We start from the raw sequence: 55,543 nt of genomic DNA, 5'->3' as shown, positions 1-55,543 counted from the left end.
TGGGGCCGCTACGCAGCCCAGCGGGAGCAAGCTCCCTCGCCACAGGAATGAGGAGAGTCAGTTCACCCTGTGGTAGTGAGTCTGCTCGCGATGACGGCAGTACAGACAACAAACCAGCCCCTGCCGCCACACGAACCCCCGTGGCGAGGGAGTTCACTCCCGCTGGACTGCGCAGCAGTCCCATGACCAGCCAACCGGGTTTGCCTGACACACTCATTACATAGGTTTTTTGGGGCCGCTACGCAGCCCAGCGGGAGCAAGCTCCCTCGCCACAGGAATGAGGAGAGTCAGTTCACCCTGTGGTAGTGAGTCTGCTCGCGATGACGGCAGTACAGACAACAAACCAGCCCCTGCCGCACGCGAACCCCTGTGGCGAGGGAGTTCACTCCCGCTGGACTGCGCAGCAGTCCCATGACCAGCTAACCGGGTTTGCCTGACACTCTCCCTGCACAGTTTTTGGGGCCGCTACGCAGCCCAGCGGGAGCAAGCTCCCTCGCCACAGGAATGAGGAAAGTCAGTTCACCCTGTGGGAGTGAGTCTGCTCGCGATGACGGCAGTACAGACAACAAACCAGCCCCTGCCGCCACACGAACCCCCGTGGCGAGGGAGTTCACTCCCGCTGGACTGCGCAGCAGTCCCATGACCAGCTAACCGGGTTTGCCTGACACTCTCCCTGCACAGTTTTTGGGGCCGCTACGCAGCCCAGCGGGAGCAAGCTCCCTCGCCACAGGGATCAGGAAAGTCAGTTCACCCCGTGGGAGTGAGCCTGCTCGCGATGACGGCAGTACAGACAACAAACCTGCCCCTGCCGCCACGCGAACCCCGTGGCGAGGGAGTTTACTCCCGCTGGACTGCGCAGCAGTCCCACTAACAGCCAACCGGGTTTGTCTGATACACCCGGAACACGGTTTTTGGGGCCGCTTCGCAGCCAAGCGGGAGCAAGCTCCCTCGCCACAGGAATGAGGAGAGTCAGACATAGTTGTAGGAGAAAATATCGATGATGTCAGACGGAGTTGTAGGACCAGGATTGAAACTACATCGTCTTGCGTCACTGCCTACAACTACGCCAGAATCCGCCGGCTTGTGCGCCTTGGCCTGGGTCTCTATCGTCCCCGCATCGCTGAAAACTCAGCGATCGGGTTTAGCGACCCGAGTTCAGGACAACAGCACGAAAGCCTTTTTCGCCGTGATATGTATCGGCGATTTAGCGTTATGGCGGCTGTATGTGGGAGACCTTCGGGTCTACCGGGTTCCTGTACCGGTTCGCTAACCTGCATACAGTTGCCACCTTTACCTGTTTAGCGACTGGTCTCGGTGGTTCCAACCCAGACAGGAGCTTCACCATGGTCAAACCAACCCCCAATCCCCCCGAATCAAACCCCGAAAACCCCACCGCCAACCCCGACTCCAGCCTCCACCTCAAAGCCGAAGTCCTGAAAAAAACCACCCCCCACAACCCGGGCAAGATGTACGCAATCGTCGCGGACATGGACACCGAAAGCCTGCTGGCAAACGCCTGCGAGTCATTGGCGTCGGCAAGCATCATGGCCAGCGATTTCGCCACCTTCCTGGAAGGTCCACAGCGCAGCATGTTGCTGGGCATCCAGCAGATCATCATGCTGGCCGACCTGGCCGTTAACCAGGCACTGGACAACCTCGACCCCATAGCCTGAAGGCTCACCCTCCTGGGGGGAGCGAGCTTGCTAGCGATGACGGCAGGACAGTTAACAAGCCTGCCCTGCCGCCACGCGACCGCCTGTGGCGAGGGAGTTCACTCCCGCTGGACTGCGCAGCAGTCCCAAAACCTGCCAGCAGTGTTTGCCTGACACACACACTGGGCATAGGTTTTGAGCCCGCTACGCAGCCCAGCGGGACGGTGCGACGAGCTCCCTCGCCACAGGTATCTCACCTGCAGCGAACAATCCCCGGGCTATCACTTCCAGAAGGGTCGCCACTCCAGCAAACCTAACAGTTCTGATAGTTCCCACCCGTTGCGACCCAGCAGATACTCAAACGCCCTGACCTTGAAAGCTCGGAGCGTCCAATGTCTGTTCAACAAGCCGCGTTGCTTTGCCAGTACCGCTACGATCCGCTGGATCGCCTGATCAACCAAACTCAAACACATGCACCCACGCATCAGCGTTTTTACTGCAAAAGCCGACTGGCCACCGAGATTCAGGGGAGCATGGGGCGGTCCATCGTCCAGCACGGTGGCCAGCTGCTGGCAGAGCAACAGCGAGAGGGCGATGTCATCGATACCACGCTGCTGGCAACTGACCTGCAACGCTCTGTGCTGCATACCCTCGATAAAAGTCCATCGAAGGAATCTTTTACATACATGCCTTACGGCCACCTTCCAAAGGAAAGCGGCTTAACCATCCTGTTGGGTTTTGCCGGCGAACGACATGACACGGTCACAGGTCATTATTTATTGGGCAATGGTTATCGAGCATTTAATCCGGTGTTGATGCGATTCAATAGTCCGGACAGTTGGAGTCCATTTGGGAAGGGTGGATTAAATGCATATGGCTACTGCCTGGGAGACCCGGTAAGTTTTACAGATCCGACAGGTCATATGGTTCCTGTTCTGAATTTGATTACGAAGATGTCGGATATAACCTTGTTAGAAAATATCACCAGTCTCAGTGCGCTTGAGAGTGTTCATTTTGATATCTTTAATAATATTGCAAAATACCTTGATCGGACTGACATGGATAAACTTTCTAGGATTTCCAAGCCTTTGGCTGATCTATCGGAGAAATCCTCGCTCAGCAATCTAAAAACTTACCTGGTGGCTCAACGTAAACTCGGTCGCCCACTCCGCCTTGATTTGAGTTCCACAACTCCATTAGTTGATGATTCTCTATTTGATGCAGGCCTTCGCAGCGTTGATGAGTATCCGATTTTGAGAGGTGTGACTAGCGTTGCGTTGACGAAAATTGATCCGGCTGTTAAGGGGCCGAAAACCCTGGTGGAATATAGTCGCAGTGTCCGAGACGGCGTGAGTAAAGAAATAGGATCTGGTTCTTATTCAAACTATGGCGATTGGGAACAGGCAGTGAATGCTCGTCATGTCGATCACCTTCTTCGATCAATCGAAAATTGATCAGTATTGCACAGTGTCGGTCGATGATTCGCTGATTAGGGCGAAGCCATTTAGTGAGGCATGCTAATAGGTTCTCTTATTGAGCATAAATGATCACAGGTTCGAAAGTTGCGAAGTGGCTACCACCCGGAAAACCTAACAGTTCTGATAGTTCTCGTCTGTGGCTTTCAAGCAGATACTCAAACGCCCTGACCTTGAAAGCCCGGAGCGTCCAGTGTCTGTTCAACAAGCCGCGTTGCTCTGCCAGTACCGCTACGATCCGCTGGATCGCCTGATCAACCAAACTCAAACACATGCACCCACGCATCAGCGGTTTTACTGCAAAACCCGATTGGCCACCGAGATTCATGGCGCTATGGGGCATTCCATCGTGCAGCACGGTGGTCTGCTGCTGGCACAGCAACAGCGAGAGGGTGATGTATTCGATACCACGCTGTTGGCAACTGACCTGCAACGTTCTGTGCTGCAGACGCTCGATAGAAGTCCATCAAAGCAATCCATCGCTTACACGCCCTATGGACACCCTCTTGCTGAAAGCGGGTTAACCAGCCTGTTGGGATTTGCCGGCGAACGACCTGACCCGGTGACAGGGCATTATTTACTGGGTCATGGTCACCGGGCGTTTAATCCTGTGTTGATGCGATTTAACAGTCCCGACAGTTTGAGTTCGTTTGGCAGGGGAGGAATAAATACTTATGCATACTGTTTGGGAGATCCGATTAATCGATATGATCCGACTGGAAATGTTTCTGGCGCTATCAAATCGATGCTTTTGAATTGGCGCAATCGATCATACGCAAACGGACTAAGTAGGCAGAAAGCAGTGCAGTCTTTAGTGGTCACCGGAAGGATGGAGTCGGATGGGAAGGTGTTTAAATTGAAACCGGATATACGGCCTTTGGCAGGCGCAAAAGCGATGGAGCGTTTTGAACTATTAAATAGGGATGAAACCAAGCGGGCGCAATTGGGTTCCAAGTTTTCTGGCGATCTGTTGAAGTTAAGTAGAGAAAGCGAACGGTTAGGAGGACTGTCTGCGCTGTCTACCAGTAGCGCTGAACGGCTTAAATTACTTAACTATATAAAGCGTCGGTCGGGCGAGCAAATCAAGGGGCCTTTTTCTACGCGCAGATTGAATAAGACTCTTGATAATCAATTCGATCCGGCGATTCCGTCGAGTGAGTATCCTGGTTTCAATGCAGCAAATAAATATTACGACGAATTGTTTGATGTTAAAGTGGTGTTAGATAGGGCTGCCTTAAAAATTAGAAATGATCACTTTGAATTAAAAGGGTCTTATGCTCCACAGCTTGCTGGATTGCTTGGGTTATCAAATTAAAGAACAAGGTTTTCGGCGTTATCTAAATAATAAAAAAACCGCGACCCCAAGGCCGCGGTTTTTTTTCGCCTACCCAATCACTGCTGCAAAACAGTCGCCGAGTTAGCCGCCCCAAACTGCTGCACCGTCGCCATCTGGTTCACGCCACTCTGATCCACATTGGCAGTGTTCGCCGTCCCGCCTTGAGTCACGTACGCGACGTTCATGCTGTCGGCCTGTTTAACCGTGATCTGGTTATCGCTGCCATACATCTGATTGGTAAACGCCTGGTTACCGGTGCCCGACTGATCGAACTCGCTGCTGTTACCCGTGCCGTGGGAAGAGCCCTGGACCAGGTTGGTGGTGCCGCGCTGGTCGGCGATGAGGATGTTGTCGCTGCCGTTCTGGTCGAAGTACAGCTCGTTGTAGGAGTCGGCCTGGCTGACCGTGGTTTTGTTGCCGGAACCGGACTGGAGGGTGGTCATGATTTGGCCGACGCCGTCCTGGGTGAAGTTGGCTACGTTGCCATTGCCGGCCTGGGTGACGGTCGCGCGTTGGTTGGTGCCGAACTGGCCACCGGTTTGTGGGCCTTTCCAGTTGCTGGCGTAGACCTTGTTGTCGCTGCCCACCGAGGTGGCATTGAGCACGTGGCTGTCGCCGCTCTGGTAAGTGAAGTGCACGTTGCTGGTGCCTTGCTGGTACAGCGCCAGGGTCGAGCCGATTGATTCGAACTGGTCAGCGTAGATGGCGTTGAGGTCGCCGACTTGCAGGACCTGGGCAACGTTGTTCGAGCCGAAGCTCTGGTCGACGATGGCTTCGTTGGCTCCGCCATATTGATTGACGAGGACCTGGCTGGCGGCCTGGCCGAACTGCCAGACTTCGCTGCCGTTCATGTCGCCAAACTGGTTGATGGTCACGGTGCCACCGACGCCGCTGCGCTGATCGCCATAGGCATAGTTGTTGGTGCCGCTCTGGTTGATCGCGATCTGGCCTCCCGAATGACCTACCTGTTCGGCGGTGCCGTAGTTGGCGGTGCCGTATTGAGTGACGGTAGCGGTGTTGGCGTCCCCCAGTTCCATTTGTTCGATGTTGGCTTCGTTGCTGTCACCGAACTGGAAGGTGAACCCTGACGAGCCTTGCTGGCTGTCTTGGTACAGGAACGAGAAGTTGCCGCTGCCTTGCTGTTGTTGCACGGCCTGGTTGCCGGTCAGACCGATGGACTGGCTGGCATGGGTGGTGTTGAGCGCACCGACTTGCTGCTGAACGATGGTGCTGCCGTCTTCGAACAGCTGCTCGGCGTAGCCGGCGTTGTAGTCGCCGGTCTGGTTCTGGTCGATGCTGCTGGTCGCGGTGTCTTGCACGGCGGCGGCGTCATTGCCTTGACCGAATTGCTGCTGGGTGGCGGTGGCGAAGGGCGCCACGCTTTGTTTGACATTGGCGATGTTGGCATCACCGAATTGTCTCTGGGTCGAGACACTGTCGTCAGCCATGGCCTGGGCACTGACAATGACCAGGATGGCGGCGGTGAGGGGCGTCAGTTTGAACATGATGAAACCTCCAGGTAGTGCAGTGCTTTAGCGATATTGTTTGACCGAAACGCTCATGCCATTGCCGGACTGGGAAACGGCGCTGGAAAGCCCCGTGCCGGCCTGGTCGATGGAGGCGTCGTTGTTTTTGCCGTTTTGGGATATCTGCGCGCGGTTGTGGCTGCCGGTCTGGGTGATCTCGGCGTTGTTGCCCGAACCTTGCTGGTTGATCATTGCCATCAGGTCGTTGCCTTGCTGGAGGATGAAAGCCTCCTGATTACTGCCGGACTGGACGATGTTGCCGAGCAGCGACTGGCCGTTCTGGTTGACCAGTGCCACGTTGGCCTGTCCGTTCTGGTTGATCAGCGCTTGCTGCCCGATGGGCGGCGGCAACTCGCCGAGGTCGGCACCGGGTGCCAGGTCGTCGTTTTCCATCAAATCGTCGGCGCGCACACCCGCACTGCTGCAAAGCAGGAGCAGGCAGAGCAGGGCGGCGGTCGAAGTCTTCATGGCGTTGTCCTGTTGGAAGAGACCCGCCCCATCCACCCGAAGGTCGATGGGGCGAAGGCTCAGTTCGCCGTTACCGACACCGTACGCACGGTGCCTTGGGACGAGGTGATGGTGGCGGTCGGGTTCGCCGACGGAATCACCGTGGTGCTGTTGCTCACCGTCAGCCTCCAGCGACCGGTCACCGGCACCGTGGTGGTGCCCAGGGTGACCGGGCCCGTCGGGGTGCTGACCTGCACGGTGATGGTGTTGCCGGTGGTCACCGATGACGTCCCGGTGAAGTCCCAGGTGAAGCGGTTGTTGGAGCGTGCCGACACCGTGGCCGCAGTCACTGCGAAATTCTCCGCAGCAGGCCGTGGCGAGACTTGTACGGTGACCGTCGCCGGGGCTGTCGACAGGGCGCCGAAGCTGTCCCGGGCGATGTAGGTGAAGGTCGTGGTGAAAGCCGTCGTCACAGTGGCCGGCGGGGTGTAGGTGAGCACCGTACCGTTACTGCTGACGGTGCCGCGACCTGCCGCCGGTTGAGTGAAACTGTTCACCGCTAACGGCACGTTGCCTTCCGGATCGGTATCGTTGGCCAGCACGCTGATCGGTACCGCCACGCCCAGGGTTGCAATGGCATCGTTGACGGCCACCGGTGCCTGGTTAGGCGCCACGGTGATGGTCACGGTCGCCGCAGCGGTCGAGGCCAGGCCTTTGATGTCTTGCGCCTTGTAGGTGAACGTGGTGGTCAGCGGGGCGTTGACCACTGCAGGCGGGGTGTAGATCACTGCAGCCGCGCCGCTCAATGCCACAGTGCCCTGGCCCGCAGCCGGTTGGGTCAGCGCCGTGATGCTCAGCGGCGTGTTGCCGTCGGGATCACTGTCGTTGGTCAGCAGGTTGAGGGTGATGGGCACGCCGAAGCTGGTGCTGCCGGTATCGGCGACGGCCAGCGGCGGCTGGTTTTCTCCGACGTTGGGGGCGCTGCCGACGACCACGACCGGCTCGGTGTCACTGCCGCCCGCAGCGGATTTCACCGTCACGGTAGCGGGTGGCTGAGACAGGTCGGCAATGGTGATTTTTTGCAGAGTGCCGGACTTCGACAGGCGTCCGTAGCCCTGGGCGACCATGTCTGGCACCGCCACTTCGTCAGACGAGGTCGCTTCGATCAGCAGGCTGTGATTACTCCAGCTGTAGCGAGCGGTCTGGATTTTCACGAGGTCCGTGAGCTTGCTCGATACTGCCGTTGGGCGCGTGGTGCCGCTCGGGTTGGTGGCGGTGACCACCACGACCGGAGGCACGGGGCCGTTGGCCAGGCGCTGACCGAAGAACAGCCCGGTGTTGTCGCCCAGCAGCGTGGTCTGGCAGGGGGTCAACGGTGGTCCGGGAACCAGTGCGATGGACTCACGGAAGCACAGGGTCGAGCTGTTGTCTGCCTTGGCGAATACCTCGACCTGGACGTTGCTGTTGCCGCCCGACGTGGTACGCCGGTAAGTCGCGCGATCCAGCTCGACGTGGGTCTGGGCGCGGTTGTCCAGCTTCTTGCCCGAGAGGGTAAAGAGGTTGGTCTGGATGGTGCCTGCTGGACCTGTGATGCGCAAAAAGTTGGTGTCGAAAGGGCTTCCGGTGACCTGCTCGGTGAGGTTCGGGTCGCCGACGAAAGTTTCCACCGAGCCGGTGTCCGGGTTCACCTCGGTGTAGGGACCGTTGACGCTTTGCAGGAAGGGCCCGATGGCACCACCCACGGCGCCGGTGAAGTTGCCGGGAGCACCGATACCGACGTCGCGGGTGATGTTGATTGCCCGGCGTCCAGGTGCGGTGACGTTGACCGTTTCCACGCCATACGGGTGGGTAATGGTGTAGGTACCGGCGGTGGGCACGTTCACCCGGATACGAATCCGCGCGAAGCTTTGCTGATCGCCATCGACAGGATTTTCCGACGCGAATGCCGCTTCAATCCCGGCGACGTAGGCGTCCACGCCATAGCCTGCACCGTTGTCGGCAATAGCGGTCTCGGCGAGGAACCAGAACGCCTCCGGTGGCCAGTTATCCGGGAATATCATCGGCTGGGTGTCGTCGTAGATGCCCGGTTCCGGCAGCAGGGTGCACATGTAGGCCGGTGGTACGGTGGCCGGCACCCGCGAGCTCGCGGCCCGGGACTGGCACAGTTCCATCGACAGCAGATTGTTGTCCTGGTACCACATGGGGAATTTCCCCGTGGCAAAGGTGTAGGGGCCAGGGTCGACGGTCGCGAGTTGCGCGAAGGCGCTGCCGGACAGCGATAGAGTCAGTCCCAGGGCATTGAGCGCCAGGCGTGGCCAATTGTTCATGATGCCTCCTGATGAGGATCTGGGCATGTGGGCGTTCATTGCACGATGACCACTTCTTCGGTGTCGCTGCCGCCATTGGATGACGTCACGCGAACCTTGGCCGGCGGGATTGGCGAGATGCCGGTGGCCAGGCTTTTCACCGAGCCATCGCCACTCAGTGCACCGATCGCTGCGCCGGTGCTGGACGTTGCCGTGAGCACCGGCGGCGATGTTTCATCGCTGGTCGAGGCCTCAAGGGTGAGTTGCCCGGAACTCAGGCTGTACTCGGCACGCTGGATCACCACCAGGTCGGTCAGCGCCATGGGCAGCGTGGTCGGCGTGCTGCTGGCGATGGCGAGGTGGTTGTCGGCGGTCACTTGCAAGGTGGTTGGCAGCGTCGGGTTGACCGAGGACTGCGCGTACCAGTTGCCGGTGGTGTCGGCTTCGCTCAGGTTCAGGACCGGCGTGCTGCTGGTGAGGGCAACGGTGGCCGGTGGCGGTGGCGCCATCACGAAAACGTCTTGTTGGGCGACCGGTGCGCTGTCACCAGCCTTGCGCGAGTAAGTGCTGCGCTGGGTGATCATCGGTGTCGGGCGCACCACGGTCGATAATTTGCCCGAGATGGCAAACACCGTGGTGCGCAGGTCCAGGCCATTGGGCCCTTCGATGCGGATGTAGTTGGTGTTGAACGGGCTGCCGGTGACCGCCTCATTGAGGTTGGGGTCGCCGACGAATTGTTCTGCGCTGCCGGTTACCGGGTTGGTCTCGGTGTAGGGACCGTTGACGCTGCGCAGGAACGGGCCGACGTCACCCTTGAGCGCGCCGTCGTAGGTTTTTGGCGAACCGATACCGATGTCCCGGGTCATGTTGATCGCCCGCCGCCCGGGGGTGTCGATGTTGAACACATCGACGCCGTAGGGGTGGGTGATCACGTAGGTGCCGGCGGTGGGCACGTCGACACGAATCCGGACGCGGGCGAAGCTGACCTGATCACCTTCCACCGGTTCTTCGGCGGCGAAGGCCGCTTCGATGGCTGAGCCATAGGCCAGATCGATGCCCCTGGCCGCATCGACGATTGCACCGTCAGCGGTGAACCAGAAGGCTTCATCGGGGAAGTTGGTGGGGAAGACCACCGGTTGCGCATCGTCGAAAACCCCCGGCGTCGGCAACAGGTTGCACATGTAGCTCGGGGCGCCCGGTGCACCGGGTACGCGAGAGCTCACGGCCTTGGACAGGCACAGGTCGAGAGTTCGACCATGCGTGTCCTGGTACCAGGCGGCGAAGCCACCGTTGTCGGGCAAGTAGGGTCCGGGATCGACCGCAAACAGCGCCGCCTGAGCGACACCTTGAGCTAGAGCACTGACGACCAGGACGGCCGCCGTTTTGGACAGTAAAGGGTGCATGAGTATTCCCTCTATCGGAGACCTGTCCCTGGGGGATGGGCCAGTTAAGAGGGGTTTTGGCAACTTCCATACCAACACACAAAAATCGCCCGCACAGCCCCGGCGTACAGGCTTGCGCTGGTACACGGAAGGCTTTCTGCGGAAAAACCCGACGGGCCTCTGTCCCCACAGTTGGGGGTAGATGGGGGCGGGGGGGATTGGGGGGGCGGCAATCCCCGGAATCGGGCAAACATCAGCGAGTGGGCTATAACCCTATAGGGGAATCCACCAGGAATGTCGTCGATGAATTTGCCAACTCAAACGCTCCAGGCCGAGCAGGGCGATGCCCGTGTGAGCACGCGAAAGCAGCCGTTCAATCTGCTGCGCTGGTTTTCGCTGATCAGCCTGGCGGTGATCGGCACGGTGGCAGTGGCGCTGGGGGCGGTGTCGACGCGGTTTGTTATTACCGAGAGCGTGCAGCGTGATGCGTTGCTGACCTCGCAGTTCATACAGGCGATCGCGTCGGCCGAAGTACGTCATGTCTCGATCCCTCACGTGCGAACCATGGGCGAGTTGCTCGATCCGCGCCAGGACAGGAATTTTCCCGACGTCGATCCGCTGGCACGCGCGGCGGCTCGCGGTGAGTTTCTGGACCACATCGAGCATTTGCCGGACGTGATCCTGGCCAACATCTATGCGCCTGACCGCACCGTGATCTGGTCGACCAACCCGGCCTTGATGGGCACCGCGATCCACTCCGATGAAGACCTGGAAGAAGCGTTCAAGTCCAGGATTCCGGTATCTGCCAGTTACCATGACGTCGACAAAACGCGCATGGAGCAGAAGTTCGTCACGCCACCGGAATACATCTTTATTGAAAACTACATTCCGCTGTTCGATGCCGACGGTGACAAGGTCACGGCGATGGTGGAGATCTACAAGGAACCCAAGGACCTGATCGATCGCATGGAGCGCGGACTGCTGTTGATCTGGCTGGCCACCGCGTTGGGTGGTGGCCTGATTTACCTGGGGCTGTACTGGATCGTGCGGCGCGCGGCGATTTTGCTGGCGGCGCAGCAGAAGCAATTGATCACCAACGAAACCTTTGTCGCCCTGGGTGAAATGTCTTCGGCGGTGGCCCACAGTTTGCGCAATCCGTTGGCAACCATCCGCTCCAGTGCCGAGCTGGCCCTGGAGTTCGACGCGGGCGCGGCGCGCAAGAACATCAATGACATCATCGGTCAGGTGGACCGGATGTCGAAATGGGTGAGGGAGCTGCTGCAATCCTTGCGTCCGCTCAATGATGAAGCGGAGTCGGTGAACCTGGTTGCGGCGTTGCACGACAGCCTGATGGCGTTCGAGCAGCAGATCGCCAAGGCCTCGATCCAGGTTGAGTTCGCGCCCGCGACGACCCCCATGGTGCTCAGCCAGCAGGTGCAGTTGTCCCAGATCCTCAACAGTGTGCTGTCCAACGCACTGGAAGCCATGGACAAGGGCGGCACGCTGAGCATCCGGCTGGAGTCGACCGACGATCAAACGGTGAGCGTGGTGGTGAGCGACAACGGCAAGGGCATGACGGCGGAGCAACGCAAGATGGCGTTCCGTCCATTCTTCACCACCAAGCAAGGCGGGCTGGGCGTTGGCCTGGTATTGGTCAAGCGGATCATGGAGCGGTTCGGTGGCTCGGTAACCCTGGAAAGCCGTGAGGGCGAGGGCACCTGTGTCCGTCTGACGTTCAAACTTACCCCCTGAAAACGGGTGCGAACTTTCCCCGGTAGCGGGTGTCATTCCCCAGTCGTTTTTTCAGTCGTGGCACATTGATGTTGTTAAGCCATTGTTTTGTTGAGTATTAATACTTTTGTATAAACTTGTTACAAATATGGCGAGCTCCTTGCAAAAACACCAGCACCCCCTTCATGACTTCGAGGCGGCTGGTGATGGACATAAAAGCGCGGCACCCCTTCAAATGGTTCGGTCTGATGGCGCCTCTGAGCGTCGTGCTCACTGTCACCCTGGGCTCGGCGACGTTGCGCGCCAGCCCTATCGATGATGAACGACAGCCCGAAACCACGGACCCCTCGGCTTACTACGATGAGCCCGAGGACAAGCCGGGCGCCTTGAACGCCATCCTGACCATGCCCGAGGCCAACGAAGATTCTTTCGACCTGCCCGATGGCGTCAAAGGCAGCCGAGCCACCACGCGCCAGGAAAACATCCTGCCGCCGACGGTGCAGACCAGTTTCAATTACCCCACCAACGGCAAGCCAAGCCCGTTGTTTGGCGCGCAGCCGTTCACGCAACAGTTGGTACTGTTCGAAGAGTTCGGCCCGGAAAAACTCGACCCCACCACGCCAGCAGCGCCGTTGCCATTTCCGCCGGCGGCCATCGGCCCGGCGCCACAGCAAGATCCCACCAATGCGGCGCGCAGTGCGCCACCGAGTGCGGCACTCGATGCCTTCTTGCGCCAACCGGGGCTGACACCTTTCCCGAGCCAGTTCTCCAACGTGGTCGACCGCAACCCGTGGCAGGCGCAGATCGAATATTTCCTCAACCGGCACATCGGCTCGTCTGCCGAAGGCCGCCCGCCAGGAAAGGGTTGGTCCCATCAACGCTGGAACGAGTTCTACCCGCAATTGGCCTACAAGACCGTACAGACCGGCGCGCGAGTCAATAGCGGCTTGCGTGACAGTCGTCAGATGCACGGTTATGCGGTGGGCGAGTTCGGTCCCGGTGGCCTTTATCACAATGTCGCTGGCGTACCGGCAACCGATGGCACTGCCAAGGGCGTCGACGCGCGTTTCCATCCAAGCATGCCGATACAGAATCACAACTCGGTGTGGACCTTCGACGGCACCCTGCCACCCAAGTTGTTGATGGTCCGTTACGGACAGCCCGTGCTGATGCGCCACTACAACGGCTTGCCGATCGACCCGGCAGCGAACATGGGCTTTGGCCTGCACACCATCAGTACCCACGAACACAACGGTCACGCACCGGCGGAAAGCGACGGTTATGCCAACGCGTTTTTCTTCCCCGGCCAGTACTACGACTATCGCTGGCCGATCCAGTTGGCCGGTTATGACAGCATCAATACCGACGCCCATGATCCGCGTGCGGCGTTCCCTTGCGCACCGGGGGAAACCCTGTGGACCAACGACCTCAGCCCCAGCCGCAAGACCTGCGAGAACGGCACGATCAAGATTCGTGGCGACTGGCGCGAAACCATGAGCACCCACTGGTTCCACGACCACATGCTCGATTTCACCGCGCAGAACGTCTACAAGGGCAACGCGGCGATGATGAATTACTACAGCGCCCTGGATCGCGGCAACGAGTCGGTCAACGACGGCGTCAACCTGCGCTTCCCCAGCGGCAGTGCCTTGCCGTGGGGCAACCGCGACTATGACGTCAATCTGGTGTTCGCCGACAAGGCGTGGGATCAGAGCGGTCAACTGTGGTTCAACCCCTTCAACACCGACGGCTTCCTCGGTGACCAGGTGCTGGTCAACTGGCAGTGGAAACCGGCCCTGGATGTGCGTGCTCGCAGCTACCGGTTCCGTATCCTCAATGGCTCGGTGTCGCGCTATTTCAAGTTCGCCATCGTGCGCGAGATCAAGGGCACCAGTGGCGAGTTCCAGGGGCCGAAGAACTCCGGGGTTTCCTACGCTCGCGTGCCGTTCCACATGATCGCCAACGACGGCAACATCATGGAGCACAGCGTGCCGTTTGACGGCACCATGGACCTGGACGCGGATGGCAATAAAAAGAATCACTTCGCGATTCTGCCGACCCAAGGCATCGCTGAACGCTTCGACATCATCGTCAACTTTGCGAAAAACGGCATCAAGGCCGGCGACAAGATATTCGTGGTCAACCTGATGGCCCACGACGACGGCAAGGGACCCAAAGAACCCATCGAGCTGGCGGATGTGCTCTCGGAAAAATACCTCGCGGTGATCAAGCAAAGCAGCAAAGGACCGCAGTGGGACAAGGGTGATCCCGGCGTGGGCAAAATGCTGCAGCTCAACGTCAAGGCCTACACCGGTCAGGACCTGGCGATGGACCCGGCGGCCTATGAACCGGCCAAACCGGGCAAGGCTGAAGGCATGGTGATGATCCCGCTGAAAATCCACCGCGACAACGCAGCCGACAAGGTATTGCTGGCCCAGGCCCGTCACCGCACCTTCACCTTCGGCCGTTCCGACGGCACCGATGAAGCACCGTGGACGGTCAAGACTGACGGCGGTTTTGGTTTCCACATGGACCCTCGGCGTTTGAACACCGCCACCCAGTTGAAAACCGGTCCGACCGACGCGGGCGTCAGTGGCTTCGGTACCCTGGAGGTGTGGAACATCAAGGCTGGCGGCAAAGGCTGGAGCCATCCGGTGCATGTGCACTTCGAGGAGGGGATCATCCTCAGTCGCGGCGGCAAGACACCACCGGAATGGGAAAAATGGGCGCGTAAGGACGTGTATCGGATCGGCTCGGAAAACGATGGCCTGGACAGCGTCGAGATGGCGATCAACTTCCGCGAATTCGCCGGGACGTACATGGAGCACTGTCACAACACCCAGCATGAAGACAACTCCATGCTGCTGCGCTGGGACATTGAGAAGCCAGGGCAATTCCAGTTGATGCCAACGCCTCTGCCCAGCTGGGACGGTGTTCGTTACGTCAACTCGGCCGCGCTGCCAACCTTCCGCAATGGCGACGGCTTTGGCCCGCAAGTGACGGTGACAAAATGAATCGCACGGGAGCCGACACAACACCACACACGCCGCGCTCCCGCGCCCTGGGCATGCACCTCGTGCTGCTGCTGGTGACCTGTCTGCTGGGCAGTCAGGTGCTGGTGGCTCACGAGGTTGCAGCGCCGCCGACCCCGTCGGCGACACCCTGGGGCGGCGACTATTTCCCCAACACCCTGCTGACCGACCAGAACGGTCGGCAGGTGCATTTTTTCGATGACCTGATCAAGGGCAAGGTGGTGGTGATCAATTTCATCTTCACCTCGTGCAGCGATTCCTGCCCCCTGGAAACCGCGCGACTGCGCCAGGTGCAAACGCTGCTGGGTGACCGGGTCGGCAAGGACATCTTTTTCTACTCCATCAGCATTGATCCCTTGAGCGATACGCCCGAAGTGCTCAAGGCCTATGCACAACGGTTCAAGGTCGGACCGGGCTGGCAATTTCTCACCGGGGAATTCGCCGATGTCACCGAGTTGCGGCACAAGCTCGGTCTGTTCATCGAAGGCGTCGACAATGGCCGCAGCAAGGACCACAACCTGAGCCTGATCGTGGGCAACCAGGAAACCGGTCGCTGGATGAAAGCCTCGCCCTTTGAGAATCCGTGGATTCTGGCGGACCAACTGGCCAACACCTTGCAGAACTGGAAGCAACCCAGTATCGAAGAAAGCTACGCCGATGCGCCCGAGATCCGCCCGCCGAGTAACGGTGAAGAGCTGTTCCGCACCCGCTGCGCCTCGTGTCATAGCCTCGGCCCGCAAGACGGGCAGGGCATCGGCATGCGCAGCATCGGGCCGGACCTGATTGGTGTGACCCGTCAGCGCGATCCGGCCTGGCTGAACCGCTGGATTCGCGAGCCGGACCGCATGCTGGCGGAAAAGGACCCGATTGCCGTGGAGCTGTTCGAACGCTTCGAAAAGATCCCGATGCCCAACCTGCGAATGGATGAACAATCGGCGCAGTCCATCATCGATTTCTTGCAGGAAGAGACGCAGCGCCAGCAAACACTGGCCGCTCAAACACAATAGCGGCGAAATACTATCATTGGACCGTCGGTGGCGATTAATGCCACCTACACTGACTTGAAATACCGCTGTAGAAGCAAAGCGGAATACGCCCATGCCGAGATCAGAACAACAACTACCTGCGCCGGTACCGGCCGCAGAGCGTAAGGGCTGGCCCATCCAGTTCAATCTGCTGCGCTGGTTTTCCGTCGGCAGTTTTTTGATCATCACGGTCGTGGCGTTGGGATTGGGTTTCATTTCCACGCGGTTTGTGGTCCAGGAGAGTATCGAGCGCGACTCCATGCTGACCGCGCAATTCATCCAGGCCATCGGTGCGGCGGAAATCCGTCACGCGTCGATCAACCCCAACCGGACCATGGGCGAAATGCTCGACCCGCGCGATGACAATGCTTATCCCGACGTCGACCCCGGGACCCGAGCGAATGCGCGCATCGAGTTTCTCGACCACGTGGAGCATCTGCCGGACATTCTGTTGGCGACCGTGTACGCCCTCGATCGCACGGTGGTGTGGTCGACCAACCCTGAGCTGATCGGTGTGCGCATTGAAGACGACGATGAGCTCGACAAATCCTTTGAAATGAAGGAAGCGGTGTCCACCAGCTACCACGAGATTGATGACGAGCGTCCTGAACAGCGACTGTTGCGCGAGCCCGAATATCTGTTCATCGAAAACTACATCCCGATGTTCAATGCCGACAAAAGCAAAGTCATCGCCATGGTGGAAATCTACAAGGAACCGGTGGACCTGGTGGCCCGTATCCAGCGCGGCTTCAAGGCGATCTGGCTGGCGACCGCACTGGGCGGCGCAGTGATTTATCTGGGGTTGTTCTGGATCGTGCGGCGGGCGGCCACATTGCTGCAGAGCCAGCAAACCCAATTGATCGCCAATGAAACCTTCGTCGCCTTGGGCGAGATGTCCTCGGCGGTGGCTCACAGTTTGCGCAACCCGTTGGCGAACATCCGCTCCAGTGCCGAACTGGCCCAGGAAATTGCCAGCCAGAGTGCACAAAAGAACATTGGCGACATCATCAGTCAGGTCGATCGCATGTCCCGCTGGGTGCGTGAGTTGCTGGTGTCCCTGCGACCGGCCAATGACGACTCCGAAGCGGTGGACTTGATGCTCGCCGTCGACGATACGCTCAGCGCCTTTGATGCGCTGATCAAGCGTTCTAACGTCGAAGTGCGCTTCACGCCGCTGGCGGTCGAACCGATCGTCAGCCAGCGCGTGCTGCTCACGCAAATTCTCAATAGCCTGTTTGCCAATGCCCTGGAAGCCATGCCCAAGGGGGGCGTGTTGACCATCGAATTCGATGCAGCCCAGGCCGGGTACCTGAGCATGACATTGAGCGATACCGGCAAGGGCATGACTGCGCAACAGCAACAAATGGTCTTCAAGCCGTTCTTCACCACCAAACAAGGTGGGTTGGGGGTGGGCCTGGCGTTGGTCAAAAGAATAATGGAGCGTTTCGATGGCTCGGTCGAACTGACCAGCCGAGAGCAGGAGGGAACTCGCGTCTGTCTCAACTTTAAAGTAGCAACGGGAGGGGAATATGGAACACAGCATACTGCTGGTCGAGGATGACGAACTTCTCGCCGAGAATATTCAGACCTACCTGGAGCGCAAGGACTTCGAGGTGACGGTCTGCCACTCGGCCGAAGATGCACTGGAGCAATTGCGCACGTTCGCGCCGGACGTGGTGCTGACCGACAACTCCTTGCCGGGCATGAGCGGTCACGATCTGATCCAGAAGCTGCGCGTCAGCGCGCCGGACCTGAAAGTGATCATGATGACCGGCTACGGCAACGTCGAAGACGCCGTGGTGGCGATGAAAGAAGGGGCGTTCCATTACGTCACCAAACCGGTGGCCTTGCCGGAGCTTAAGTTGCTGTTGGACAAGGCCCTGGCGACTGACCGCATGGAACGCACACTGTCGTTCTATCAAGAGCGCGAAGCGCAGAAGTCTGGCGTGCAGGCCTTGATCGGCGAATCGGCACCCATGCAATACCTCAAAGGCACTATCGCGCAATTGCTCGACGCCGAGCGGCGCATGGCCAATACCGACCTGCCGCCCGTGTTGGTGGAAGGCGAGACGGGTACCGGTAAAGAACTGGTGGCGCGGGCGCTGCATTTCGACGGGCCGCGCAGCAAAGGGCCGTTCATTGAGTTCAACTGCGCGTCGATTCCGTCCAACCTCGTGGAATCCGAACTGTTCGGCCATGAGAAGGGCGCGTTCACCGACGCCAAGGACCGTCGCGTCGGGCTGGTGGAAGCCGCCGATGGCGGGACCTTGTTTCTCGATGAAGTGGGCGAGATGGACCTGCTGCTGCAGGCCAAGCTGCTCAAGCTGCTGGAAGACCGGACCATCCGCCGGGTCGGTTCGGTCAAGGAGCGCAAGGTCGACTTGCGGGTGATCAGCGCCACCAATTGCAACCTTGAACAGATGGTCCAGCAGGGCAAGTTTCGTCGCGACCTTTTTTTTCGGCTGCGGATCATCTCGATCAAGGTGCCGCGTCTGTATGCCCGTGGCGAAGACATCCTGTTGCTGGCCCGGCACTTCCTGGGCGCCCACGGTAAACGCTATGGCAAGCCGAACCTGCATTTCAGCGACCAGGCCGAAGAGCTGCTGCTGAGCTACAGCTGGCCGGGCAACGTGCGCGAGTTGCGCAACATGCTCGAGCAGACCGTGCTGCTGGCCCAGAGCGACACCATTGCTTCGCATCAACTGAACGTGTGCCTGAGCCTGGTGGACGACCCGCCCGTGTTGCAGGAGCCACAGCACTTCGAGCCACGCCCGACCTACAACGGCACCGAGTCGATGAACCTGCCGGAAGTGGAGCGCGACATGGTGCGCAAGATGCTCGACAAAACCGACTGGAACGTGACCAAGTCCGCACGATTGCTGGGCCTGAGCCGTGACATGCTGCGCTACCGGATCGAAAAACTCGGCCTCTCGCGCCCGGACAAACGGCAATGGTAGTCAGGTCATAACGACGGTCCCCGGCTGCGGCAGGCGAGCAAGCATGTGGGGTCCTGGACTTCTTCGTTCACGTAGACACCGCGTTCCGGGTCGTAGGAGCGGATGAACACGCGAACGGTGGCGTCGGCGATCGTCGGCAGGCGCGAGTCGGAGAACGTGTGCTGGCTGGAAATCGGGATGAAGGTTTGCGGTGACGCCGGGATGTAGGCCCCCGGCGGTATCGTGCTCAGGGACGGCGGGGAGGGGTGAGCGAAAGGCTGGTCCGCGCCGTAGTACTGGAGCTCACTGTTGGAGGTGTCGGTTTGCATCAGACTGTCATCGGCCTGAACGCCCTGGGCGGTGATGAGGCAGAACGCTAACGTAAACGTCAGTTTGCTTGTTTTCATGGCTGCACCTGCGTAACCGGTTTTGCTGCGTTTCCCCAAGGTCATTAACTATAGCTGGTAGGCAGCGACTCCGAGCTTCAGCGCACGCGATCCCCTGTAGGAGCTGCCTCGTTTCACTCGACAGCTCCTACCAGCTCCTACACAGCACGCGTTCTTCCCGGCAGCAGTGATGTGCAGCCCACCCTTTACAACATTCCAACAAACCCAAAATGGGTATTTCCAGAACGCTCACCTACACTCGTGGCCTTCAATCGAGACCCGAGTTCTGGAGCCTGCAATGGAAATGCTGACCAACGAAACAGCCATCGCCAGCAACCGCGATGCGTGGAACGACTCTGCCCGTCATCACAAGGATTCCCCTGAATGGCCGGCATTGCTCGAGGCTGTCACGCACAGCGATTTCAGCTGCATCGACGACACCTTGCGCGGGGTGTTGGAACACGTCGGCGTGGCCGGCAAAGACGCCGTGCAAGTGGGCTGCAACAATGGCCGGGAAAGCCTCTCACTCTTCGCATTGGGTGCCCGCAGCGTTGTCGGTATCGATCAGTCGCAAGCCTTTCTCGATCAGGCGCGGGAACTCGCCGCCCGTTCGCCCCATTGCGCGACGTTCATCGAAGCCGACATCCATCACCTGCCCACCGAACTTCACGAACAATTCGACTTGGCGCTGATCACGATCGGGGTTTTGAACTGGATGCCGGACATCGCTGAATTCTTCCGCCATGTCGCGCAGATCCTCAAACCCGGTGGCGCGTTGGTGATCTACGAAACCCACCCGTTCCTGGAAATGTTCGACCCCGAAGCAAATGATCCGTACCGCCCGGACAGTTCGTACTTTCGCAGCGAACCCTTCGTGCAAACCCAGCCCATCGTCTACGAAGGCAAGGTCGAACAGCAGGCACCTGCTTCGTACTGGTTCGTGCACACACTGGGCGCCATGTTCAGCGGCGCCCTTGATGCCGGGTTGCGCATCAGTCACTTCAAGGAATACCCGCACTCCAACCGCGAAGAGCTGTATGACCGGTATCAGCAGCAAAAGGCGCAGTTGCCGTTGTGCTTCACCTGGGTGGGCATAAAAGGTTGATCGAGTGACACCTTCGCGAGCGAGTCAGTTAGCAGAAACGGCGAGCGATGAGTAACCTGTGGCGAGGCGCGCGTCTGCTCGCCACAGGTTCAGTGTCATGTTTGGCTGATTTGGAGTGAAAATGAAGAACACCGCTGTACTCGCCTTGATGCTCGGCGCAGGACTGATCACCGTGCAGGCACAGGCGGCCGGCGATGCTGAGGCAGGGCAAAAGCTCTTTAACCGGATATGCGGCGGCTGCCATCAGGTCGGCGAGTCCGCGCGAGCGTCCTTTGGTCCGCAGCTCAACAACATCTTCGGACGCCAGTCCGGCAGTACAACGGACTATCAGTACTCGGACGCGATGAAATCAGCCGGCATCGTCTGGACCCCCGAAACACTCGCCGCCTACCTCGAAGCCCCCAAGAAAGTAGTCCCGGGGACCCGGATGATTTTCTGGGGGCTCAGCGATCCGCAAAAGGTCGAGGATGTGCTGGCGTACCTGCAGACGTTTCAGGGGAAGTGATTTGACGAGCGAAGAGCAAACCCACTTCATGGAGCAGCTGACGAACCCTCTGTGGCGAGGGAGTTTACTCCCGCTGGGTCGCGAAGCGGCCCCACTCTTTAACCGATAAAGCAGGGGGCTGCTGCGCAGCCCAGCGGGAGTAAACTCCCTCGCCACGGGACTTCGCAAACTTCAGGGAAGTGGTTAAACGGTCGATATTTGCCCAACGATGGAAGCAAAAGTCATCACTGATCCGTAATACACAAATCCCCCGTCGCGCGAATGAGCGCCTGACCGTGCAACGTATCCTTGATCAGCCCCGACCGTGCTGTCGCCAGCCAACCTGCGCAGTTCGGGTCTTTGCGATAAGGCGCGAAGGCCGCGTAGTGCTGCAATAGTCTATTTTGCAACTCATCCAGTTGGGGCCTGATCTGTTTGGCAAGGTCGGGCCTTGGCGTATCAGGCGCTTTGCCGGCTGCTTGCCAGTGGGCGAGCAACCCGTACTGAACCAGCTTGCTGGCTTCAATCTGCGCGGCAATCAATTCCGCGACTTCATCCGGGTCCAGCTTGCGGTCAGTCGCCTGCTTTTTGGCGTTGGCAATGACCTGCGCCTCCCGCGCACTGTCCTGAGTCGGCTGGTGAGTGTCCCATTTGCTCAGCGCGACGAGGTCAGCGAGGTTCAGCCGCTCGTTCATCGTCACCAGCAGCGGTTGCAAACTGGCAGGTGCTGGAGGGAGCGTATTCGCGTGGGCAGCACACACACAAAAAACGGCAACGACACCGGTTAAAAGCGTTGAAAAGGAAGGGCAGAGGAGCATTTGGCAAAAACCTCTCAAACGCGGAATTTACGACTTAACAGTTATGTATCACAGGTGCGGCCGCGGCATTAAGTGGCGATTGAATGTTTCACCCACAAAAAAGCCCGGCTGATAAGGCCGGGCTTCTCGTTGAGTGCTGACGTAGAGCGGTACATCATACGGCGCGGCTTTCGATCAGACGATCCGAACCACCTTCAGCCACGCGGCGTTCGATCAAACGATCGGAGCCACCTTCAGCTACGCGGCGCTCGATCAGACGATCCGAACCACCTTCGGCTACACGGCGTTCGATCAAACGATCGGAGCCACCTTCAGCTACGCGGCGCTCGATCAGACGATCCGAACCACCTTCAGCCACGCGGCGTTCGATCAAACGATCGGAGCCACCTTCAGCTACGCGGCGCTCGATCAGACGATCCGAACCACCTTCAGCCACACGACTTTCAATCAGGCGATCCGAACCACCTTCAGCGACAACCGGCTGAGTTGAAGTGGCGGCAAAAGCGTTAACTGCGAAAACCGAAAAAGCGATGCTGAGAAGGGTCTGGCGTTTCATGATGGTGTGCTCCGGGGTGTTATTGGTTGGTATGGATGCGATGTTACGCCCCGGAATTTTTATGAGAACTTCATTGGAATGATGGTGACTATCGATGCCAGCAATGGTCATCCGAACTGCTCACACCCCTGTAGGAGCTGTCGAGTGGAACGAGGCTGCGATCTTTTGATCTGTTACAGCTACCACCCAGCTTTCCGTTGATATCATCCACCCCCTGACAACCCGAGATGGATTTCATGCATTTACACGTCATACGCCACGGAGAAACCCTGGCCAACATCGAGAAGCGCTACCTTGGCACGCTCGATGCGCCACTCACCGAACGGGGCCGGCAACAAGCCCAGGCACTCACGACTCAATTGCCCGAAACCATCGATGCCATCGTCGTGTCCCCCCGTCTCAGGGCCCAACAAACAGCCGAGATCCTGAGCGCAGGCCTGAACATCCCGCTGCAGACCCTGGACTGCTTCGCGGAACGCAACGTTGGGATTTTCGAAGGACTGACCCAGACCGAAGCCCGAGACCAGTACCCGCAACTGTGGTCGCAGAACATCACCCGTCAGTGGGATGCCGCACCGACGGGGGGAGAGTCGATTGCCGAAGTCGTGAGTCGCGTCAGAGACGGCCTCATTGAACTGGCCGCCAGGCATTCCACAGAAACCGTCGTGCTGGTCGCCCATGGCTTCGTGGCGAAGGTCATTCGCGCATTGGAGAAAGAGGATTTTTCGGATTTCTTCGAGTGGCAGCTGTCGAACGGGAGCGTGCTGGTGCTGGAAAACTTTCGAACCCCGTCGGCTACCGTTGAACGCCTGAAAAGCTCGATGCCTGTGTAAATATCCGATCAGAAACGGGCGCCTTTACAGTGCCCATTTCTATTAAAACCATCAAATCACATCTATGGGCCCAGAAAAGCATGGCTTAGCTTTCACTGTCACAAAGACGAGCCAATGTCGATTTTTTTGTTTTTGTGCTCATTCAGTTTCAGTGCTAATTCAGGGTCGTTTACCTCAATTGTCAATCTCTTGGCGAAAAGGTCTCCCTGGTTGTTTTCGATCAAGTCATTCAGCGCGTCTCTGTCCAACCCACCCATATGATCATCTAAAAATATTTGAGTTTCAGCTGAGAAATCGTCGTGGTCGACCGCGTTAATACTTTCTAGGTGATAGATGGCGAGAGCCGGCAATAGCGATGTCTCAACATAGTTGGGTTCGATGAAGTCATTTATGTGGTTTTCTTCCTTTGGGGTCAAAGGAGCGCCTTGTCCGCGCCGCTCCTGTAAAAAATTATTAAGGTCTGAGCTTAGGCGTAAAACCTGAAGTAACGTAATCTGCTCCTGTAAGATGCTTTCGAACTCAACATTACTCTCTATTTTTCTTTGAGGTATTTCAATTATTTCATCATTTTTTTCGAAAGCATAAGACGTATTGGTTAAAGATTTTGCAGTGTGAGCGAGGGTCAAGGTAGTGCCCATAACTGCGGCATGCGTTTCGACACTATGAGCGAGTTCAACTGGAAAGTGGTGGGTGGCACCTTCAACGTACAGCTCCTTGTTGGTAGGCGTCATAGTGGATTTTGATACAAAATTGGTGGTGCGTGAGTCTTTGGAACTTTGGTTTTTTGAGGCGCTCAATTCGTACTTTGAATATTCATTCTTCGCCTCATGAGGCTGATCGATACTGCCCTCTTCATAATTTACGTTTACATAGCCCCCCGTCAGTATTTGGGATGCCAACGTCCATCGGTGATAATGAGGGCTATCTTCTCCGCCCAAACCACTGCCTTTTACGCTGAAAGTATGTAGGCGCAAGTTCCAGCCTTGATCATCGTTTGACATCAAGTAAAGTTTCGTGAATAAAGCGGATTTGGCGGAGCTGTTGCGGCATTGATCTAGCAAAAAGGGAGTCGATTTAATATGTTTTAGTACTGAAATCAAATCTGCCTTTGTTATGCCGTCGATGTCGCCGGTAACGCCTTTTTTGTTTCCATAACCCATTTCTTGTTGTTGATTGAATGCGGAATATTTTTCGCTAATGTCCTTGTAAATTAGATGGTATGTTTGTTCGTCACTTCGATGCTCGAGGGGGGGTTCGCGATATGGGGTAGTTGTAACTGCTGCAGACTGACTGAGGGGGGTTGTTGAAGAACTTGGATGAATGTGCATGTTGTTACCTAGCGTTGTTCTTGGCGTTATTTAATAGGTGTTCGCCCGCTGAAGCTTGTTGAAATCGCTCATTCGGATCGCGTATTTTTATGAATGGATGTTATCGATCTAGCAAGACGGGCCGGAGTCGAGCGTGCTACCCGATCCGGTAGACGCGATAAAGCGAGAGTTGATACCTAAAATTGTGCCGCGACGGCTCTGGCGAAAATGCTCGTATCAGCGCCACTCTATTCATTCAATGCGTATCTTGTTTCTGAAACTTTACTTTAGAATCTCCTCCCGTAGTCGGACCGGACTTCCATTCAATGCAAACTCCCGCCCAGCCCATCCCCCTCTGGAAAACCTACCTCCTTTTCCTCGCCCCCATGGTGCTCTCCAATTTCCTGCAATCCATGTCGGGCACGATCAACAGTATCTACATCGGCCAAATGCTCGGTACCCAGGCGCTCGCCGCGGTGTCGGGCATGTTTCCCATCGTCTTCTTCTTCATCGCCCTGGTCATCGGCCTTGGCGCCGGCGCGAGCGTGCTGATCGGCCAGGCCTGGGGGGCGCGGGAGCTGCACATGGTCAAAGCCATCGCCGGCACCACGCTGTTGCTGGGTGCCATGATCGGCCTGACCGCTGCGGTGCTTGGCAGTGTGTTTGCGCGACCGGCCTTGCAGGGTTTGGGCACGCCGGTGGACGTGCTGGACGATGCCGTGGCCTACGCTCACGTGATGATGTGGATCATGCCGTCGCTGTTGGTCTACGTGCTGTTCACCCAGTTGCTGCGTGGGGTGAGCGATACGTTGTCGCCGTTGGTGGCCTTGCTGGTATCGACCTGTATCGGGTTGGCGCTGACGCCGGCGCTGATTCGCGGGTGGTTGGGGTTGCCTCCGATGGGGATTCAGAGCGCGGCCTATGCCGGGTTGGCGGGTAACCTGGCGGCGATGGGCTGGTTGGCGTGGCGGTTGGTTTCCAGGGGGCATCCATTGGCCCCGGACCGGGAGATGTTTGCCGCGATGCGCCTGGACCGGGTGATTCTCGGCAAGGTGCTGCGCATCGGCCTGCCAACGGGATTGCAGATGGTGGTGTTGTCCCTGTCGGAACTGGTGATTCTGGCATTGGTGAATCAGCACGGTTCCCAGGCGACGGCGGCGTATGGGGCGGTGACGCAGATCGTCAATTACGTGCAGTTTCCAGCCTTGTCGATTGCGATCACCGCATCGATCCTCGGCGCTCAGGCCATTGGGGCAGGGCGCGTTGAACGCCTGGGGCCGATCCTGCGCACCGGGCTTTGGATCAACGTGTGCCTGACCGGTGGTTTGGTGCTGCTGGGTTATCTGTTATCGCACTGGTTGCTGGGCCTGTTCCTCACCGAAGATGCGACCCAGGTAACGGCCGAGCACTTGCTGCACATCATGCTCTGGAGCCTGCTGGTATTCGGCTTCCAGGCGATCATCGGCGGCATCATGCGCGCCAGCGGCACGGTGCTGGTGCCGATGGCGATTTCGATTGTGTGCGTGCTGCTGGTGCAGTTGCCGGTGGCGTATCTGCTCGATGCGCAGTTCGGTTTGCAAGGGGTGTGGATGGCGTTTCCAGTGGCGTATCTGGGGATGCTGGCGTTGCAGACGACCTACTACACCTTCGTCTGGAAGCATCGCAAGATCGAGCGGTTGGTGTAGCGCTGAGGTTGATGCCGACTCCTTTCGGATCGACAATCCAGCGTGACCCCATGAGGTGAACCGACAGGCGTGATCGCCTGGGGAGGTGTTCAAGTGAGTCCCTCATCGCCACTCATTTTGCAGGACCGGGCAGCGGCCGGCAGACGCCTGACAGAACCGCTGCGCCATTACGCGGACAGGCCCGATGTCATCGTCCTCGCCTTACCCCGAGGCGGTGTTCCGGTTGCGTACGAGGTGGCCACGGCTCTCAACCTTCGCCTCGACCTGATGCTGGTGCGCAAGCTCGGGGTGCCGTCCCAACCAGAGCTCGCCATGGGGGCCATTGCCAGCGGCGGTATTCAGATTCTCAACGATCATGCCTTGCAGTTTCACCCGATTGACCGGGCGGCGTTCCAGGCCGTGGTCGCTCGGGAAACCCGGGAGCTGCTGCGTCGTGAGCAGGCTTACCGGGGAACGCGCGCACCCGTACAACTCAAGGATCAAGCCGTGATCCTGATCGACGATGGCCTGGCCACAGGTGCCTCGATGAGGGCGGCGATCCACGCGGTACGGACGCAGTCGCCGTCGCGCATTGTCGTCGCTGTGCCCGTGGCGCCGGTGGAGACCGCCGAAGCGCTGCGCCGCGAAGTAGACGAACTGATTTGCCCGATCACCCCCGAGTGGTTCACGTCGATCGGCCATTGGTACATGGATTTTTCCCAGACACCGGATGCCGAGGTGATCAGGCTGCTGCAACGCGCCTGGCAGCCGCGTGCGTAGTTCGGGCCTCCCACCAACCCTGTGACGAGCGAGCTTGCCCGCGCCGGCGGCCGCATGCGTAAGTCCGGTCTGTCGATAAACCTGTGGCGAGCGAGCTTGCTCGCGCCGGCGGCCGCACGCGTAAGTCCGGTTTGTCGATAAATCTGTGGCGAGCGAGCTTGCTCGCGCTGGGCAGCGAAGCGGCCCCCAAAACGCCCCCCGACAGGTGGTCGGAAGTCTGCGCTTCGAGTGGAATAACCCGCCGTTCTTTGCTTTAGTCCACCTGTTGCCGTGCTGATCTGCACGGCCTTGAATCGGTCAGCAGAGCCCCGGCCGGAGAATCACATGATCTCTCGCTTCCCGCGTTCCGCCGCCTGGGCAATGGCTCTGATGCTGGGCATTACGCCGCTCGCCGGCGCCACCGAATACACCCGCGTAAACCCCACCGCGAGCCAGATCAGTTTCACGTTCAACCAGATGGGCTCCGAGGTGTACGGCACGTTTGGCAAATTCGAAGCCACCCTGGATTTCGACACCGCCAACCTGGCCGCAGCGCACACCAAACTGGTCATCGACATGGCCAGCATTGACGCGGGCAGTGAAGACGCCAATACCGAATTGCAGAAGCCTGCCTGGTTCAACACCGCTGACTTTCCCCAAGGCATTTTCGAGTCGACCCAGGTGACTGACCTGGGCGATAACCGCTATGCCGTCAAAGGCAATCTGACGTTGAGGGGCATGACCCGTGAAGTGCAGGTGTTGGTTGAGCTGAAGCCCGAGAGTGGCATCGGGCTGTTCAACGGTGAGTTTGTGCTCAAGCGCGACCACTTCAGGATCGGCGAAGGGGAGTGGGCGGACACCGTGGTGTCCAAGGACATCGATATCAAGTTTCGGGTCGTGGCGCCGGAGCATTGATCACAGGCTTTTTGCCGCTTGCTCTGCTGCAGAGCTCAATCTGGATGGACTGTTCCGTAATCCGGGCAGTTTCCGTCTCGCCAACCTCGTCATATCAATGGCGCACTGGTAGCGATGGCGGCCTGACAGTCGACTAATCTCCTGCTGATGTACCCCGATCAACTGGGGGGCTGATGGCGGCAAAACACTCGCTGACCCACCACCCACGCCCAGCGCGTTATGATAGGCACCCCCAGCGAACACGCCCGCCCCAGAGTCAAACACCACAATGCCCCAGATCACCCATTTCAAAACCCCGTGCCCCGAGCACTTCAACAGCCAGATCCTGCAGATGGTCGTCGACAACCTGACCGACATCAGCATGATCGCCATCCCCCCGAGCAACCTGCTGTACAACGTCTACCAGTACGCGATCGGCTTTGAGGTTCATCTGTACCTGGAGGCGTTGAACGGGGCGAAGGGGATTGCGGTGGAGTTACTCGTTGCCACCGACGAGGACGATCCGGAACAGGTCATTGGTTTCCTGTTGTACCTGCCGATTCAGGACGATCCCGAGGCGTGCGGCGTGGCTTACATGGCGGTTCACGCTAACCATCGACGCCAGGGTGTGGCCCGGCGGATGCTGCGCGAAATGGTCGGCCGTTACCCGCACGCCGAGCTGACGTGCGCCGTGGCGAAAGTGCCGTGGTTCGAGTCCATGGGCTTTCAGGTGGTGGGTGTGCGCGGCACCCAGGTGCTGATGAACACCCGTGACCATAGCAGTGACGGGTTGATGGGGTTGCTGGATGTGGGACCGATCTACAGTTCGCTGGAGGTGCGGCAGATCCACACCTACCTGCTGCAACTGCATGGCAAGCGGGCGATGGTTGACGCGGAGAAACAGCGTGATCGACATCTGGATCAGCTGACGTACAAGGCCAACGAGTTTGTGCGCGGGCGTAACGCGAAACCCCAGGGCTGATACCTGCCTTCACCGCGACTCACAATCCCGAACCTGACACCTACCTTCTCCGCGACACATAACCCCTGTAGCAGCTGGCGAAGCCTGCGTTCGGCTGCGCAGCAGTCGTCGAATTGCGTGTTAGGTATATCTGGAGCACCGCGACTACAGGATTTACGACTGCTGCGCAGCCGAACGCAGGCTTCGCCAGCTGCTACAGGGGGTGTGAGGTTCACTGACCCGTCGGGAGCCGAAGCTCCGCACACAATCCACCCCCTTCACGATTACTCAAGGTCAGCGACCCACCCAATGCCAGCGCCAGTTGCTGGGCAATCGCCAGGCCCAGGCCCGTGCCACCGGTGCTGCGATTGCGCGAGTTTTCCACGCGGTAGAACGGTTCCAGCACGTGGGCGAGTTCTGCCTCGGCGATGCCCGGCCCCCGGTCCATGACTTTCACCGACAGGCTGCCATCCACTTGCGCTTGCACCTCCAGCTGCGCCGCACCGGCAAACTTCAGGGCGTTGTCCGTCAGGTTGACCAGCACCCGCCGCAGCGCGTGGGGCCGGGTGTTGATCACTGCAGCGCTTTTGCCGTCCAGTGACACGTCCTTGCCCATGTCCTGATAGTCGAACACCAGGCTGTCGAGGAACGAATCCAGATTGGTCCGGCAGATTTCTTCGGTAGCGCCATGCACGCTGCGCGCATAGGCGACGCCTTCGCGCACCAGGTGCTCGATCTCGCCGAGGTCGTTCCAGAGCTTGTCCTTCTCGCTGGAATCGTCCATGAATTCGGCACGCAATTTCATCCGCGTGATCGGGGTTTGCAGGTCGTGGGAAATGGCCGCCAGCAGCTGCATGCGTTCTTTCAGATAGGCCGCGATGCGCGCCTGCATGGCGTTGAACGCCTTGGCTGCATGGGCGACTTCGGTCGGGCCTTTTTCGTCCAGATGGACCGGGCGAGCGTTGGGGTCGAGGGTTTCCACTGCTTCCGAGAGGCGGGTGAGGGGACGAATGGCGATCCTCACGGCCAGCCACGTGCACAAAATCAGCAACGCCAGCTGGCCTGTCAGCACCATCGGCAGCCACGGCGACAACGGCACCATCGCCGGTCGCACGTCAATGGTCACCGGGTTGCCATCCGCCAGCTTCAGGTGCACCTGGAAGTGTTTTTGCGGGCCGGGAATATCGCTGTAAGTCATCGGATAATCCTTGCCGATGGCTTCCTTGATCGAGGTCATGGCCATCGGCGAGTCGTGCATCGGTTCGCCCGTCGAGCCTTCGTTAAGCAGGTACTGGTAGTTGCGCCGATTCAGTTGTTGCAACCAGCCGGCACGCTCGTCGGCGGGCAGGCGGTCGAGAATCGCGATGGAGGTCGACACGTCGGTTTCCAGGTTGCCGAGCATGGTGGTTTTCGCGGTCTGATAACGCTCGTAGTACTGCACACCAAAAGACAGCCCCTGCGCCAGGATCAACCCGATCAGAAAGATCAGCGAGAGTCGCGAGGCGAGGGTGCGGGGCCAACGCATCGACAGGCTCATGCGGGCGCCCCGATGATTTCGACCGGCAGGGAAAACACATAGCCTTCACTGCGCACGGTCTTGATGTAGGCCGGTTCGCGGGCATCGTCCAGCAGGCGCTGACGCAAGCGGCTGACCAGCAAGTCGATGGAACGGTCGAACAGGTCGGCGTCGCGGCCCTGGGTCAGGTTCAGCAATTGATCCCGGTTGAGCACGCGCTGGGGATGATCGAGGAACACCCGAAGCAAGCGGTACTCCGCGCCACTGAGCGCGACCATGGTGCCGTCCTCATCCAGCAGATGCCGGGCCGAGGTGTCCAGGCGCCAGCGTCCGAAGGCCAGCAGGCGACCACTTTCAGTCACCACCAGGTTCGGCGGCAGCATTCGCGTGCGGCGCAGCACGGCGCTGATTCGCGCGAGCAACTCACGGGCGGCGAACGGTTTGACCAGGTAATCGTCGGCGCCCATTTCCAGACCAATGATGCGGTCGGTTTCATCGTTGCGGGCGGTGAGCATCAGCACCGGAGTGGCCTTGTGTTTACCGGCGCGCAATTCGCGGCACAGCGTCAGGCCGTCGTCGCCCGGCATCATGATGTCGAGCACGATCAGGTCCACCGGCGTGGACTCGAGGAACGAGCGCATCTGCCGGCCATCGGCGACGACGGTGGTGCGCAGGCCGTTCTTCTTCAGGTAGTTGCCAACCAGCTCGCGAATCTCGCGGTCGTCGTCGACGATCAGAATGTGATCAACGTGTTCCATGGGGCCAGGCCTCTGTGAATAGGGAATGTCGCGCAGTCTATCGAGCCTTCGCCCGCGCGACTTCTGCCCTTTGTATTGCAGTGTATCCGGCCTGTGGACGGATACACGCGGACGTAAAAATCCCGATTTTCAGGGGGTTTGTATCGCTGTGTATCAAGAGGCGGTTCAGATACGTAGGGATTAATCCACGCCGGTTTTCGACACAGAGGGGATACCTCACGGGCTTTTAATGGGTTCCATCGAGGCAAACCAAACCGCCTCGGCTCAATAGAACGATTGACCCATTGAAGCCTTGAGGAAACCGCCATGAACACCAAAGCCATCTACGCCGCTTGCCTGTTTGCCGCCCTGAACATCTGCACCCTGTCGGCCCGTGCCGAAGCCGATGTCACCCCTGAAACTTACACCTACGGCACCCACCTGGACATCAAGAAAGTGATCTCGATGAAGCAGGACGCCACGCCTTCCTGCGGGATCGTCAACGCCCAACTGACCTACCTGGATTCCCAAGGCAAAACCAAGGTCCTGGACTACCGCAAATTTGCTGACGGCTGCCAGGAAGACAACTGAGTCTCGCGATCACCCATTACCCTTTTTCAACAGGAAGAACGCCATGAACAACATCACCCGCTATTTGACCGCAATTGCCTTTTCCGTCGCCGGCGCGGCCGCTCACGCCAACGCGTCGGTTGAACAAAACACCTGTGGCAGTGCCACCTGCTTTCAACTGACGCCAGTGGCCGAGAAGGGCGGTAGCGCCTTGCTGGCCGCAGACGGTTCGAGCCGTACGCCGCAAGGGCAGATGGTCGCCGCAGACGGTTCGAGCCGTACGCCGCAAGGGCAAATGGTTGCCGCAGACGGTTCGAGCCGTACGCCGCAAGGGCAAATGGTTGCCGCAGACGGTTCGAGCCGTACGCCGCAAGGCCAGATGGTGGCGGAGAACGGCGGGAGCCGGACACCTCAGGGGCAATTGCTGGACAGCCAGATGGCTTAGGCCCGACTCATTTATGCAGCCCACACCGACCACTGTGGGAGCGAGCTTGCTCGCGATGGCGGCTTATCAGCCAACGTTGATGTCGACTGACACGGCGCAATCGCGAGCAGGCTCACTCCCACAGGGGAATGTGTTAACCCGACTCGCTCAGTTCCAAGGTGACTCCCATGTTCCTCATCGCTTTCCTGGGCGGCATTCTGACCGTCCTCAGCCCCTGCATCCTCCCGGTCGTGCCGTTCCTGTTTGCCGGTGTCGAACGCACACGCTCCTCGATCCTGCTGACCCTCGGCGGCATGGTCCTGACCTTCGCCCTGATCTCCAGCCTGGCGGTGGTCAGCAGCGAGTGGGTAATCCAGGCCAACAACACCGGTCGCCACGTGGCACTCGTGGTGATGGCGCTGTTCGCCCTGTCGCTGATTTCCGCCCGCGTCGGCGGATGGCTGGCACGGCCATTTGTGCTGCTGGGTAACCGCCTCGACCCCAACACCCGAAAAATGTCCGGACCGCTGGGCTCGATCATGATCGGCGTCGCGACGGGCCTGCTGTGGGCACCCTGCGCCGGCCCGATCCTCGGCGTGATTCTCACCGGCGCCATGCTGCAAGGCGCCAACGCCGGCACCAGTCTGTTGCTGGTGGCCTACGGCTTGGGCAGCGCCTTGTCGCTGGGAACATTGATCTTCGCCGGTCGCGGCCTGGTTAACCGCCTCAAAGCGTCGATTCCAGTCACCGGCTGGCTACGCCGAGGTGCCGGTGTGGCCGTGCTGGCCGCTGCCGCGGTGATCTCCACCGGCGCGGACAAAACACTGCTGGCGGGCACCTCGTCCGAAGGCGTCAGCAGCGTCGAGAAAAGCGTGATGGAAACCGTGCCAAAGGTTGTCGATTACTTCGTCAGCAAGGTCAAGGCCGACACGACCATGGACAACGCCAAAGGCGCCATGCCATCGCTGTCCGGCGCGGTGGAATGGCTCAACTCGCCTGCACTGACCACCGACTCCTTGAAAGGCAAAGTGGTGCTGGTGGATTTCTGGACCTACGACTGCATCAACTGCCAGCACACCTTGCCGTACGTGAAGGACTGGGCGAAGAAATACGAGAAGGAGGGGCTGGTGGTGATCGGCGTGCACACCCCTGAATACGGCTTCGAACGCATCATCGACAATGTCAGGGATCAGGTAAAAAAACTCGGCATCACCTACCCGGTAGCGATCGACAACAACTACGCCATCTGGCGCAACTTCGACAACCAGTACTGGCCGGCGCACTACCTGATCGACGCCAAGGGTCAGGTGCGTTACACCCACTTTGGTGAAGGTCGCTACGAGACGCAGGAACAGATGATTCAACAGTTGCTGCAAGAGGCAAAAGCACCCGCCCAGTAACCCTGCATACGCAACCCTGTAGGAGCTGCCGAGTGAAACGAGGCTGCGATCTTTTGATCTTTGGTAAAGGTTAAAAAGATCAAAAGATCGTCCGAACGCGGCCCGAGCCTTCGGCAGCTCCTACAGGGTTCGGTGTTTACAGCTCCCGCGCCATAAGCCATTGTTGTTTTTCCCATGCCTCAAAGCTTTCCAGCACCGTCCACCCGCGTTTGGCGTAGTAGTCGCGCTTGTCCTGGGTGTGCAGATAAATCCTCGTCACGCCATTCGCCTTTGCCTGCGCACAAATGCCCTCGATCAAACCTTCCGCCAATCCCTGGCCGCGCGCTTCAGGCGTAACGAAAACGCAGGCGAGCCATGGCCCGAGCTCCGGCCGGTGCACCAGATCCGCCTTAGCTAGCGCCGCGCCGCCCAGCAGCTGATCGTTGTCCAGTGCGATCAGGCAGTTCCAGTCACCGTTTGTTTGGCCATCGCCAAACTCCCGTTGCCAGTCGGGCAGAGGCTGCTCGGCGTATTCATAGTGGAACTGCTGGTGGATCCAGGCGGCGTAGGTGTCGCTGTGGTGCGGGTGGTGGATGAGCCAGTCGAGGGTTGGTTGCATGGGGTGAGTCCTTTCCAGAGTCGTGGGCCCATCACAGCGCATTAGTCCACTGGCGGCAATCCCCGGGAGATCGTTGATAGCGACTCTCGGCACGAATGCTGGCGAAATTCTCGTTACTCAATGCCGTTGCTGCAACGCGGCAGCCTGGCACCGGCGCCACGCCGCTGGCGGCGATCCGAACTCACGCCTGAAGGCGCGACTGAAGGCGGTGTCCGTCTGATAACCCACCTCTTCGGCGATACGGGCCAGCGAGGTATTGCTGCGGCTCAACAGATTGGCCGCCAACAACATCCGCCATTGCGTCAGGTACTGCATCGGCGAGCTGCCCACCAGTAGCTGAAAACGTTCGGCCAGTACCGACCTTGAGGTGCCGGCCGTGCGCGCCAGCTCTTCCAGGGTCCAGGCGTCTGCGGGGCGTTTGTGCAAGGCATTCAGGGCTGCGCCGACGATGCGGTCACTGACCCCCGCCAGCCATCCGGTGCGGCCTTCGCCATGTTCGTTCATGTACAGGCGCAGCACTTCGATGAACAACACTTCGGCCAGTTTCGCCAGCACACCTTCGCCGCCGGGCCTGGGCGACCGGGCTTCCGCTAGCGCGTAGCGAACCGAGGATTCGAGCCAGATGCCGGCGTTCGAGCCGCGCACATTGACCCTGACCACTGCCGGCAACCCGGTCAGCAGCATGCCCGCCAGTCGCGTATCGCACGCCAGGTACCCACATACCAGACGCGTGACGGCGCCGCCTCCGCCATAACTCAATTGCCGCGGACGGCGCGCCAGGACCGCATCCAGCCGCGCACCACTTGCGGGTGGAAGGCCTGGTCGGGAGCTCATGCGATGGGCATCGCCCTGGGGGAAAACCACCACGTCGCCTGCGGTCAGCAGCAGCGGTGGGTCATCACCGAGCTCGACGTAACACTCGCCTTCGGTGATCAGGTGGAAGATCACCACCCGCTCGGCACTGGGTTCAAGAAAGGGCGCAGCGGTATCGGCGCTCGGCGACTGATAGCACCAAGGCGCGGTGAACCTGGCGTTGATGAAAATCGCGCCGACCAGGCGGACGACGCGCAGGGTCTGGGACAGGGCGTCCATGGTGAGTTTCTCGTTAAAGCGCCCATGCACGAAGGGTGGTTTAAGTGTGGCCCCCTCACCGCGCAATGCGAATTCTCCGGACGATCGGACAAGGCTGGCCGACGATCGGGCAGGACGGCGCCGTCCGTCAGCGCGATAGTTTGCACACAGGGCGTCAGACCCTGTCCCAAAACAAGAATGAGAGGTTGTCATGCCAAAATTCGTTATTGAACGGGAGATTGCAGGCGCAGGAGCACTGTCGGAACGGGATTTGAAAGCCGCTGCGCAAAAGTCCTGCAGGACCCTGCGTGACTTGCCGCAGGTGCAGTGGCAGCAGAGTTATGTCACTGGTGACAAGCTCTATTGCGTGTACATCGCGCCGGATGAAGAGCAGATCAGGGAACACGCCAGGCTGAGCGGCTTTCCGGCCAATCGCATTTCCCAGGTGATGAACATCATCGATCCCACCACGGCTGAGTAAGCCGCTGCGTTTCAACCCGTATCGGAGCGCAATTCATGAGTACACCCATTGATCTGACTGCCTTGAAAAACCGTCAAATGGCCTCGTGGGCCAGTGGCGACTACGCCGTGATCGGCACCACCTTGCAGATCGTCGGCGAGCAACTGGCGGAAGCCTGCGATTTGCTGTGCGATGAGCGGGTGCTGGATGTCGCGGCGGGCAACGGTAACGCGACACTGGCCGCCGCGCGTCGGGGCTGCAATGTCACCTCCACCGATTACGTGGCCGCGTTGTTGGAGCGCGGCGAAGACCGGGCCAGGGCGGAGCGGCTGGACGTGACGTTCCAGGTCGCCGACGCCGAAGCGTTGCCCTTTGAAGACGAGAGCTTCGACGCCGTGCTGTCGACCTTCGGGGTGATGTTCACCCCGGACCAGGCCAAAGCAGCCTCGGAGCTGGCGCGCGTCTGTCGCCCCGGAGGACGGATAGGCCTGGCCAACTGGACGCCCGAAGGCTTCGTCGGCCAGGTGTTCAAGACGCTGGGCCGGCACATGCCACCGCCTGCGGGCGCGCAACCGCCTTCGCTGTGGGGAACCGAGGCGTGGCTGCATTCGCACTTCGACGAACGCGACTTTCTGGTCCAGGTCACGCGCCGCACGTTCAACTTCCGCTACCGGTCGGCCGCGCATTTCATCGACACCTTCCGCACCTGGTACGGCCCGGTGCACAAGGCCTTCGCCGCATTGCCGCCGGAGGGTGCCAAGGCGCTGGAAAGTGACCTGACCGAGTTGTTGAACCAACTGAATCGGGCGGGGGAGAAGTCGTTGGTGGTGCCGAGTGAATACCTCGAGGTGGTGATCACGAGGCGCTAAGGCAAACGCGGTTCCCCCCTGTAGGAGCTGCCGCGGGCTGCGATCTTTTGATCTTCAAGCTTTAAGATCAAAAGATCGTCCGATCGCGGCCCGAACCTGCGGCAGCTCCTACGGGGGGACCGTATTCAAGATACCGGTGTGATCACTTGTGACGCGCCCCGTCAAACCACTCCAGCGCCGTACGCCAGATGCAGATGCCCAGGAAGTACGCCGACATCAGCAGCCAGAGCCCCATCACCAAAGGGTTGATGACCGGGTGATTGATGACCAGCGACAAGCTGCACAGCAACCAGATGGCGGTGACGGCGATGTTGATCGGCATGAATTTGCGCACGCGGAACGGGTGCAGGAATTTCATCCGGGTGACCGTCAGCAGGGCCAGGCCAATCACCGCGAGCAAGGTGATCCACGGCGACGGCGCAATGATGTACAGGCACAGCGCAACGACGTTCCAGGCGGCGGGGAAGCCCTGGAAGTAGTTGTCCTTGCTCTTCATGTTGACGTTGCAGAAGCAGAACAGCGACGAGACCAGAATCAATGAGACCGTCAGCAGCAGCGTGTACTCCGGCAGCGGGATGTAACGGTAGATAAACAGTGCGGGGATAAACACGTACGTCAAGTAATCGATCACAAGGTCGAGGATCGAGCCGTCGAAGCTCGGCAGCACCGATTGCACGTTGACCTTGCGCGCCAATGCGCCATCCAGACCATCGACGATCAGGGCGACGCCCAGCCACAGCAGGCAACTGGTCGGCTGGTTTTCCAGCAGGGCGAGGGTCGCGAGGAAGGCGGTGACCACGCCAGTGGCGGTAAAACCATGGGCGCCCCATGCTTTGAGCCTGGCGATGTGTAGGGTCGATATCACGGGGGCGTTCTCCAAAAAGTGAAGCAAGCCAGGCATCACCCTCAAGCGTGAGGGCGGCGGCAAACCGGTTCGGGTTGCAGGTATCGACCGGAAATCCGGGAATAAGGTTCACCCACTGTAAATCTTAGCTGCGCCGCCAAAACATACGCGGGATAAATCCACGTGTTTTCTTCCCTCTCAGCACACACAGATTCTCTGTGGCGAGGGAGTTTATCGAATCGTCGCACCGTCCCGCTGGGTTGCGAAGCAGCCCCAGAGAAAGAACTGCTGCGCAGCCCAGCGGGACGGTGCGACGATTCGACGAGCTCCCTCGCCACAGGAACCTCTGCCATGGATTCCTTGTTTGCACCAGACAGCCAGACGGTGGTGGCGAATTGGCCGGTGAGTACTATCTTTTCTTCACCGAATTACTCCCTTTATATAGGACGACGTCATGAACACCAGCGATCTGCTCGAACAACTGTTGCGGGCCGGTCAAGGCTCGGCGCAGCAACGTGGTGCCGCTCCGTCACAAGGCGGGATCGACGGCGGTCTGGGTGGATTGCTCGGTGGCCTGCTGGGCGGCGGTGCCGGTTCCAGCATGGGCGGCGGTGGCTTGGGCGGTTTGCTCGGTGGATTGCTGGGCGGTGGATCACCTGCGTCCACATCACCCCGGAATCGGTCGAGCAGTGGCGGCATGAATTATGCTGCGCTGGCGTCATTGGGCATGATGGCATTCCAGGCGTATCAGGCCTGGCAGCGTAACCAGGCGTCGGCACCACAAGAGGCGCCACGCACCGTGGATTTATTGTCCGGCCCGGAAGTTGAAGACCACAGCCACGCAATCCTGCGCGCATTGATCGCAGCGGCAAAGGCCGATGGCCGGATCGACGACAGCGAGAAACAGTTGATCAGCAATGAACTCGCCCGCCACACCGACGATCCGCAATTGCAGCAATGGCTGGACGACGAAGTCGCGCGCCCACTGGACGCCACCGATGTTGCGCAATCGGCGACGGACACTGGCATGGCCGCGGAAATGTACTTGGCCAGCGTCATGCTGGTGGATGACCAACAGGACGCCGAGCGCGCCTATCTGGATGAACTGGCCGCGGCGCTGAAAATAGAGCCCGAACTGCAAGTGCACCTGGAGCAGCAGGCCAAGGGTGGCGTGGCGTAACCGTCAATTACAGGGTTGCGCAAGTACGGCTAGCGAGTTTCCCCTGACTCGCCGCAACCGCAAATTCTACTCAATAACCCTGTAGCAGCTGGCGAAGCCTGCGTCCGGCTGCGAAGCAGTCGTAAAACCAGCGCATGCGGTGGGTCAGGGAAAATGCGTTAGCCGGGTTTACGACTGCTGCGCAGCCGGACGCAGGCTTCGCCAGCTGCTACAGGGTTTGGGGATCTCACTGGAGGATCGGTATTAGCCGGGGCCTCGGCAAAAAGCGTTAAACACCTCCTGTTCACCTCCGTAAGCCCGTTTGTCCGGGCAATTTCAACTCCGATTGAATTTTTTTCCTGGCGCATCGCTCTGCTGAAGTAGAGACGTGTTGATTCAGCGTCCTGCCACTGGCCATAGACCGAGAGATGCGCCCATGACTGCCCTGACAAGACTTGAATCGCAACCCGCCCGCGAACACCTGATTCCGACAGCCGGTTGCATCAAAAACACCTACGAACAGCTGCTGCTGAGCACCGACGAAACGCAGCGTCGCGCGCTGGCTGAGACTTTCCTGACCGAGCAACTCGAAATCGCCGCTGGCCTGCCCGAAGAGATGCCTCAGGACCTGTCCGCCCTGCAGGAATTCGTCGAACATCACTGCGTCGAAGTCGCTCATCAATACGCCGACTATCTGCAACAACGCAAAGCCGGCGGGCCGCGTAAGTTTTTCAGCAACAAAGCCCATGCGTTGTTTTTCCTGCAGGCGGTGGGCCCCACGAAACTGGTGGACGGTGCTTGGCTATACGGCCTGCTGCCACACTGGCGCGATCCGCGATTTGACGGACTGATCTGCACCTATCTCGAAGAATTGGGCGACGGTAATCCCGCGCAGAATCATGTGGTGATCTACCGAAAACTGCTCGCAGAACACGGCCTGCAGGACACCAGCGCGTTACCTGACGAACGTTACCTGCAAGGCGCGATTCAACTGGCGCTGGGCGAACGCGCCGACAGCTTTCTGCCGGAAGTGATTGGCTACAACCTCGGCTACGAGCAGTTGCCGCTGCATCTGTTGATCAGCGCCTATGAGCTCAGCGAGCTGGGGATCGATCCGTATTACTTCACCCTGCACGTCACCATCGACAATGCCAGCACCGGTCATGCGCAGAAGGCCGTCCAGGCAGTGCTGGACCTGCTGCCGGTAGAAGCTGATCGCGAGGCGTTTCTGCGCCGGGTTTCGGCGGGCTATCGGCTTAATGATCTGGGGCAGGGCAGTCGCGCAATTATCGAATCCTTCGACCTCTACGACGAACTGCTCGGCATGCTCGAACGCAAACGCCCGTTCGGCCAGCACATGCATTCCGACTACTGCCGCTTTGAAGGCAAGACCGTCAATCAGTGGTTGTCATCGCCGGAGCAGTTGCCCGGTTTTCTCGAGGCCATGGAAAACAAGGGCTGGATCAAGCGCCACCAGGACCCGCAAGCCAGCCGTTTCTGGCAGATGATCGTCGGTGACGGCGCGGCGATGTTCGGGGTGTTCAGCCCTTATGAAAAACAACTGTTGCACGACTGGATCGCCGGCGACTGGACGCCCGAACGAACCCCCGCTTATCGACGCGTCACCCGAGTCAATACCACCCCGGCGTTGCCCGTTGGCGATCCGGATGTCCAGACCCTGCAAGCGTCCCTGGGAGGGTTGGACGATCACGCCCGGATGCAGGTTTTGATTCCGTGGTTGTCAGCCCATCGACATGCTCATCCGGCCGGCCTGTTGGCTACCCGGCGCTTCATCGAACTCAAATCCAGTCTGCGCTAGGGAGCCGCTCATGAATCAGGAAGAACAGCTGGGCGCTGACGAGTTGGTGCTGCTTCAATTGGGGCGGCGATTGCAGGCAGACGGTTATCGATTCATCACACCCACGCCAGTGACCCACCAGCGGGTCAATGATCGTGCGGCCGGGCAACAGGCTCGAACGATGCGCGACGTCTTTGGTTGGTCGCGGCCATTCGAGCCCGGTCTGTTGCCGGCAGAAGAGCAAAAGCAATTGCAGCAGGCCGGTGTGCTCGAAGCCAACCACGGGCAGCTGAAAAGCCGCGTGCGCTGGTCCAGCCTGGATGACCTGCTGTTCGTGCATTCGGGCTTTCCCACCGAAGCGGCTGATTCGGTGTTCTTTGGTCCTGACACCTATCGTTTTGCGCAATTGATTCATAGCCATCTGCAGCACAGTTTCGCCCCGATCAGGCGTGCCGTGGACATCGGCTGCGGCGCTGGCGTCGGGGCGATCGTGATTGCCCGCGCACGCCGTGAAGCCGAGGTGCTGGCCGTCGATATCAACCCGGCGGCTCTGCGACTGACGTCGGTCAATGCGGCGCTCGCCGAGGTCGCCAACGTCACGGTCGAGCCCAGTGATGTGCTGCAGGACGTTGACGGAAACTTCGACTTGATCGTCGCCAATCCGCCTTACATGGCCGATCCCGCCGAACGTGCCTATCGCCACGGGGGCGGTGCTTTTGGCGCTCAATTGTCCCTGCGCATCGTCGAACAGGCCCTGTATCGCCTGGCACCCGGTGGATCACTGGTGTTGTACACCGGTGTGGCGATGATCGACGGGCGTGATCCGTTTCTTGAGGAACTGAGCTCACGCCTGGAATCACCGATGTTCGGCTGGACCTACCGCGAACTGGACCCCGATGTCTTCGGTGAAGAATTGTTGACGCCCGGGTATCAGCGTGTGGAGCGCATCGCCGTGGTCGCGCTGATCGTTACGCGCATCGGCCCAGGTATCGGGGGCAGCGTTGAATCGGTAGCAGGTGAATGAGCCATGAACAAGAATCTGGACGATTACAACCGCATGCGCGATTTTTCGGCGACCTCTGAACCGGCGGCCAAACGCTCACGCAAGAAAATCGCGAAAGACCATGCCCTGCAGTTCTGCATCCAGAAACATGACGCCTCACGCCTGCACTACGACTTTCGCCTGGAACTCGATGGCGCGCTGAAAAGCTGGGCGGTGCCCAAGGGGCCGTCGCTGGACCCCAAGGTCAAGCGTCTGGCGGTGCATGTCGAGGACCATCCGATCGACTACGCCACGTTCGAGGGCAGCATTCCCGAGGGGCATTATGGCGCAGGTGACGTCATTGTCTGGGACCGTGGGGTGTGGATTCCGCAAGAGGATCCGGCTACCGCCTATGCCAAGGGCAAGCTCAAGTTCGAACTGCAAGGCGAGAAGCTCGCGGGGTTGTGGAACCTGGTGCGCACGCACATGCCGGGCAAGCAGGAGCAATGGTTTCTGATCAAGCATCAGGACAATGCAGCCAAGCCCGAGAGCGATTACGACGTTGTCGCCGCCGAGCCCGACAGCGTGCTGAGTGACCGGACCATCGTGGCGAAAAAAGCGAAAGCGCCCGCCAAACCCAAACCGGTCAAGAAGCCTGCCCCCAAGGTCGCCACCCAAGCGCGTTCGGCGCAGTTGACGGGTGCCCACAAAGCCAAATTGCCCGACCTGATCAAACCCGAACTGGCCACCCTCGTCGAAAAGGCGCCGGGGGGCGAATGGAGCTACGAGATCAAGTTCGATGGCTACCGGATCATGGCGCGCGTCGACCACGGCACCGTCACGTTTTTCACGCGTAATGGCCATGACTGGACCCACAAGTTGCCAGCCCAGGCCGAGGCGGTGGCGGCGCTGGAACTCGAATCGGCCTGGCTCGACGGTGAAATGGTGGTGGCCAATGAGCAGGGCGTGCCGGATTTTCAGGCGTTGCAGAACGCGTTTGATTCGGGCGCCAGCGCCAACATTCTTTACTACCTGTTCGACATGCCTTACCTCAACGGCGTGGATTTGCGCGAAGTGCCGGTCGAGGAGCGGAGGGTGGCGCTGGCGACGGTGCTCAAAACCAGTAAAAACCCTTTGCTGCGCTTCTCCGACTCCTTCGGTGAGGCACCGGAGGCACTGCTCAACAGTGCGTGCCAGATGCAGATGGAGGGTTTGATTGGTAAGCGCCTGGGGTCGCCCTATGTCTCGCGTCGCAGCAGTGACTGGATCAAGCTCAAGTGCAAGCATCGCCAGGAGTTTGTGGTGGTCGGTTTCACCGATCCGAAAGGCTCGCGCAATGCCTTCGGCGCTTTGTTGCTCGGTCTGCATGACCGCGACAGCGGTGAATTGCGCTACGCCGGCAAGGTCGGCACCGGGTTCAATGAAACCACGCTGAAAAGCATCTACGAACAGCTCTTGCCGTTGAAGGCGAAAAAAGCCTCGGTGGTTAATCCTCCCACCGGATTCGACGCCAAGGGGGTGCACTGGCTCAAGCCCGTCCTGCTCGCGGAAATCGCCTTTGCCGAAATGACCAAGGACGGCTCCGTGCGCCATGCCGTGTTCCATGGGCTGCGTGACGATAAGCCTGCCAAAGACATCACCGAGGAGCGCCCGACCGTGGTGAAGAAAACCGCTGCAGAAAAACCGGCTGCGAAGGGTAAAAAGTCAGTAGAAAAACCCGCGGCGGCGAGTAAAAAGACCGCTGCAGAAAAACCTGCACCTGCTGGGAAAAAGACGGCCAGCAAAAAAGCATCTGACGACAAGGTCGCCCCGGCACCGTCACAGGCCGGCCTGGCACAAGGCAAGGTGCGCATCACTCATCCGGACCGGGTCATCGACGCCAGCAGTGGTACCACCAAGATGCAGTTGGCCGAATACTACGGTCGCGTCGCCGAATTCATCCTGCCCGAACTCAAGGACCGCCCGGTTGCGCTGGTCCGTGCACCGGATGGGATCGCCGGCGAACTGTTCTTCCAGAAAAACGCCGAACGCCTGGCGATTCCGGGTATCACCACCCTGGACAAGGCGCTCACGGGGCAGCCGGTGATGATCATCAACAACGCCGAAGCGCTGATCGGTGCCGTGCAGATGAGCACCGTGGAATTGCACACCTGGAACGCCACGTCGGACAACCTCGACAAGCCGGACCGCTTCGTCCTCGACCTCGACCCGGACCCGGCGCTGCCGTGGAAAAGCATGGTCGAGGCGACGCAGCTGACGCTCTCGGTGCTGGATGAACTGGGGCTCAAGGCGTTTCTCAAAACCAGCGGCGGCAAAGGCATTCACCTGGTGGTGCCGCTGACTCGCAAACTCGGGTGGGACGAGGTCAAGGACTTCAGCCACGCGATTGTCAGCCACATGGCCAAACTGCTGCCGGAACGGTTTTCCGCCGTTTCCGGGCCGAAAAACCGGGTTGGCCGGATCTTCATCGATTACCTGCGCAACGGTCTGGGTGCCACCACCATTTGCGCCTACGCCGTGCGCACCCGGGAAGGATTGCCGGTGTCGGTGCCGATCTTTCGGGAGGAAGTGGGCGAGTTGAAGGGCGGTAATCAGTGGAACGTGAACAACGTCCATGAGCGGTTGGCTGAGGTGGGGCATGAGCCGTGGGCGGACCTGAAAAAGACCCGTCAGACGATCACGGCCGAGATGCGGCGGCGGGTGGGAAACCTGACTTAAATCTACTTGGGAAACAACAGCGTGAACGCTACCCGAAATCCCCAGCCTTCAGCGCCGTCTTTCGGGCTGTCAGCCCAGTAGCGCGGTCCGGCCTGCAAGCTCATGGGTTGATGACCCACTTTGAGCAACTGGGTCACGAACAGATTGATCGGCACCGACCATTCGCGGGTTTGCCAGTCATAGGTGGACTCGGTGTTGATGCCAAAGGTTGTGTAGGTATGGGTGGTGTAGCTGAAGAATGGTTGCAGAAACGTCTGATTGATCTTGTCCTTGTCGTCGGGTGGGCTGCTTTCCAGGGACCAGATGTGGTTGGCCAGAATGCCGCGAGTCCAGCCATGGCTCTGTTTAAGCGCCACCACCGTAGGCCCGGCGCCCCATTGCTCGGCGCTCAGTAGATCATCACTGCCGGTTGGCACCAGAATCACCGGGCCGGCCCCCAGAATCCAGCCGCTGGCGGTGGGTTCCTTGGGTGAAAAGAAGAAGCTCTGAGTGATATCACCCATACCGGATTTGTCGGCTTGCCCGCCGGGTACCAGGCCATGTTGGTCAATGATCGGCAGGATGGTTCGGGAAATCAGATTCCATTGATCATTAAGGCTGAATGGCAACACAGGCTGGATATTGGTGACGCTTTGATAACCCTCGCCGCTGGGCCCGAGCTTCTGGTTCCAGTTGTATTGAATGGGCACGCTGTAGAGCGCCGCCACCGGGTTTAGCGACTGTTTGGCCAATTCCGCCTGGCTGTCGGCCGAGAACCCGATGTGGGGCCAAGTGGTTGCCAACGCCATCACGGGTATGAATTGAAGAGTTTTATTCATTCGCACACCTTTCCGATTTCGAAAACATGAACTACCACTTAATGGTCTGTTCCCCCCCCGGCCCTGTTCAGCGTAGTTCAGACTTTATTAATCAGGACTAATTGGGGTACTCGAGGAAGCTTTCTTGTCGAGATAAGTCCATGCAGCTAAGAAAATCTGCGATTCCGGCTGTGCTTGTTCTGTTCTGCCATGAAGTGCAGGCAGGCGGCATCATGCTCTACGAAATCGGCACCGATAATGCTGGCCTGGCCAACGCCGGTGCCGCCGCCCGAGCACAGGGCCCCTCGACCATTGCCTCCAATCCCGCGGGCATGAGCTACCTGCCGGGCACGCAAGTAACCGCTGGCTTGCAGGTACTGTACGGCCACATGGAATTCGATCGCGACGAGAATACCAACGTCGCTGGCAGCGGCAGTGGCAACGCCCTGGACCCCATTCCCGGTGCCAGTTTTTTCGTCAGCCATGAACTGGACGATCACTGGAGCGTCGGCTTCGGTCAGTACGCCGACTTCGGCCTGGCGGTCAATTACGACAACGAATGGTCTGGCCGCTACTTCTCCCAGAACGCCAGCCTCGGTGGTGTGTCTTTCGTACCGAGCGTGGCGTATCGCCTTAATGAACAGTGGTCGGTCGGTGTCGGCGTCAAGGCCATGTACGGCATGCTGCAAGCACAAACCGCCATTGACCGGGCGCCGTTCGGTTTCACCGATCGCAGTGACGGACAATTCAAGTACAAAGACCAGGATTGGGGGTTCGGTGCGAACGTGGGCGTGATCTATGCCCCGCAATCCGGAACCCGTATCGGCCTGACGTATACCAGCAAAGTCGATCTGGATTTCGAGGACGGCCTGGACATCAAAGGCAATGGCCCGGCGCTGGATCGCCTGGATGGCGCCAAGACCCAACTGGACATGACGGTGCCGCAAACCGTCACCCTTAGCCTGTTCCAGCAACTGGACAGGCAGTGGGCCTTGCTGGCATCGGTCAACTGGCAGGACTGGTCAGAGTTCGGCGAGATTGCCGCCCAGGTCGACACCACAGCGGGCAACGCCCGTTCAACCACCGTGGATGCCGACTTCAAGGACACCTGGCACCTCTCCCTTGGTGCGCAATACCAGGCCACACCGCAACTGCTGTGGAACGTCGGCGTGGCTTACGACAGCAGCGCCGTGTCGGACGGCAATCGAACGTTCACCGTGCCCATGGACGAATCCTGGCGCGTTGCGACAGGCGCCACCTATGCGTTGAACAAAGAGACGGACATCAACGTCAGTTGGGCCATGATCTGGATCGGTGACATGTCGGTGGACCAGACCAAATCCGTGTCCGGCAATCGAACTTCCGGTCAGTTTGACAATGCATGGATTCAAGCGCTGACCGGGAATATGACCTGGCGATTCTGATGACCTGCCATGATGCGCCACTCCGACTCCTTCGGCGTGGCACCGGAGGCGCTGCGGGCGCTTACCGGAATCTTAAATCTCCAGCCCTTCAAGCATCCCGCAACAAGTCATTGGCATTGAGCAGCTCGTAAGCCACTTCAGGGTTCTTCTCCAGTCCCCGCCGAATCGCCGCCGGGATCGACGCCCGCGTCTTGCGGCACAAGCCTGGCAATTCGTTGATGGCGATGGCGATGCCGCGCATGGTGCGGACTTCGTTAAAACCAGGGGCGATGTCGACACGGATACCCAGTTGTTCATGCATCCGCCGCTGCAGGCGCTCCAGATCGCTCAGACTCTGGAGGTTTTCCAGACGCTCGATCAGGCGCTTTTCCTCGGCACGGGTCAGAAACAGGATGCGCACATCCGCGCCCGGCGTTTCCAGCAGCGGGTCGCGCCCGCAATCGCAGGCGCCGGGTGGGCAGGGTTGGCGGATCACAGGTGTGGTCGTCATGGGGCAATCATAGAGCGCCACGGTCGGATTTGCCCATAGGGTCTTGAGGCCGCCCAGTAAAATGTCAGCTGACACACCGCAATCAACCGATCCCACAACGAAAAAGGCCGTCGCATCACACGGTGATGGACGGCCTCGTTCACTGGGGGAAAGCGTTACCTCACTTCAACACCAGCAAGCTATAAACCCCATCCTCCGCTTCAATCCCGTGGGTGTCATGGGTGAAGCCCGGGAAGGATTTGTCGAAGTTTTCCAGTGCCTTCAGATAAGCCAGCAACGGCCCGTCCGCAGGCCCTGCGTTTTCACCGGGCATCAGCAATGGAATGCCAGGTGGATACGGCACGATACCGGTGGCGGCGATGCGGCCGGCGGCCTGGTCGAGGGTCACCAGTTCGACTTCGTTGCGGACCAGTTTTTCGTACGCTTCCACCGGGCTGAACTCGGCTTGCGGAAGCGTGCCGAAGGCCTGGGCCATGGCGGCCGTGGTCTTGTTTTTCTTCATGGCGGCGAAAATTTCGTTCGCGAGGTCCTTGAGGCCCATGCCCGCGTAGCGCTGCTGGTTGGCGGCCAACAGGTCCGGCAGGCACAGCTCGAGTTCGACGTTGTCATCGTAATCGCGCTTGAAGTCGAGGAGGGCGTTGACCAGCGTGCCCCATTTGCCTTTGGTGATGCCGATGGAGAACAGGAAGAGGATAGTGAAGTCGGTGGTTTTCTCGACCACGATCCCCTGGCGTCCGAGGTAGGCGGTGAGCACGCAGGCTGGAATGCCGAAGTCGAGCAAGTTGCCGTCGTCGCCCATGCCCGGGCTCAGGACCGATACCTTGATCGGGTCGAGCATGCAGTAGCCTTCTTCGATGTCACCGAAGCCGTGCCACACGTCGTTCGGGTGCAGGACCCAGCAGTTCGGCTCGGTTTTCAGCAATACCGGATCGACTTCATGGAAAGGCACGGCCGCCGCGCCTACCTGCACGGTCGGTGGCTGCCAGCAGGTGAAGAACCACTGGTCGTTGCTCGCCATCTCGTGGTGCATGCGCGAGATGACCTGACGGAAGCTGATGGCTTCTTCGATGGATTCAGTGGTCAGGATCTGCCCGCTTGGCGCTTCCATCATCGCCGAGCTGACGTCGCAGGACGCCATGATCGCGTAGTTGGGCGAGGTCGAGGCGTGCATCATGTACGACTCGTTAAAGCGCCCGTGGGGGATCGGATTGCGGCCATTGCGCACGTGAATCATCGATGCCTGAGAGAGCGCAGCGAGCAGTTTGTGGGTCGATTGCGTGGCGAAAACGGTCGGCCGCGATTCGTCGTGATCCTCCGGGTTGCCGTGCATGGCAAAGCGTTCGCGGTACAGCGGGTTGAACCGCGCATAGCCGTACCAGGCTTCATCGAAATGCAGGCGGTCGACACTTTCCCCCAGCAGTTCTTCGACGCGGGTGACGTTGTAGGTCAGGCCGTCATAGGTGGAGTTGGTGACGATGGCGTGGACCGGCGTCGGGTCGATGCCTTCCTTGACCAGCGGGTTGTTGGCGATGGCGGCTTTGACGCCTTCAGCGCTCAGGGTTTGCGGCAGGATCGGACCGATGATGCCGTAGCGGTTGCGCGTCGGAACCAGGTAGGTCGGAATCGCACCGGACAAGGTCATCGCATGCTCGGCGGATTTGTGACAGTTACGGTCGCACAGGGCGATCTGATTGCGCGTCACGCTGGCCATCAGAATCACGCGGTTGGACATCGACGAACCGTTGGTCACGTAATAGGTGCGATGCGCGCCAAACACCTTGGCGGCGTAACGCTCGCCCTGGCCGATCGGGCCACTGTGATCGAGCAGCGAACCGAGTTCACCGACCGAAATCGACAGATCGGAACGCAGCAGGTTCTCCCCGAAGAATTCGTAGAACGCACGGCCCGCGGTACTTTTCAGAAAGGCTGTGCCACCGGCATGGCCTGGTGTGTGCCACGAGTACTCATAGGACCGGGAGAACTTGACCAGCGCGCCGAACATCGGCGGCAGTGCAGCCTGGCGATAGCGTTCGATGGCGGCCATGATGCGGCCGCTGAGGAAGCGGCTGGTGTCTTCTGGCAGCCAGATAAAGTCGTCGGCGTGCTGCATGACCACCAGCGGAATGCTCGACGCGGTGCTGCGGTCGCTGATCAGGAAGACCGGTACGCGGGTGTTGCGCTCGCGCAGGGTGGTCAGCAGCTTGATGCATTCCTCGTGGCCTTCGCTTTCGTCCATTTCCCAGCTCAGCAGGACGCACTGGATGGCCGAGTCCGAACGCAGGATCGACGTGGCGTCGCTCAGGCTTTCAGACATCACCACGCTGATGGAGCGTTGTTCCACGTCGTGGATCAGCTGGTCCAGGGCACGACCGAAAACGGTACGCTTGTCCGGGGGTGTACCCACCACCAGCGCGAGCATCCCGAGTGAGTGTTTATATTCCGTCATTATCTAACCTCCACAGTGGCCGTTTGCAGATTGTTCACCGGCACAGCTACGCCAGTGATGTGCTGAGCGCTGACAGTTTGCGTCGGTACGCTGTTGTTGTGCGCTTCAAGTGCGATCAGGCGGTTGTTGACGAAGCTGAACAGGGTGTAGCCGAAGATGGTTGCGACACCGCCGAGCATGAGTGCCTGCTCGCCGGAACTGTATAGCGCCAGGTAGCTGTAGGCCGTGGCGACCCACGCGATGATGTTGGTCGCCAGCGCCTTGCTTGGTGGCACGTTGGAGACCTTCTGAATCGTCATCAGGGCCGCCATGGACAGGATGTACGGCACCAGGTTGGTGACCACGGCCAGGTTGACCAGGGTGTCGAACTGCTTGCTCAGGTCCGGACTGATGGTGAGCAGGCCGATCGCGGTCTGCAGGGCCAGCAGGATCAGCATGCCGACAATCGGCGTGCCGGTTTTGGTGGCCTTGGCGAAGATCGGCAGGAAGTAACCGGTGTCCGCCGAGCTTTTGAACACCTGGGCAATGGTGAACTGCCAGCCCAGCAGCGAACCGATGCAGGCGAGGACCATCGCCCCCATCACGATGTCACCGATAACCGGGGTAAACATCTTGGCGAAAACCAGACCGAACGGCGCGGTGGAGGAGACGAGTTCCGGGTTGCTGACGATGCCGGCAATCACGTTGGTGGACACGATGTAGATCACCGCCGCACCAAGCGTGCCGCCCAGCACCGCAATCGGTACGTTCTTCTCCGGGTTTTCCACGGCGTCGGTGTTGGCGCACGCTGATTCAAGACCCAGGAACGCCCACAAGGTGATCGCCACCGAGGCGCCTGCCGCTTCCAGATACCCCATGTTGTGCGGGTTCCAGCCGGCGGCGTAAACGCTGCTGTCGAACCAGAACCAGCCGATGGTGGACACCAGTACCACAGGCGCAATCACGCCCCAGACGGTGATCGAACCGATCCTGCCGGTGATCCGCGCGCCGCCGAAGTTGGCGAACGTGGTGATCCAGAGCAGGGCGATGGTCGCCAGGCCTACTTGCAGCGAATCAAGCTTTATGTCGAACAGCGTCTGTATGTAGCCGACTGCCGTGATACTGATCGCCACGTTGGCAATCAACAGCGAGACGCCGTAGGTGTAGTTCGTGAGGTAGTTACCGGCTTTACCGAAGGTGTACTCGGCATAGCCGCCCATGCCGCCTGTCTTGCGACTCAGCATCCCGCAGCGCGCAAACGCATAGGCCAGAGCCAGGGAACCGGTGGCTGTGATCAGCCAGGAGAGGATTGAAATACCGCCGACCTCGGCGAGTTTGGTTGGCAATAAAATAATGCCTGAGCCCAACATGTTGACGGCCGTCAACATTGTCAGTTGCCCCACTGTCATCTTTTTTGCGACTGACATTCCGTTGCCTCTCATTTACAGAACCTAGGGATTATTAGCTATAGCTAAGAATTTAAATGTAGCAAGAAATGTAATGCGCATATCGAGAATTATTCTCATATGACCGTAAGGCATTTTACTGGCCCCGAGACTTGCAACATTTGATCAAAATCAATGAAATTTCAGGTTGTTAGGATCGAATCTAAATGCGCAATGTGATGATTGGGCTACTGTCGTGCGGTTTGATGGGCATGGCAGCGCAAGGCGAAGCGAGAGCGCTGGTGCAGAATGATCGTTATATGTGCAGCTGGGGCGCGGGGACGGCTGCCAAGGCCCAGGAATTGAAGCTGGCGGGCGTCTCGCTGTATGCCGCGCGACAGAAGTTGCAAACCTACAAATTCAGCAAGCCGTGGATGCGTATGTTGGCGATGGGCATTACGGAGCAGACCTATGACAGTCCTTCGCGGATCAAGCCGGCGGCGATCAAGCAGAGTTTTTACGACGATTGCCTGCGATACAAACTGGCGCGTAAGTAAGTAGGCGCGGGACCGGACCTGATGACCAAGGGCTCATGCCCTTGGCCTGCAACCTGTCACGTGGGCTCAGGGTGATTTTTTCCTTCAATTCTCAATGGCAGGAAAATCGATCTCCGTCAGCGCAAGGTTGTTGAGGTAATTCGTCAACGTCTGCGAAGCCACGTGCGCAACCACTTCAATAATCTTCGCGTCATCAATACCCGCCAGCCGCGCTGCATTGATTTGCTCATCGCTCAAGTGACCGCGACTTTCAGTCACTTGACGGGCCAGCGCGGCAAACGCGTTCAATTCCCCCTGTCGGGCTTTGAGAATGTCCTGCCCGGACAGCCCGGTTTTGCCAGCAAACAACGTATGCGCTGCAAGGCAGTAGTCACAGCCATTCACCTGCGAGGTCGCGAGAAAAACCGCTTCCTTCTCGGTAGCGCTTAGCGACGTTTTGCCCAACGCCACCGAATGTTGTACGTAGGCCGACAGGACCGCCGGTGCATGCGCCAGTGTCTTGAAGACATTGGGCAGAAAGCCGATTTTTTTTTGCACGCCTACCAGCAGTGGACGGGTGGTGTCGTTGGCGTGATCAAGACTCAGGGCAGTGATACGAGGCATGGTGTTTCTCCGTCGATTCAAGCGCGAATTGCGCTGGTACGGTGCCTATCCTAATGATCGAACCTGGACTCCGGGGTGCTAATCGTCGAGGATATGCGACAAATCGTCCAAAACCTTTTCGGAAGTCATCCAATGGATCGTTTGTCCACCTTGCTCACGCACTTCGGTGTCAGCGCCGGTACTTTCCATAGTGGAGCGTTTTGCGGCACCACGGCCTTTGATGGCAATCAATCCGCAGGCCACCTGCATCTGCTTCAGGCCGGTGAAATCACCCTGGCCCTCGGCGATGAGCGTCCTCTCACGCTCACTCAGCCAACGCTGATTTTTTTTCCACGTCCTTACCGTCACCGACTGTTCGCCAGCGAAGCGTTCGATGCGCAGCTGGTCTGTGCCTCGCTGACGTTTGACGGCGGGGCAGGCAATGCATTGGCCAAGGCATTGCCGGATTTCCTGGTGCTCGAACTCGATCAGGTCCCGGAACTCACGCACACCCTGCAATGGCTGTTCAACGAGGCTTCCAACGGGTTGTGCGGTCGCGAAGCAATGATGGACAGACTGTTCGAGATGCTGGTCATTCAGCTGTTGCGGCACCTGTTGAGCCGTCACGATCAACGTCCAGGGATGCTCGCCGGGCTTGCCGATCCCCGCCTGGCCAGGCCAATGAGCCTGATGCACGACAGCCCTTCCAAAGCCTGGACCGTGGCCGAACTGGCCGCCGCTGCCAATATGTCTCGCGCCAGCTTTGCGGAGTACTTTCGAACAATAGTGGGGCAAACGCCGGTGGATTACCTGGTGAGCTGGCGTATCAGTCTCGCCCAGAAGCGCCTGCGTGAAGGCAGGCCAATCGCACTGATCGCCGAGGAAACGGGGTACGAAAGTCCATCGGCACTGGCGCGAGCGTTCCGCCGCAAAACCGGCACCAGCCCGCGTGAATGGCTGCAGGGAGCTAAATGACCTGTCGGACCTCAGCGCAGCAGGCGTGACGCCTGTGTTCGGGTAGTTTTTAAACGTCTCCTATACTGATTCGTCCAACGGTTTCCCAACCCTTCACAGCGAGGAGAACGCACATGACCATCCGTATTGGCGACGAAGCACCGGATTTCACCGTCGAGAGCACCGAAGGCACCCTGCATTTCCACGAATGGATCGGCGACAAATGGGCCATCCTGTTTTCCCATCCCAAGGACTTCACCCCGGTGTGCACCACCGAACTGGGCTACATGGCCGGACTGAAGCCCGAGTTCGACAAGCGCAACACCAAAATTGTCGGTCTCAGCGTCGACCCGGTCGGCAACCACCAGAGTTGGGCCAAGGACATCGAGGAAACCCAGGGGCATGCGGTGAACTACCCCATGATCGGCGACGAGAACCTGGTGGTCGCCAAGCTCTACGAAATGATCCACCCCAATGCCAGCGGTGGTACCCGGACTGCCGTCGATAACGCCACTGTACGCTCGGTGTTCATCATCGGTCCGGACAAGAAAATCAAGGCAATGCTGGTGTACCCGATGAGTGCCGGGCGCAACTTCGACGAAGTGCTGCGCCTGCTCGACGCCATTCAACTGAACGCCAAACACACCGTGGCTACCCCGGTGAACTGGCGTCCGGGCGATGACGTGATCATTCCGACGTCGGTCTCGGATGAGGATGCGAAAAAGAAATACCCGGACGGCTTCAAGACGGTGAAACCGTATCTGCGCACTGTGGCGCAACCCAAGTAACGTTCACTCAATGGTGTTGATCAACTCGGCGCAGGTTCTGTCTTTGCAGAACGGCGCCGAGACTTTTTCTGCCATCACTTCAGGCCAGTGGCGAAGCTTTGGCCTCAGTTGTTCATCCCGTCTTCAATCGCAATGCCTTGTGCGCGCATCGCCTTGATCAGCTCGGCACGGGTGCCGGGCAGGTTGAGCATGGTTTTTGCGCGCAGCTGCGTGACTTCTTCGGCGCTGTAGGGCTGGTAGTCGTCGGGCAGGCTTTTGCCGGCCATGCCGTCTTTGCGCATCAGCCAGTTGAGCAAATCCGCCAGCTGGGCATTGTTCAGCGCGGACTGTGACATACCCGGCACGCGCACGAGGAATTCGCGACCGCCCGGTACTTTCAGGAAATTGCCGACGAACCCGGTCATCCGTGGCGTGTCATTGGCGGGAGAACCCATGCCGTTGCCCAGGTGACACCCGGCGCATTGCAGCTGGTAATTCACACCGACGCTGTAACCGGCGTCGGCGATGGGTTTTTGCGCTTCTTCGTTGCCCGGTGCGTGGCGTTGCGCCGGGTTGGGAATGGCGCGGGCGTAGGCCTGCGGCGCGGTCATGACGCAAACGAGACTAAGAAACAGCAAACTACGCATGAAAAACACCTCTGCAATTAACCTCGCTTTATGTAGCAGCTGGCGAAGCCTGCGTCCGGCTGCACTGTGGCGAGGGGATTCATCCCCGTTCGGCTGCGCAGCAGTCGTGAAAATTAGGGGGCCGCTGCGCGACCCAACGGGGATGAATCCCCTCGCCACAGGGTTCTGCAGCTGCTACAGGGATAAACCCCCTCACCACAGGTTCGCCAGTTGCTACAGGGGTACATCGTTTGCCGCGTGGAACGAAAAATGCCGTCGATTGGCAGAGCAACCGACGTCCAGTTGACACTAAACAGCGACGCCGCGGATGATCGAAACGGTGCAGTGATAGATGTGCGATTTGGCGGCCAGGCACCAGTTCACATCGTTGTTGTTGAACGGGCGGTAAGCCGGTTCTTCACTGTCGTTACGGGTGCAGGCGCATTGGGCGCAGCTTTGTTTACCGCAGCAGTCGTTGTACGAAATGATGTAGTCCTTGCCATCCGACGGGTTGCGGCAGGTGCCGATCCAGGTGACTTGCGACGCTTCAGTGCCCGGCGGGCACGACGTCACCGAACCACCGCAGCAGCTGCACAGAAAGCCGTCGATGGAGCAGTAGCGCCAATAGTCGCAGCTGTTCGGATCGCCGGGATCGCCGGCTTTCGGGTTATCGGCGGCCAGGGCCTTGCTGGTGCGATCCAGCGGCAACAGCAGGGGCAGCGCAGCCCCGGCGACCATCAGCGAGCCCATGCGCGCCAGCAGTTTGCGGCGTGACGTGGTGTCGGCGACGCGGCGCGACGAGCGTTCAAACAACAGATCCAGCAATTTCATAACAGTCTCCCTGCCTTATCAGTGGCTATGGCCGTGGCTGTGGTCATGCGCATGGGGATGCGGCTGGCTGTTCAGGTAGTCCTGCAGCGTGGCGCTTTTCAGATGCTCGACTTCGAACAGGCTGTCCAGATGTTCCCGGGAATTGACCAGGCCCTTGGCGCGCAGGGTGCCAGCTTTGTCGATCAGCGCGGCGTACGGCAGTTTGCCGATCTGGTAGGTCATGCCCACTTCCGGCCCGACCACGTAGGTGACGTCGTCCAGTTTGTGTTCGCGGATCAGTGCTTGTTGGGCGTCCATGTCGCCGTCACTGATGAACACCACGTCGAGACGATCAGCCTGTTCCTTCGCGATGGATTTGATGGCCGGCAACAGCGACTTGCAGATCGGGCAGGTCGGCGAGAGGAAGAACAGCAACTGAGATTTTTCACCGGCGTAACCGAAGTTCACCGGGCGCCCGTTACGGTCGGAGGCCGTGACTTGTGGCGCAGGCTCGTTGACGGCCACGCCTTTGTCGACCATCAGAGCGCCTGCCGGGGCGATACGGCCGTGCAGTACGCCAATCTGACGCACCAGACCCATCACGGCGAATGCCAGGGCCAACAACAAAATCCAGAGCAACGCGTTGGATACGATTAAGCCTTCCATTGATCACCTACCAATCAGTTTGTGCAGAAGAGGGGAGTTCGCCAGCAAGCCATCGGCTGCGGCGTATATCAGCAGTGCGACGGCGCTGGCGAAGAGGGTCACAAAGCCGTCGAAAACGTTCAAATCGCGGACAATCGGCGCTACGCTGGCAAGCAACGCAAGGCCGACCAGCACGCTGTTACGCAGCAGCAGGACGGGGCGCAACGGTTGCACCTGGTCCGGGCCGGCACAGCCGCAGTCGATGTCGCGACGACCGCGCCACAGGTTGATGCCGATAGCGGCGGCGTACAGCGCAATCA

At 59.3% G+C, this 55,543-nt stretch carries 50 protein-coding genes; 28 read left to right on the top strand and 22 right to left on the bottom strand.

What is annotated here, in order from left to right; translation table 11 throughout:
• The first annotated feature begins 1,343 nt into the window (after nucleotides 1–1,343).
• The 3 genes from GBC55_RS21690 to GBC55_RS21680 all read left to right on the top strand — a co-directional run bounded on the left by GBC55_RS21690 (nucleotide 1,344) and on the right by GBC55_RS21680 (nucleotide 4,442).
• On the top strand, nucleotides 1,344–1,673 hold the full coding sequence (locus tag GBC55_RS21690; RefSeq protein ID WP_162439487.1) for a DUF6124 family protein: 330 nt from the start codon (nucleotides 1,344–1,346) through the stop codon (nucleotides 1,671–1,673).
• 371 nt (nucleotides 1,674–2,044) lie between these two features.
• The gene (locus GBC55_RS21685) at nucleotides 2,045–3,106 is read left to right on the top strand and encodes an RHS repeat-associated core domain-containing protein (protein WP_162439488.1); all 1,062 of its coding nucleotides are present in this window, start codon (nucleotides 2,045–2,047) and stop codon (nucleotides 3,104–3,106) included.
• A 214-nt stretch (nucleotides 3,107–3,320) separates the two neighbouring features.
• A complete protein-coding gene (locus tag GBC55_RS21680; protein WP_162439489.1) occupies nucleotides 3,321–4,442 on the top strand; it encodes an RHS repeat-associated core domain-containing protein in 1,122 nt (373 codons plus the stop codon).
• A 77-nt stretch (nucleotides 4,443–4,519) separates the two neighbouring features.
• Here the strand turns inward: GBC55_RS21680 and GBC55_RS21675 are convergent, their stop codons facing one another.
• The 4 genes from GBC55_RS21675 to GBC55_RS21660 are packed head-to-tail and all read right to left on the bottom strand — an operon-like array spanning nucleotide 4,520 to nucleotide 10,145.
• Nucleotides 4,520–5,968 (bottom strand): curlin, encoded by a 1,449-nt coding sequence (locus GBC55_RS21675; RefSeq protein ID WP_162439490.1) that lies wholly within the window; start codon nucleotides 5,966–5,968, stop codon nucleotides 4,520–4,522.
• 27 nt (nucleotides 5,969–5,995) lie between these two features.
• Entirely contained in the window at nucleotides 5,996–6,457 is a 462-nt protein-coding gene (locus GBC55_RS21670) for a curlin (protein ID WP_162439491.1), read from the bottom strand.
• 59 nt (nucleotides 6,458–6,516) lie between these two features.
• Nucleotides 6,517–8,763, bottom strand: coding sequence for an Ig-like domain-containing protein (locus GBC55_RS21665; protein WP_162439492.1), 2,247 nt, complete (start codon nucleotides 8,761–8,763; stop codon nucleotides 6,517–6,519).
• Between the two features lie 35 nt (nucleotides 8,764–8,798).
• Entirely contained in the window at nucleotides 8,799–10,145 is a 1,347-nt protein-coding gene (locus GBC55_RS21660; protein WP_162439493.1) for a hypothetical protein, read from the bottom strand.
• A 282-nt stretch (nucleotides 10,146–10,427) separates the two neighbouring features.
• Here GBC55_RS21660 and GBC55_RS21655 point away from each other — a divergent pair, with 282 nt between their 5' ends.
• The 5 genes from GBC55_RS21655 to GBC55_RS21635 all read left to right on the top strand — a co-directional run bounded on the left by GBC55_RS21655 (nucleotide 10,428) and on the right by GBC55_RS21635 (nucleotide 18,869).
• The gene (locus GBC55_RS21655; protein WP_162439494.1) at nucleotides 10,428–11,876 is read left to right on the top strand and encodes a HAMP domain-containing sensor histidine kinase; all 1,449 of its coding nucleotides are present in this window, start codon (nucleotides 10,428–10,430) and stop codon (nucleotides 11,874–11,876) included.
• Nucleotides 11,877–12,061: 185 nt separating this feature from the next.
• Nucleotides 12,062–14,869 (top strand): multicopper oxidase domain-containing protein, encoded by a 2,808-nt coding sequence (locus GBC55_RS21650; RefSeq protein ID WP_162439495.1) that lies wholly within the window; start codon nucleotides 12,062–12,064, stop codon nucleotides 14,867–14,869.
• Nucleotides 14,866–15,894 (top strand): SCO family protein, encoded by a 1,029-nt coding sequence (locus tag GBC55_RS21645; protein ID WP_162439496.1) that lies wholly within the window; start codon nucleotides 14,866–14,868, stop codon nucleotides 15,892–15,894. Before GBC55_RS21650 ends, GBC55_RS21645 begins: the two co-directional genes overlap by 4 nt.
• A gap of 91 nt (nucleotides 15,895–15,985) precedes the next feature.
• On the top strand, nucleotides 15,986–17,473 hold the full coding sequence (locus GBC55_RS21640) for an ATP-binding protein (RefSeq protein WP_162439497.1): 1,488 nt from the start codon (nucleotides 15,986–15,988) through the stop codon (nucleotides 17,471–17,473).
• The gene (locus tag GBC55_RS21635; protein ID WP_162439498.1) at nucleotides 17,442–18,869 is read left to right on the top strand and encodes a sigma-54 dependent transcriptional regulator; all 1,428 of its coding nucleotides are present in this window, start codon (nucleotides 17,442–17,444) and stop codon (nucleotides 18,867–18,869) included. Before GBC55_RS21640 ends, GBC55_RS21635 begins: the two co-directional genes overlap by 32 nt.
• Before the next feature lie 5 nt (nucleotides 18,870–18,874).
• Here the strand turns inward: GBC55_RS21635 and GBC55_RS21630 are convergent, their stop codons facing one another.
• Nucleotides 18,875–19,255, bottom strand: a complete 381-nt coding sequence (locus GBC55_RS21630) for a hypothetical protein (RefSeq protein WP_162439499.1) — start codon at nucleotides 19,253–19,255, stop codon at nucleotides 18,875–18,877.
• 277 nt (nucleotides 19,256–19,532) lie between these two features.
• Between GBC55_RS21630 and GBC55_RS21625 the strand changes: the two genes are divergently transcribed.
• Nucleotides 19,533–20,339, top strand: a complete 807-nt coding sequence (locus GBC55_RS21625) for a class I SAM-dependent methyltransferase (protein ID WP_162439500.1) — start codon at nucleotides 19,533–19,535, stop codon at nucleotides 20,337–20,339.
• 121 nt (nucleotides 20,340–20,460) lie between these two features.
• The gene (locus GBC55_RS21620) at nucleotides 20,461–20,844 is read left to right on the top strand and encodes a cytochrome c family protein (protein ID WP_162439501.1); all 384 of its coding nucleotides are present in this window, start codon (nucleotides 20,461–20,463) and stop codon (nucleotides 20,842–20,844) included.
• Nucleotides 20,845–21,068: 224 nt separating this feature from the next.
• Here the strand turns inward: GBC55_RS21620 and GBC55_RS21615 are convergent, their stop codons facing one another.
• Together GBC55_RS21615 and GBC55_RS21610 are read right to left on the bottom strand one after the other, a co-directional pair.
• Nucleotides 21,069–21,641 (bottom strand): chorismate mutase, encoded by a 573-nt coding sequence (locus tag GBC55_RS21615; protein ID WP_162439502.1) that lies wholly within the window; start codon nucleotides 21,639–21,641, stop codon nucleotides 21,069–21,071.
• Nucleotides 21,642–21,795: 154 nt separating this feature from the next.
• The gene (locus GBC55_RS21610; RefSeq protein WP_162439503.1) at nucleotides 21,796–22,197 is read right to left on the bottom strand and encodes a hypothetical protein; all 402 of its coding nucleotides are present in this window, start codon (nucleotides 22,195–22,197) and stop codon (nucleotides 21,796–21,798) included.
• A 236-nt stretch (nucleotides 22,198–22,433) separates the two neighbouring features.
• On the opposite strand from GBC55_RS21610, the gene GBC55_RS21605 reads away from it, so the two are divergent.
• Nucleotides 22,434–23,030, top strand: a complete 597-nt coding sequence (locus GBC55_RS21605) for a histidine phosphatase family protein (protein WP_162439504.1) — start codon at nucleotides 22,434–22,436, stop codon at nucleotides 23,028–23,030.
• Nucleotides 23,031–23,128: 98 nt separating this feature from the next.
• Here GBC55_RS21605 and GBC55_RS21600 read toward each other — a convergent pair whose 3' ends face one another.
• On the bottom strand, nucleotides 23,129–24,358 hold the full coding sequence (locus GBC55_RS21600) for a hypothetical protein (protein WP_162439505.1): 1,230 nt from the start codon (nucleotides 24,356–24,358) through the stop codon (nucleotides 23,129–23,131).
• 305 nt (nucleotides 24,359–24,663) lie between these two features.
• Between GBC55_RS21600 and GBC55_RS21595 the strand changes: the two genes are divergently transcribed.
• From GBC55_RS21595 to GBC55_RS21580, 4 genes are all read left to right on the top strand, one after another.
• On the top strand, nucleotides 24,664–26,022 hold the full coding sequence (locus GBC55_RS21595; RefSeq protein WP_162439506.1) for an MATE family efflux transporter: 1,359 nt from the start codon (nucleotides 24,664–24,666) through the stop codon (nucleotides 26,020–26,022).
• A gap of 93 nt (nucleotides 26,023–26,115) precedes the next feature.
• The gene (locus GBC55_RS21590; protein ID WP_162439507.1) at nucleotides 26,116–26,781 is read left to right on the top strand and encodes a phosphoribosyltransferase family protein; all 666 of its coding nucleotides are present in this window, start codon (nucleotides 26,116–26,118) and stop codon (nucleotides 26,779–26,781) included.
• A gap of 324 nt (nucleotides 26,782–27,105) precedes the next feature.
• Nucleotides 27,106–27,675, top strand: a complete 570-nt coding sequence (locus GBC55_RS21585) for a YceI family protein (protein ID WP_162439508.1) — start codon at nucleotides 27,106–27,108, stop codon at nucleotides 27,673–27,675.
• 268 nt (nucleotides 27,676–27,943) lie between these two features.
• Nucleotides 27,944–28,636: a GNAT family N-acetyltransferase gene (locus GBC55_RS21580; protein ID WP_162439509.1), complete on the top strand. Its 693-nt coding sequence runs from the start codon at nucleotides 27,944–27,946 to the stop codon at nucleotides 28,634–28,636.
• A 211-nt stretch (nucleotides 28,637–28,847) separates the two neighbouring features.
• On the opposite strand, the gene GBC55_RS21575 is transcribed toward GBC55_RS21580, so the two are convergent.
• Both GBC55_RS21575 and GBC55_RS21570 read right to left on the bottom strand, forming a co-directional pair.
• Nucleotides 28,848–30,152, bottom strand: coding sequence for a HAMP domain-containing sensor histidine kinase (locus GBC55_RS21575; RefSeq protein WP_162439510.1), 1,305 nt, complete (start codon nucleotides 30,150–30,152; stop codon nucleotides 28,848–28,850).
• Nucleotides 30,149–30,889, bottom strand: coding sequence for a response regulator (locus GBC55_RS21570; RefSeq protein ID WP_162439511.1), 741 nt, complete (start codon nucleotides 30,887–30,889; stop codon nucleotides 30,149–30,151). Before GBC55_RS21570 ends, GBC55_RS21575 begins: the two co-directional genes overlap by 4 nt.
• A 306-nt stretch (nucleotides 30,890–31,195) precedes the next feature.
• Here GBC55_RS21570 and GBC55_RS21565 point away from each other — a divergent pair, with 306 nt between their 5' ends.
• The 3 genes from GBC55_RS21565 (at nucleotide 31,196) to GBC55_RS21555 (ending at nucleotide 33,262) form a co-directional block, all read left to right on the top strand.
• Nucleotides 31,196–31,459 (top strand): DUF2790 domain-containing protein, encoded by a 264-nt coding sequence (locus GBC55_RS21565; protein ID WP_162439512.1) that lies wholly within the window; start codon nucleotides 31,196–31,198, stop codon nucleotides 31,457–31,459.
• 43 nt (nucleotides 31,460–31,502) lie between these two features.
• Nucleotides 31,503–31,883 (top strand): hypothetical protein, encoded by a 381-nt coding sequence (locus GBC55_RS21560; RefSeq protein WP_162439513.1) that lies wholly within the window; start codon nucleotides 31,503–31,505, stop codon nucleotides 31,881–31,883.
• Nucleotides 31,884–32,050: 167 nt separating this feature from the next.
• Nucleotides 32,051–33,262, top strand: a complete 1,212-nt coding sequence (locus GBC55_RS21555) for a cytochrome c biogenesis protein DipZ (protein WP_162439514.1) — start codon at nucleotides 32,051–32,053, stop codon at nucleotides 33,260–33,262.
• Nucleotides 33,263–33,398: 136 nt separating this feature from the next.
• Here GBC55_RS21555 and GBC55_RS21550 read toward each other — a convergent pair whose 3' ends face one another.
• Both GBC55_RS21550 and GBC55_RS21545 read right to left on the bottom strand, forming a co-directional pair.
• The gene (locus GBC55_RS21550) at nucleotides 33,399–33,860 is read right to left on the bottom strand and encodes a GNAT family N-acetyltransferase (RefSeq protein WP_162439515.1); all 462 of its coding nucleotides are present in this window, start codon (nucleotides 33,858–33,860) and stop codon (nucleotides 33,399–33,401) included.
• 117 nt (nucleotides 33,861–33,977) lie between these two features.
• Nucleotides 33,978–34,952 (bottom strand): AraC family transcriptional regulator, encoded by a 975-nt coding sequence (locus GBC55_RS21545; RefSeq protein WP_162439516.1) that lies wholly within the window; start codon nucleotides 34,950–34,952, stop codon nucleotides 33,978–33,980.
• A 190-nt stretch (nucleotides 34,953–35,142) separates the two neighbouring features.
• On the opposite strand from GBC55_RS21545, the gene GBC55_RS21540 reads away from it, so the two are divergent.
• Together GBC55_RS21540 and GBC55_RS21535 are read left to right on the top strand one after the other, a co-directional pair.
• On the top strand, nucleotides 35,143–35,412 hold the full coding sequence (locus GBC55_RS21540) for a DUF4242 domain-containing protein (protein WP_162439517.1): 270 nt from the start codon (nucleotides 35,143–35,145) through the stop codon (nucleotides 35,410–35,412).
• 35 nt (nucleotides 35,413–35,447) lie between these two features.
• The gene (locus GBC55_RS21535; RefSeq protein WP_162439518.1) at nucleotides 35,448–36,260 is read left to right on the top strand and encodes a class I SAM-dependent methyltransferase; all 813 of its coding nucleotides are present in this window, start codon (nucleotides 35,448–35,450) and stop codon (nucleotides 36,258–36,260) included.
• 142 nt (nucleotides 36,261–36,402) lie between these two features.
• Here the strand turns inward: GBC55_RS21535 and pcsA are convergent, their stop codons facing one another.
• Nucleotides 36,403–37,125, bottom strand: a complete 723-nt coding sequence (gene pcsA / locus GBC55_RS21530) for a phosphatidylcholine synthase (protein WP_162439519.1) — start codon at nucleotides 37,123–37,125, stop codon at nucleotides 36,403–36,405.
• Between the two features lie 433 nt (nucleotides 37,126–37,558).
• On the opposite strand from pcsA, the gene GBC55_RS21525 reads away from it, so the two are divergent.
• The 4 genes from GBC55_RS21525 to ligD all read left to right on the top strand — a co-directional run bounded on the left by GBC55_RS21525 (nucleotide 37,559) and on the right by ligD (nucleotide 43,761).
• Nucleotides 37,559–38,284 carry a tellurite resistance TerB family protein gene (locus GBC55_RS21525; RefSeq protein WP_162439520.1) on the top strand — a complete coding sequence of 242 codons (726 nt, stop codon included), beginning with the start codon at nucleotides 37,559–37,561 and terminating at the stop codon, nucleotides 38,282–38,284.
• Between the two features lie 415 nt (nucleotides 38,285–38,699).
• Complete coding sequence (locus tag GBC55_RS21520; protein ID WP_162439521.1) at nucleotides 38,700–40,082, top strand: iron-containing redox enzyme family protein; 1,383 nt, start codon at nucleotides 38,700–38,702, stop codon at nucleotides 40,080–40,082.
• A 10-nt stretch (nucleotides 40,083–40,092) separates the two neighbouring features.
• Nucleotides 40,093–41,085, top strand: coding sequence for a class I SAM-dependent methyltransferase (locus GBC55_RS21515; RefSeq protein WP_162439522.1), 993 nt, complete (start codon nucleotides 40,093–40,095; stop codon nucleotides 41,083–41,085).
• Between the two features lie 3 nt (nucleotides 41,086–41,088).
• On the top strand, nucleotides 41,089–43,761 hold the full coding sequence (gene ligD / locus GBC55_RS21510) for a DNA ligase D (RefSeq protein ID WP_162439523.1): 2,673 nt from the start codon (nucleotides 41,089–41,091) through the stop codon (nucleotides 43,759–43,761).
• A gap of 2 nt (nucleotides 43,762–43,763) precedes the next feature.
• On the opposite strand, the gene GBC55_RS21505 is transcribed toward ligD, so the two are convergent.
• A complete protein-coding gene (locus GBC55_RS21505; RefSeq protein ID WP_247266966.1) occupies nucleotides 43,764–44,549 on the bottom strand; it encodes a transporter in 786 nt (261 codons plus the stop codon).
• Between the two features lie 170 nt (nucleotides 44,550–44,719).
• Between GBC55_RS21505 and GBC55_RS21500 the strand changes: the two genes are divergently transcribed.
• Entirely contained in the window at nucleotides 44,720–45,982 is a 1,263-nt protein-coding gene (locus GBC55_RS21500) for an outer membrane protein transport protein (RefSeq protein ID WP_162439525.1), read from the top strand.
• A gap of 88 nt (nucleotides 45,983–46,070) precedes the next feature.
• Here the strand turns inward: GBC55_RS21500 and GBC55_RS21495 are convergent, their stop codons facing one another.
• The 3 genes from GBC55_RS21495 to potE all read right to left on the bottom strand — a co-directional run bounded on the left by GBC55_RS21495 (nucleotide 46,071) and on the right by potE (nucleotide 50,324).
• On the bottom strand, nucleotides 46,071–46,472 hold the full coding sequence (locus tag GBC55_RS21495) for a hypothetical protein (protein WP_162439526.1): 402 nt from the start codon (nucleotides 46,470–46,472) through the stop codon (nucleotides 46,071–46,073).
• Nucleotides 46,473–46,632: 160 nt separating this feature from the next.
• A complete protein-coding gene (locus GBC55_RS21490; protein ID WP_162439527.1) occupies nucleotides 46,633–48,918 on the bottom strand; it encodes an Orn/Lys/Arg decarboxylase N-terminal domain-containing protein in 2,286 nt (761 codons plus the stop codon).
• Entirely contained in the window at nucleotides 48,918–50,324 is a 1,407-nt protein-coding gene (potE, locus tag GBC55_RS21485) for a putrescine-ornithine antiporter (RefSeq protein ID WP_162439528.1), read from the bottom strand. The genes GBC55_RS21490 and potE overlap by 1 nt, the downstream gene beginning before the upstream one ends.
• A gap of 185 nt (nucleotides 50,325–50,509) precedes the next feature.
• Here potE and GBC55_RS21480 point away from each other — a divergent pair, with 185 nt between their 5' ends.
• The gene (locus GBC55_RS21480; RefSeq protein ID WP_162439529.1) at nucleotides 50,510–50,839 is read left to right on the top strand and encodes a hypothetical protein; all 330 of its coding nucleotides are present in this window, start codon (nucleotides 50,510–50,512) and stop codon (nucleotides 50,837–50,839) included.
• Between the two features lie 84 nt (nucleotides 50,840–50,923).
• Here the strand turns inward: GBC55_RS21480 and GBC55_RS21475 are convergent, their stop codons facing one another.
• Nucleotides 50,924–51,442: a carboxymuconolactone decarboxylase family protein gene (locus GBC55_RS21475; protein WP_162439530.1), complete on the bottom strand. Its 519-nt coding sequence runs from the start codon at nucleotides 51,440–51,442 to the stop codon at nucleotides 50,924–50,926.
• A gap of 132 nt (nucleotides 51,443–51,574) precedes the next feature.
• Between GBC55_RS21475 and GBC55_RS21470 the strand changes: the two genes are divergently transcribed.
• Both GBC55_RS21470 and GBC55_RS21465 read left to right on the top strand, forming a co-directional pair.
• Complete coding sequence (locus GBC55_RS21470; protein ID WP_162439531.1) at nucleotides 51,575–52,396, top strand: AraC family transcriptional regulator; 822 nt, start codon at nucleotides 51,575–51,577, stop codon at nucleotides 52,394–52,396.
• Between the two features lie 113 nt (nucleotides 52,397–52,509).
• On the top strand, nucleotides 52,510–53,163 hold the full coding sequence (locus GBC55_RS21465) for a peroxiredoxin (RefSeq protein WP_162439532.1): 654 nt from the start codon (nucleotides 52,510–52,512) through the stop codon (nucleotides 53,161–53,163).
• A 104-nt stretch (nucleotides 53,164–53,267) separates the two neighbouring features.
• Here GBC55_RS21465 and GBC55_RS21460 read toward each other — a convergent pair whose 3' ends face one another.
• The 4 genes from GBC55_RS21460 to GBC55_RS21445 form a co-directional block, all read right to left on the bottom strand.
• The gene (locus tag GBC55_RS21460) at nucleotides 53,268–53,789 is read right to left on the bottom strand and encodes a cytochrome c (protein ID WP_162439533.1); all 522 of its coding nucleotides are present in this window, start codon (nucleotides 53,787–53,789) and stop codon (nucleotides 53,268–53,270) included.
• 288 nt (nucleotides 53,790–54,077) lie between these two features.
• A complete protein-coding gene (locus GBC55_RS21455; protein WP_162439534.1) occupies nucleotides 54,078–54,599 on the bottom strand; it encodes a methylamine dehydrogenase light chain in 522 nt (173 codons plus the stop codon).
• An 18-nt stretch (nucleotides 54,600–54,617) separates the two neighbouring features.
• On the bottom strand, nucleotides 54,618–55,244 hold the full coding sequence (gene mauD, locus GBC55_RS21450) for a methylamine dehydrogenase accessory protein MauD (RefSeq protein WP_162439535.1): 627 nt from the start codon (nucleotides 55,242–55,244) through the stop codon (nucleotides 54,618–54,620).
• 3 nt (nucleotides 55,245–55,247) lie between these two features.
• A partial coding sequence (locus tag GBC55_RS21445) for a MauE/DoxX family redox-associated membrane protein (RefSeq protein ID WP_281508186.1) occupies nucleotides 55,248–55,543 on the bottom strand: 296 nt, incomplete at its 5' end.

Source organism: Pseudomonas sp. TNT3 (genome assembly GCF_010095445.2).
Classification (GTDB): Bacteria; Pseudomonadota; Gammaproteobacteria; order Pseudomonadales; family Pseudomonadaceae; genus Aquipseudomonas.
The sequence above is the reverse complement of the archived record's forward strand: the minus strand, read 5'-3'. Positions and strand labels throughout refer to the sequence as shown.

Bases quoted from the DNA above. Each gene is read 5' to 3' on its own strand.
- GBC55_RS21690 (WP_162439487.1), top strand. From the start codon at position 1,344: ATGGTCAAACCAACCCCCAATCCCCCCGAATCAAACCCCGAAAACCCC.
- GBC55_RS21685 (WP_162439488.1), top strand. From the start codon at position 2,045: ATGTCTGTTCAACAAGCCGCGTTGCTTTGCCAGTACCGCTACGATCCG.
- GBC55_RS21675 (WP_162439490.1), bottom strand. From the start codon at position 5,968: ATGTTCAAACTGACGCCCCTCACCGCCGCCATCCTGGTCATTGTCAGT.
- GBC55_RS21670 (WP_162439491.1), bottom strand. From the start codon at position 6,457: ATGAAGACTTCGACCGCCGCCCTGCTCTGCCTGCTCCTGCTTTGCAGC.
- GBC55_RS21665 (WP_162439492.1), bottom strand. From the start codon at position 8,763: ATGAACAATTGGCCACGCCTGGCGCTCAATGCCCTGGGACTGACTCTA.
- GBC55_RS21660 (WP_162439493.1), bottom strand. From the start codon at position 10,145: ATGCACCCTTTACTGTCCAAAACGGCGGCCGTCCTGGTCGTCAGTGCT.
- GBC55_RS21655 (WP_162439494.1), top strand. From the start codon at position 10,428: ATGAATTTGCCAACTCAAACGCTCCAGGCCGAGCAGGGCGATGCCCGT.
- GBC55_RS21650 (WP_162439495.1), top strand. From the start codon at position 12,062: ATGGACATAAAAGCGCGGCACCCCTTCAAATGGTTCGGTCTGATGGCG.
- GBC55_RS21645 (WP_162439496.1), top strand. From the start codon at position 14,866: ATGAATCGCACGGGAGCCGACACAACACCACACACGCCGCGCTCCCGC.
- GBC55_RS21640 (WP_162439497.1), top strand. From the start codon at position 15,986: ATGCCGAGATCAGAACAACAACTACCTGCGCCGGTACCGGCCGCAGAG.
- GBC55_RS21635 (WP_162439498.1), top strand. From the start codon at position 17,442: ATGGAACACAGCATACTGCTGGTCGAGGATGACGAACTTCTCGCCGAG.
- GBC55_RS21630 (WP_162439499.1), bottom strand. From the start codon at position 19,255: ATGAAAACAAGCAAACTGACGTTTACGTTAGCGTTCTGCCTCATCACC.
- GBC55_RS21625 (WP_162439500.1), top strand. From the start codon at position 19,533: ATGGAAATGCTGACCAACGAAACAGCCATCGCCAGCAACCGCGATGCG.
- GBC55_RS21620 (WP_162439501.1), top strand. From the start codon at position 20,461: ATGAAGAACACCGCTGTACTCGCCTTGATGCTCGGCGCAGGACTGATC.
- GBC55_RS21615 (WP_162439502.1), bottom strand. From the start codon at position 21,641: ATGCTCCTCTGCCCTTCCTTTTCAACGCTTTTAACCGGTGTCGTTGCC.
- GBC55_RS21610 (WP_162439503.1), bottom strand. From the start codon at position 22,197: ATGAAACGCCAGACCCTTCTCAGCATCGCTTTTTCGGTTTTCGCAGTT.
- GBC55_RS21605 (WP_162439504.1), top strand. From the start codon at position 22,434: ATGCATTTACACGTCATACGCCACGGAGAAACCCTGGCCAACATCGAG.
- GBC55_RS21600 (WP_162439505.1), bottom strand. From the start codon at position 24,358: ATGCACATTCATCCAAGTTCTTCAACAACCCCCCTCAGTCAGTCTGCA.
- GBC55_RS21595 (WP_162439506.1), top strand. From the start codon at position 24,664: ATGCAAACTCCCGCCCAGCCCATCCCCCTCTGGAAAACCTACCTCCTT.
- GBC55_RS21585 (WP_162439508.1), top strand. From the start codon at position 27,106: ATGATCTCTCGCTTCCCGCGTTCCGCCGCCTGGGCAATGGCTCTGATG.
- GBC55_RS21580 (WP_162439509.1), top strand. From the start codon at position 27,944: ATGCCCCAGATCACCCATTTCAAAACCCCGTGCCCCGAGCACTTCAAC.
- GBC55_RS21575 (WP_162439510.1), bottom strand. From the start codon at position 30,152: ATGAGCCTGTCGATGCGTTGGCCCCGCACCCTCGCCTCGCGACTCTCG.
- GBC55_RS21570 (WP_162439511.1), bottom strand. From the start codon at position 30,889: ATGGAACACGTTGATCACATTCTGATCGTCGACGACGACCGCGAGATT.
- GBC55_RS21565 (WP_162439512.1), top strand. From the start codon at position 31,196: ATGAACACCAAAGCCATCTACGCCGCTTGCCTGTTTGCCGCCCTGAAC.
- GBC55_RS21560 (WP_162439513.1), top strand. From the start codon at position 31,503: ATGAACAACATCACCCGCTATTTGACCGCAATTGCCTTTTCCGTCGCC.
- GBC55_RS21555 (WP_162439514.1), top strand. From the start codon at position 32,051: ATGTTCCTCATCGCTTTCCTGGGCGGCATTCTGACCGTCCTCAGCCCC.
- GBC55_RS21550 (WP_162439515.1), bottom strand. From the start codon at position 33,860: ATGCAACCAACCCTCGACTGGCTCATCCACCACCCGCACCACAGCGAC.
- GBC55_RS21545 (WP_162439516.1), bottom strand. From the start codon at position 34,952: ATGGACGCCCTGTCCCAGACCCTGCGCGTCGTCCGCCTGGTCGGCGCG.
- GBC55_RS21540 (WP_162439517.1), top strand. From the start codon at position 35,143: ATGCCAAAATTCGTTATTGAACGGGAGATTGCAGGCGCAGGAGCACTG.
- GBC55_RS21535 (WP_162439518.1), top strand. From the start codon at position 35,448: ATGAGTACACCCATTGATCTGACTGCCTTGAAAAACCGTCAAATGGCC.
- GBC55_RS21525 (WP_162439520.1), top strand. From the start codon at position 37,559: ATGAACACCAGCGATCTGCTCGAACAACTGTTGCGGGCCGGTCAAGGC.
- GBC55_RS21520 (WP_162439521.1), top strand. From the start codon at position 38,700: ATGACTGCCCTGACAAGACTTGAATCGCAACCCGCCCGCGAACACCTG.
- GBC55_RS21515 (WP_162439522.1), top strand. From the start codon at position 40,093: ATGAATCAGGAAGAACAGCTGGGCGCTGACGAGTTGGTGCTGCTTCAA.
- ligD (WP_162439523.1), top strand. From the start codon at position 41,089: ATGAACAAGAATCTGGACGATTACAACCGCATGCGCGATTTTTCGGCG.
- GBC55_RS21505 (WP_247266966.1), bottom strand. From the start codon at position 44,549: ATGGCGTTGGCAACCACTTGGCCCCACATCGGGTTCTCGGCCGACAGC.
- GBC55_RS21500 (WP_162439525.1), top strand. From the start codon at position 44,720: ATGCAGCTAAGAAAATCTGCGATTCCGGCTGTGCTTGTTCTGTTCTGC.
- GBC55_RS21495 (WP_162439526.1), bottom strand. From the start codon at position 46,472: ATGACGACCACACCTGTGATCCGCCAACCCTGCCCACCCGGCGCCTGC.
- GBC55_RS21490 (WP_162439527.1), bottom strand. From the start codon at position 48,918: ATGACGGAATATAAACACTCACTCGGGATGCTCGCGCTGGTGGTGGGT.
- potE (WP_162439528.1), bottom strand. From the start codon at position 50,324: ATGTCAGTCGCAAAAAAGATGACAGTGGGGCAACTGACAATGTTGACG.
- GBC55_RS21480 (WP_162439529.1), top strand. From the start codon at position 50,510: ATGCGCAATGTGATGATTGGGCTACTGTCGTGCGGTTTGATGGGCATG.
- GBC55_RS21475 (WP_162439530.1), bottom strand. From the start codon at position 51,442: ATGCCTCGTATCACTGCCCTGAGTCTTGATCACGCCAACGACACCACC.
- GBC55_RS21470 (WP_162439531.1), top strand. From the start codon at position 51,575: ATGGATCGTTTGTCCACCTTGCTCACGCACTTCGGTGTCAGCGCCGGT.
- GBC55_RS21465 (WP_162439532.1), top strand. From the start codon at position 52,510: ATGACCATCCGTATTGGCGACGAAGCACCGGATTTCACCGTCGAGAGC.
- GBC55_RS21460 (WP_162439533.1), bottom strand. From the start codon at position 53,789: ATGCGTAGTTTGCTGTTTCTTAGTCTCGTTTGCGTCATGACCGCGCCG.
- GBC55_RS21455 (WP_162439534.1), bottom strand. From the start codon at position 54,599: ATGAAATTGCTGGATCTGTTGTTTGAACGCTCGTCGCGCCGCGTCGCC.
- mauD (WP_162439535.1), bottom strand. From the start codon at position 55,244: ATGGAAGGCTTAATCGTATCCAACGCGTTGCTCTGGATTTTGTTGTTG.